This is a genomic window from Streptomyces sp. NPDC029296, from assembly GCF_055569255.1.
In genome coordinates this window covers 1-57671 of sequence record NZ_JBVHXT010000001.1, presented here as the reverse complement: position 1 = coordinate 57671, position 57671 = coordinate 1, and the positions used below count along the sequence as shown (strand labels likewise).

15 protein-coding genes (1 of these 15 running past the window's edge) are annotated in these 57671 nt (G+C 76.4%); 8 read left to right on the top strand and 7 right to left on the bottom strand.

The window, feature by feature from the left end; all coding sequences use genetic code 11:
• Together ACZ4W9_RS00075 and ACZ4W9_RS00070 are read left to right on the top strand one after the other, a co-directional pair.
• Positions 1-791, top strand: the 3' portion of a protein-coding gene (locus ACZ4W9_RS00075; RefSeq protein WP_467932083.1) for a DMT family transporter. 133 nt of this gene lie to the left of the window's left edge; only the last 791 of its 924 coding nucleotides appear in the window; its start codon lies off the left edge, out of view; the stop codon is at positions 789-791.
• A gap of 7 nt (positions 792-798) precedes the next feature.
• A complete protein-coding gene (locus ACZ4W9_RS00070) occupies positions 799-1596 on the top strand; it encodes a polysaccharide deacetylase family protein (protein ID WP_467932081.1) in 798 nt (265 codons plus the stop codon).
• A 282-nt stretch (positions 1597-1878) separates the two neighbouring features.
• Here the strand turns inward: ACZ4W9_RS00070 and ACZ4W9_RS00065 are convergent, their stop codons facing one another.
• Positions 1879-2925, bottom strand: a complete 1047-nt coding sequence (locus ACZ4W9_RS00065) for an MGDG synthase family glycosyltransferase (RefSeq protein WP_467932408.1) — start codon at positions 2923-2925, stop codon at positions 1879-1881.
• A gap of 236 nt (positions 2926-3161) precedes the next feature.
• On the opposite strand from ACZ4W9_RS00065, the gene ACZ4W9_RS00060 reads away from it, so the two are divergent.
• Positions 3162-3992 (top strand): ribonuclease BN, encoded by an 831-nt coding sequence (locus ACZ4W9_RS00060; RefSeq protein ID WP_467932079.1) that lies wholly within the window; start codon positions 3162-3164, stop codon positions 3990-3992.
• On the opposite strand, the gene ACZ4W9_RS00055 is transcribed toward ACZ4W9_RS00060, so the two are convergent.
• From ACZ4W9_RS00055 to ACZ4W9_RS00030, 6 genes are all read right to left on the bottom strand, one after another.
• Complete coding sequence (locus tag ACZ4W9_RS00055; RefSeq protein ID WP_467932078.1) at positions 3989-6805, bottom strand: NHLP bacteriocin export ABC transporter permease/ATPase subunit; 2817 nt, start codon at positions 6803-6805, stop codon at positions 3989-3991. The genes ACZ4W9_RS00060 and ACZ4W9_RS00055 overlap by 4 nt on opposite strands.
• A 1-nt stretch (position 6806) precedes the next feature.
• Positions 6807-9026: an NHLP family bacteriocin export ABC transporter peptidase/permease/ATPase subunit gene (locus ACZ4W9_RS00050; protein WP_467932077.1), complete on the bottom strand. Its 2220-nt coding sequence runs from the start codon at positions 9024-9026 to the stop codon at positions 6807-6809.
• The gene (locus ACZ4W9_RS00045; RefSeq protein ID WP_467932075.1) at positions 9023-9829 is read right to left on the bottom strand and encodes a hypothetical protein; all 807 of its coding nucleotides are present in this window, start codon (positions 9827-9829) and stop codon (positions 9023-9025) included. Before ACZ4W9_RS00045 ends, ACZ4W9_RS00050 begins: the two co-directional genes overlap by 4 nt.
• A 126-nt stretch (positions 9830-9955) precedes the next feature.
• Positions 9956-10174 carry a type A2 lantipeptide gene (locus tag ACZ4W9_RS00040; protein ID WP_467932074.1) on the bottom strand — a complete coding sequence of 73 codons (219 nt, stop codon included), beginning with the start codon at positions 10172-10174 and terminating at the stop codon, positions 9956-9958.
• Positions 10175-10662: 488 nt separating this feature from the next.
• Positions 10663-11076: a PaaI family thioesterase gene (locus tag ACZ4W9_RS00035; RefSeq protein WP_467932073.1), complete on the bottom strand. Its 414-nt coding sequence runs from the start codon at positions 11074-11076 to the stop codon at positions 10663-10665.
• A gap of 319 nt (positions 11077-11395) precedes the next feature.
• Positions 11396-13540, bottom strand: coding sequence for a SpoIIE family protein phosphatase (locus tag ACZ4W9_RS00030; protein WP_467932071.1), 2145 nt, complete (start codon positions 13538-13540; stop codon positions 11396-11398).
• Positions 13541-14797: 1257 nt separating this feature from the next.
• Here ACZ4W9_RS00030 and ACZ4W9_RS00025 point away from each other — a divergent pair.
• The 5 genes from ACZ4W9_RS00025 to ACZ4W9_RS00005 all read left to right on the top strand — a co-directional run bounded on the left by ACZ4W9_RS00025 (position 14798) and on the right by ACZ4W9_RS00005 (position 57552).
• Positions 14798-16006 carry a cytochrome P450 gene (locus ACZ4W9_RS00025; RefSeq protein WP_467932070.1) on the top strand — a complete coding sequence of 403 codons (1209 nt, stop codon included), beginning with the start codon at positions 14798-14800 and terminating at the stop codon, positions 16004-16006.
• Positions 16007-16107: 101 nt separating this feature from the next.
• Complete coding sequence (locus tag ACZ4W9_RS00020; protein ID WP_467932069.1) at positions 16108-17481, top strand: serine hydrolase domain-containing protein; 1374 nt, start codon at positions 16108-16110, stop codon at positions 17479-17481.
• A gap of 555 nt (positions 17482-18036) precedes the next feature.
• Positions 18037-37083 carry a non-ribosomal peptide synthetase gene (locus ACZ4W9_RS00015; protein WP_467932067.1) on the top strand — a complete coding sequence of 6349 codons (19047 nt, stop codon included), beginning with the start codon at positions 18037-18039 and terminating at the stop codon, positions 37081-37083.
• Between the two features lie 13 nt (positions 37084-37096).
• Positions 37097-57223 carry a non-ribosomal peptide synthase/polyketide synthase gene (locus tag ACZ4W9_RS00010; protein WP_467932066.1) on the top strand — a complete coding sequence of 6709 codons (20127 nt, stop codon included), beginning with the start codon at positions 37097-37099 and terminating at the stop codon, positions 57221-57223.
• A gap of 125 nt (positions 57224-57348) precedes the next feature.
• Complete coding sequence (locus tag ACZ4W9_RS00005; protein ID WP_318199944.1) at positions 57349-57552, top strand: MbtH family protein; 204 nt, start codon at positions 57349-57351, stop codon at positions 57550-57552.
• Positions 57553-57671: the final 119 nt, after the last annotated feature.

The following is a 57671-nucleotide window of genomic DNA, read 5'->3' as shown; positions in this document are numbered from 1 at the left end:
CCCAGCTGCTGCGGCGCCGCGTCTGGCTGGCCGGTGCCGCGCTGCTGCTGCTGTCCGGCCTGCTCCAGGCCGGGGCGCTGGCCACGGGCAGCCTGTCCCTGGTGCAGCCCCTGCTCGCCGCCGAGCTGCTGTTCACCCTGGCCGTGGGCAGCGTCGTCTTCCGGCGCCGGCCCGACGCCCGGACCTGGCTGGCGTTCGCGGCCCTGGCCGGCGGGCTGGCCCTGTTCCTCCTGGCCGCCGCCCCGACCGCCGGGCAGGAGACCGCGCGCCCCGGCGCCTGGCTGCTGGGCGGCGGCGGGGCGCTCGGCGCGGTCGTCCTGCTCTGGCTGGCCGCGCGCCCGGTCCGCGGCGCGTCCCGGGCCACGCTGCTCGGCCTCGCCTCGGCGCTGTGCTTCGCCACCACGGCCGCGCTGCTGAAGGAGGCCGTGGGCCGGCTGGAGCACGGGCCCGGGGCGATGTTCGGGCACTGGTCGCCGTACGCCACGGGGGCCGCCGGACTCGTCGCCTTCGTGCTGCTGCAGGGCGCGCTCGCCGCCGGACCGCTGACGGCCTCCCAGCCCGCGCTCACCCTCGGCGACGCGCTCGGCAGCGTCGTCCTCGGCTGGGTGCTGTTCGCCGAGACGATCCAGCTGGGGCTGCGCGTGCTGCCGGAGGCGGCCGGCGTGGCCCTGATCGGCGCGGGCAGCATCGGTCTCGCCCGCGCCCCGTCCGTCGGCGGCCAGTGGGACGAGGACGGTCCGGCGCCGTCGCCCGGTTCCGCCGCCGCTCTTCCGCGCACACCGAGGAGGTAGGTCACCGATGTCCCCCGTCTCCGGCCGCTCCCGGCGGACGGCCGCCGTGCTGCTGCCGGCCGGCGCCGCCGCGGCGCACATCGTCCCGGCGGCCAGCTGGCTGCCGGGCCTACGGCCGCTGCTCTTCCCCGGCCTCGCCGGCACCGGCCACGTCCGGCACATCGCGCTCACCTTCGACGACGGACCCGACCCGGAGTCGACCCCGCGCTTCCTCGACGCGCTGGACCGGCTCGGGGCGCGGGCCACCTTCTTCGTGGTCGGCGAGCACGCGGTGCGCCACCCGGGGGTGGTGCGCGAGACGGTGCGGCGCGGGCACGAGCTGGGGGTGCACGGCTGGCGCCACGACCGGCCCTGGCGGCCCGCGCCCGCCCGCGACGCCGAGGAGGTGGCCCGGACCGTCCGCGTCGTCCACGACCTCACCGGACGGCGCCCGCGCTGGTACCGCCCGCCCTACGGCATCCTCACCACCGGCCGCCTCCGGGCCGCCCGGCGGGCCGGACTGCGCACGGTGCTGTGGTCGGCGTGGGGCAGGGACTGGACGACCGGCGCCACACCGGCGTCGGTACGGGCCCGGGTCGCCGCCGACCTGCGCGGCGGCGGCACCGTGCTGCTGCACGACGCCGACCGGTACTCGGCCCCCGGCTGCTGGCACGCCGCGCTCGGCGCCCTCCCGGCCATCGTCCAGGACTGCCGCGAGGCGGGGATGACGGTGGGCCCGCTCCACGAACACGACGCGCCACCGGCACCGACCTCCCCCCGGCCCGCCGCACCGGAGCGCGTGGCCGGGGGACGACCGCACCGATGAGCCGGCGCCACCGGCTCCGCCGCCCCGGAGCACGTTCCCGGCGGGCGGCCGCGGACGTGCGGCGGCGCGGGACCCGCCGTGCGGGTTCGGGTGCGCGGCGGGTGACCGCGGGTGGGCGGTGGTGCCGGTCGTGCCGTGCCGGAGCGCGTGCGGGTGTGCGGTGGTGCGTGGCCCGCCGGGGGCGGGGGAGTGGGTGGCGCCGGTGCGGCCGGGGCGCCCCGGGGCCGGTGTGGGGGCGGCGCGTCCGCCGGGGTGGCGGGGGGGGTGCGCGGGCCCGCCGGCTCACAGGTCCGTCAGCCGGTCCAGTGCGTCCCCGCGGAACAGCGCGTGACCCCGGGCGACCCGGGCCGCGCGTTCCGGGGTGCCCGCGCGGAGGCCGTCCAGGGTCTTCAGGAGCGCGGGGCCGTCCGGGGCGAGGGCGCACAGCCCGAGGTCGGCCATCCGGCGGACGCCCTCCGCGCCGTGGCCGGGCAGCGGGCGGTGGGCGACCACCGGCAGGCCCGCCGCGAGCGCCTGTACGGCCGTCTGGCCGGCCGCGTTGTCCACCAGAGCGTGCCCCGCGCCCAGCAGCCCGGGCATGTCGTCGACCCACCCCAGGGCCAGCGCGGCCGGCTCCCGGGACATGCGCGCGTACAGCCGCTCGTTGCGGCCGCACAGCACCACCGGCAGCCAGCCGGCCGCGGCCAGCAGCCGGGCCGTGGCGGCGGGCCGCGACGCCGCCCCCCAGGCGCCGGCGGACAGCAGCACCGGGGGCCGGCCGGGCGCCCGCGCGGCGAACCGCTCCCGCCACCGGGCCGCGCCGGGCGCCGGTGCGCGGAAGGCGGGCGCGACCACCGGCCCGGTGGTCGCCACGGGCGTGCCGAGCGCCCGGCGCACCCGCGCCGCCGCCGTGTCCGTCAGGCACAGATACCGGTCGTTGCCCGGGTGCAGCCACTGCCGGTGCACCGCGAAGTCCAGCAGGAAGACGGCGCTCGGCACCCGCAGCGCCCCCCGGGCCCGCAGATGCCCGGTGAGCTGCGCGGCCAGATGGAAGACGGACACCACCACGTCGGCGCGCACCCGGTCCACCAGGTCCGTCACCCGGTCCCCGGCCAGCCGGGCCAGGGGCACCCCGCTGGGCCGCGGGCCGCGCCCCTCGCGCAGGAACGCGCCGTAGATCCCGGCGTACAGCCAGGGCAGGTGGCGCACCGATGCCTGGTAGCCGCGGCGCAGGCCCGTGCCCAGGCCGTACGGCAGCAGCCGCAGCACGTCGGCCACCTCGGCCCGCCCGCCCCGGGCCTCGGCCCGGCGGGCGAGTTCGGCGGCCACGGTGTCGTGACCGGCGCCCATGCTCGCGCTGAGGATCAGGGTCCGCCGCCGGCCGTCCGGCGTCTCGTGGTCGGTGCTCCGCACGGATTGACGATTCTCCGCCGTCGCGGCGCCCAAACCGCCCCCCGGCCGCCCGGGTCACCCGGGCGCCCCACACCACCGGGCCCGCGCCCGTCCCGCGGCTGCGGGCCGCCCGGCACGTGCCAGGGCGGACGCACGGGTACGGCGGCGGGTGGGCGGCGAGCACGGGAGGAGCCGTGAGACGGTTGCGGCGCGGCCTGCACCGCGCGTGGCAGTGGCTGCGGGTGCGGGCCCTGTTCGAGCACGGGCGGGAACTGGAACTGATGCACCGGGCCATGGGGTTCGCCACCCTGTCGCTGGTGACGCTGGCGCCGCTGCTGATCGTGGTCGCCGCGGCCGACCCCCTGGTGCGGGGCGGCTTCGCCTCCTGGCTCACCGACGGCATGGGCCTGTCCGGCCGGTCCGCGCACGCGGTCACCGACGTCATCAGCCCGCCGCGCAAGGTCATCGGCACCACCAGCGTCTGGAGCGGTGTCCTGCTCGCCGTCTTCGGCGTGGCCTTCGGCGGCAGCGTGCAGAACGCCTACGAAAGGATCTGGGGCCTGGCGTCCGGCCCCTGGCACCGGGTGTGGCGGCAGGCGACCTGGCTGGTGGTGCTGACCGCGTACCTGTACCAGGAGGCGGCGACGAAGACGACCCTGCACGGCGGGCAGCGGATCACCCTGTCCACGCTGAGCGGTGTGCTGTTCTTCTGGTGGGGCCAGCGGTTCCTGCTGGGCGGCCAGGTCCGCTGGCGCGCGCTGCTGCCGGGCGCGGTGGCCACCGTCGTCGGCCTGATCGGGCTGCGGGCCTTCTCCTACCTCGTCTTCACCCCCCTCATCGTCACCAACGCCCTCAGCTACGGCGCCGTCGGCACCGTCCTCGTCGTGGAGTCCTGGCTGATCGGCGTCGGCTTCGTCATCTACGGCGGCGCCCTGTTCGGCCGCTGGTTCACCGAGCACCACTGGATGCCCTCCCACCACCGGCCGGAGTGGACGGACGGCACCGACGAGCGGGACGCACCCTAGGCGAGCTGCCGGCGCACCAGTTCGTGGAGCCGGCCCCCGGTGTCCGCGAGGAGTGCGGCCGGGGTGCCCTGCTGGACGATCCTGCCGTCCTCCATCACGATCACCCGGTCGGCGTCCAGGACGGTGGACAGCCGGTGGGCGATCACGATCCGGGTGGCGTTCAGCTTGCGGGTGCTGTCGATGACGACGCGCTGGGTGTCGTTGTCCAGGGCGCTGGTCGCCTCGTCGAGGAAGAGGAGCCGCGGCCGCCGGATCAGGGCCTGGGCGATCATCAGGCGCTGCCGCTGGCCGCCGGAGATCGCGCCGTTGCCGGCGACGATGGTGTGCAGCCCCATCGGCATCCGCCGGATGTCCTCCGCGAGGCCCGCCAGCTCGGCCGCCGCCATCACCTCCTCCGGCGTGTACGGCTCCGCGCCGCAGATGACGTCCATGATCGAGCCGGAGAACGGCTGCGCGTGCTGGAGGACGACCCCGCACTGGCGGCGCACCGCGGACTGGTCCAGCGCCGCCAGGTCCTGGCCGTCGTACAGGACGCTGCCGGAGACCGGCCGGTCGAAGCCGATGAGCAGGCGCAGCAGCGTGGACTTGCCGCAGCCGCTCGGGCCGACGACCGCCACGAACTCGCCGGGCCGTACGGCGAAGGACACGTCGTCCAGGACCAGCGGGCCGTCGTCGGCGTACCGGAAGGACAGCCGGCGGGCCTCCAGCGCGCCCGACAGCGGCCCCGGGCGGGTGCTCGCCGCCCGGACCTCGGGCCTGGCCTCCAGCACCGGCTTGATCTCCTCGAACAGCGGCAGCGCTGCCACCGCCGACACGAACGCGCCGGTCAGCTGGGTGACCGAGGTCAGCAGCATGGTCACCGACGTGTTGAAGGCCAGGAAGTCCGCCGCCGACATCGCGCCCCTGGCCGGGCCCGCCAGCAGCATGAACATCAGCAGGGTGCACACGGGCAGGTAGACCGCGCCCAGGACGGTGGTCAGGTTCTTGATCCGGCCCACCCGCTGCTGGAGCTCCCGGCCGCGCGCGAACTCGCGGGCCCAGGCGGCGTAGGCGTAGTTCTCGGCCGCCGCCACCCGCAGCTTGGGCAGCCCGCGCAGGGTCTGGAACGCCTGGTTGTTCAGCTTGTTGCCGAGCACCACCAGACGCCGCTGCCAGCGCACCTGCCACAGCCCGAGCCCCGCGAACACCACCGCGACGACGAGCAGCATCCCGATCGCCGCGAGCGCCATCGGCACGCTGTACCACAGCAGCAGCCCCAGGTTCATCGCGCCGACGGTCACCGACTGGGCGACGACCGGGCCGACGCCCGCCAGCAGCCGGCGGATCGCGCTGACGCCCATCGCCGCGCCGGCCAGCTCACCGGTCGAGCGCCGGGTGAAGAACCGGGTGGGCAGCCGCAGCAGCCTGTCCCACACGGCCGGTTGCAGCGCCGCCTCGATCCGGCCCTCCAGGCGCAGGATGGACAGATTCTCCAGCAGCGTGAACGCCGCCGCGACCACCCCGCTCACCATGACCGCCAGGCACACCCGGGCGATCAGGCCCTCCTGGGCCCGCGGCACGTACTCGCCGAGCACCTTGCCGGTCGCGATCGGCACCAGCGCGCCGATGGCCACCGTCACCAGGCCCGCGAGCAGCAGGCTCAGCAGATCGCCGCGGGTGCCGCGGAGGCTGAACCGGAGCAGCCCTAGCGGGGAGAGCGGCTTGTCGGGCAGCGGCCGGTAGAACATCACCGCGCGCGGCTCGAACTCGCCGGCGTTCGCCTTGCCGACCGGGGTCCGGCGGCCGGTGCCCGGGTGGACGGCGACATAGCCGCCGCGCCGCCACAGCAGCGCCACCGGCGCCCCGGACAGCGCCCGCCGGCCGACCAGCGGGCCCGTGTTCTCCCGCCACCAGCGCCCCTGGAGGCGGACCGCCCGGGTGCGCACCCGGGAGGCCAGCGCCACCCGCTCCACCGGGTCCAGCCGCTCGCTCGCGGTGCCGCCGTGCGCGGGCTCGGCGAGCGTGATCCCGGCCGCCTCGGCGACCAGCTCGCAGGCCGCGTAGGTGGCGTCCGCGTCGGCGGCCGTCGTCCGGCGGGCCGAGCGCTTGCCGATGGCGGCCAGCAGGGTCTGGTCGGCCTGCGTGCGCACCGCCTCACCGGCCCTGATCCCGGCGGCCGTACGCGTCTCGTGCGCCTGCTCCAGCTGCTCGATCCACCGGTCCAGCGCGGTCAGCAGCCGGTACTGCCGGTCCACCATGCCCTGCCACACCGCCGGGTCCATCAGCAGATCGGCCGCGGCCTCGGCGCCGTACAGCGAGCCGTACTGCACACCGCCCGGCGGGACCTGCATCCAGAACACGTCGTCGTCGGCGGGCGCCGCGGCGCGCTCGCCCGCCATCGGCGCCTGGAAGAGGACGGACAGGCCCCGGCCGACACCGAGCGCGACCGCGTACTCCAGCGGGCTGGAGGCCGGCGGCACGTACTGGGGGGTGCCGTACTCGTCGTAGGACCAGGTCTGGGCGGCGGCCGGCTGGTACAGCTCGCGCAGGCCGACGCGGTGCACCACGCAGTCGCGGACCGGGCGGGCCACCAGCGTGTGCCGCGGCCCGGTGACCGGGCCGAGCAACAGCGTGCCCGCCTCCAGCCGGCCCAGGTGGTGCCAGTGGCCCTGCCGGGCGGCGTCCACCGCGAACAGGTCCAGCGCGCCGGCCGCGACCAGCCACAGTACCTGCGGGCCCTCCAGCTCCAGGCGGCCGAGCCCGGCGCAGTCCAGCCGGGTGCCCAGCGAGCCGAGCGCTTCGAGGACGAGGTCGCCTTCCCGCACGGATGTCATCTCACCGCTCCCTGACCAGCGCCGCGTACGCGCCGCCGCGCGCCACCAGTTCCTCGTGCCGCCCGCGCTCGACGACCGTGCCGTGCTCCAGGACGACGATCTCGTCGCTGTCGCGGACCGTGCTCAGCCGGTGCGCGATCACCACACAGGCGCAGCCGCGCCGGCGCAGGTTGTCCATCACCACCAGCTCGGTCTCCGCGTCCAGGGCGCTGGTCACCTCGTCCAGCACCAGGATGCTCGGCCGGCGCACCAGGGCCCGCGCGATCTCCAGGCGCTGGCGCTGCCCGCCGGAGAAGTTCCGGCCGTCCTGCTCGACCTTGCTGTGGATGCCGCCGGGCCGGCGGGCCACCACGTCGTACAGCGCCGCGTCCCTCAGCGCCTGGACCACCGCCTCGTCGGGGATGGACGGGTCCCACAGGGCCACGTTGTCGCGGACCGAGCCCTCGAACAGGAAGACGTCCTGGTCGACGAAGGAGACGGAGGCGGCGAGCGCGCCGCGCGGGATGTCCTCCAGCCGGCGGCCGTCGATGCGGATCACCCCCTCCCACGGCGTGTACAGGCCGGAGATCAGCCGGGAGACCGTGGACTTGCCGCTCCCCGAGCCGCCGACCAGCGCCACCTGCTGTCCGGGGCCGACGCTCAGGTCGAAACCGGTCAGCAGCGGCCGGTCCAGCGGGCTGTAGCCGAAGGTGACGTTCTCCAGCTCGACATGGCCGTGCAGCCGCCGGGCCGAGTCGCCGCCGGGCCGGGCGTAGAGCGGGTCGGTGCGGAAGTTTTCCACGTCCTTCAGCCGGGCCACGTCGGCCGCGAAGTCCTGGATGCGGCCCGCGACGCCGTTCAGCCGGGTCAGCGGCGCCGTGAACCGGGCGACCAGCGCCTGGAAGGCCACCAGCAGGCCGACCGAGAGGTGTCCCTCGACCGCGCGCAGCCCGCCGATCCACAGGATGAGCGCGCTGTTGAAGGTGGCGAGCGTCGGCGCGACCACGCCCAGCCAGGCGCTCGGCACCCCGAGCCGCTGCTGCTCCTCCAGCGTGGTGGCGTGCTGCCCGGCCCACTTGCGGAAGTAGCCGTCCTCGCCACCGGTCGCCTTCAGCGTCTCGATCAACTGGAGGCCGGTGTACGAGGTGTTGGTGAGCCGTGCGGTGTCCGCGCGCAGCTTCGCCGTGCGGGTCGCGCGCAGCCGTACGACCAGCCGCATGGCCACCACGTTCAGCAGGGCCACGGCGATGCCGACGAACGTCAGCTGCGGGTCGTAGGTGTAGAGCAGGACCGCGTACAGCACGACCACGATCGCGTCCACGCCGGCCGCCGCGAGGTCGCGGGCCAGGGTCTCGGCGACCTGGTCGTTGGACTGCAGGCGCTGGACCAGGTCGGCGGGGGAGCGCTGGGCGAAGAACGTCACCGGCAGCCGCAGCAGATGGCGCAGGAAGCGGGCGCTGGAGAGGGTGGAGGAGATGATCCGGCCGTGCAGCAGATTGGCCTGCTGGAGCCAGGTCAGCACCAGTGTCAGCAGCACACAGGCGGCCATCGAGGTGAACAGCACCCCCAGCAGGGAGGTCTGCCCGCCGATGAGGAACATGTCGATGTAGGTGCGGCTGAGCGCGGGCACGGCCGCGCCGACCGCGACCAGCAGCAGGCTGGCCAGCACCGCCGCCGGGAGGGTGCCGGCGGTGCCGCGCAGCCGGGCCGGCATCGCGCCGAGCACCCCGGGGCGGCGCCCGCCCCGGGTGAAGTCCTCGCCGGGCTCCAGCACCAGCACCACACCGGTGAAACTGCCGTCGAACTCCTCCAGGGACACGAAACGGCGGCCCTTGGCGGGGTCGTTGACGTACACCCCGCGCCGGCCGAGTCGGCGGCCCATGCCGTCGTAGACGACGTAGTGGTTGAACTCCCAGAACAGGATGGCCGGGGCCCGCACCTCGGCGAGGGCGGCCAGGTCCATCTGCATGCCCTTGGCGGTCAGGCCGTAACCGCGGGCCGCCTTCAGCAGGTTGGAGGCGCGTGAGCCGTCGCGGGAGACACCGCAGGCGATGCGCAGTTCCTCCAGCGGGACGTGCCGGCCGTAGTGGGCGAGGACCATCGCGAGGGAGGCGGCGCCGCACTCGACGGCCTCCATCTGCAGCACGGTGGGCGTGCGGGCCCTGCCGGTGCGGGACTTGGGGGCCTGTCGCCCGGCGGGGGCCGCCCGTCTGCGGCCGCGGGTTTCCTGGGTGGCGGTCACGGGAGCAGCCAATCGACGGGGTGCTGGTCGGCGAGCCGGACGGAGCCGGTGGCGAGGGTCATGGAGTCGAGCCGGAACGGCGGCCCGTCGGTGCTGGACCAGCGGTAGCCGCTCTTCGTGGACGGCGACTCGGCGAGTTCCACCAGCACGGCGACCGGGCGGCCCTCGCGGGTGAACTGCTCGCCGAGCTGGCGGTCGCCGAGGAACGCGGCGATCGACCGGTCGGACTGCGCGCCGCGGTCCACCGACTTCACCGTGCCGCGCAGCACCCCGTACCGCTGGGCCGGGACCGAGGACACGGTCAGGTCGACGGCGGCGTGCGCCGGGATGGCGGCGGCGTTCTCGGCGGGCACGTACACGGTCGCGTACAGCGGGTCGGAGGCGTGGGCGACCTTCTCCACGGCGGCGACGTCGCCGCCGGTCCGGATGATCTGCCCGAGGGACGCGGCGAGTGCGGTGACGCGGCCGGCGGCGACGGTCCGGACGACCGTGTCGCCGTGTTCCGTGCGGACCTTCACGACGGGCGCGTGCGCGGGCAGCCGTTCGCCCTGCCGGGCGAGGACGGCGGTCACCTGTCCGGCCACCGGGCTCTGGAGCACATAGCTGCCCTGCCCGTGGGTGAGGATGGCGGGCGCGCTCACCGTGGAGGCCACCGAGCCGGTCACCGCCCACACGGAGGCGGCGGCCAGCACGACGACGGTGACGCCGAGCGCGAGCCAGCCCTGCGGACGGGCCAGCCGCACCGGAAGGTCCAGCTCCTGCGGCGACTGGAGCCGGGCGAGGGCCTGTTGGCGGAACTGCACGGAACTTCCCTCACCTGTGGGTCAGACGCATGAGGTGACGCATGGGGTGACTCGTCCGGTGCACAACGTCCGAGAGTCCCGGAGCCGAGGGAACGGCTCCGGGACTTCGGTGGCACCGGGGTGCGATCAGAGACCGGCGACCAGGCCGTTGACCGGGGCGGTGTTCAGGCCGGTGACACCCTCGACGGTGCCGACGACCGTGTTGACCAGACCGGTCACGCCGGGGGCGATCTCGTTCACGGTGCCGAGGGTGCTGTTGAGGGTGTTCACGGACAGACCGCCGGAGACGTTGTCCAGCTCGGCGTCCGAGATCTCGACGGTCTCGACTCGGGGGGTGGAGTTCATGAGGGAACTTCCCTTCGTATGGATGACTTCACAAGGGGGAGAGCGGCCTCCTCTGGGGACAGACGGACGGCCGCCGCGACCGCGGGCGCCGGGCTCCCGGTCAGGGAGCCCGCCGGACCTCTGCGGTGCGATGGATCAAAGCACGCACGCAGGGGGCGCTTCCAATCAACCAGGGCTCTCACCTGGGAACTTGGCTCAGGAACGGCCTCATCCGTGCAGGCGTGCGCACGTCGTGTCGGCGACTCCTTCACATGCCGCACGGCATCGTCGCGACGGGCGTCCCGCCCGCCGGGCCGCGAATCCGGCACTCCTCGCCAAAGGCGTGCCCGGGGCCCGCGCGGATGTGCAGATCCCCGGGGGCCGGTGAGGTGCCTGGGTAACCGATGTGCAGATTCCCTGAAGGGGGGATTCCGCTTCACGTCGGCAACTGACCGTCACCTTTCGATGGCTGACGGTGATTGATCGCGGTCGGCCGTTTCCTTGGAGCATCAGCCCAGCAGGGCGTAGACCGTGCTCGCGCGGGCCGCGAGGGCGCCCGAACCGGCGTCGGCCAGCGTCACGTCCGCGAAGGCCATCCGGCGGCCGAGCTTGGTCAGGACCGCTTCGATCAGGACGTCAGCGCCGGACACCGCCCGCTGGAAAGAAGTCGACTGCTGCACGGTCGTCATCGGCACGAACGAGCCCCGGGCGGCCGAGACCGCGATCACCGTCGCCGTGTCGGCCGCGGCCATCAGCGCCTGTCCCGACAGCCCGCCGCCCTCCCGGGCCAGCCGGTCCGACCAGGGCAGCCGCAGCACGGCCCGGTCCTCGCCCAACGCCTTGACCGTCAGCCCGAGTTCCAGCACCCAGGGGGCGAAACGGGAGGAGAGGATCTTGTCGGCTTCGGCGGTGGTCATCGTCATATGGGTGATTGTTCCCGCCCGTCCGCCGCGACACGCGGAACGCGGCCGGTTCGCCGCGCCGCCGCGGCCGTACGCAACCGGAACTGAACGCACCGCGCCCGCGGTGCGTGCGTACGGCCGTCCAGGCGGCGCGGCACCCACCCCGGTCCGCACCGCCCGCGAGCGGCGGGCTCCCCGTCCCAGGAGGTCGAGAAGGTCGAGTCACCGGCGGGAGCGTCCGTACGGTCGGTACCCGGCGGTGGGACGGGCCCCGGGTGGTGGGGCGGGCCCCGGGTGGCGAGGCGGGTCCCGGTGGCGCGGCGGGTTTTGGGCGGGGGTTTCAGTCGCCGGCGCGTGCGCGGAGCAGGAGCACCGCCACGTCGTCCACCCGCTCGCGGGCCGCCGTGCTGTGCCGGATCACCTCGTCGGCCAGGCTCTCCAGCGGCCCGTCGCCGACGTCGGCCAGCAGCGCGCCGAGGTCCGCCAGCGCGTCCTCGATGTCGACACCGGGGGACTCCACCAGCCCGTCGGTGTACAGGACGAGCACCGAGCCGGGGGCCAGGGACACCTCGGTCGTGGGGTAGACGGCCGAGGCGTCGATGCCGAGCAGCGGCCCTCCGGCGAGGTCCAGCACCCGCACCTTCCCGTCCGGCCGGCGCAGCAGCGGCGACGGATGGCCCGCCCGCGCCATCACGGCCCGTCCGCGCGCCGGGTCCAGCCGCAGGTACAGACAGCTGGCGAACAGCTCGGCCCCGAGATCGGTCAGCAGCCGGTTGGTGCTGCCGATCACCTCGTGCGGCGCCTGCCCCACCGCGGTGTACGCCCGGACGCCGGTGCGGATCTGCCCCATCAGGCCCGCCGCCGTCACGTTGTGCCCCTGGACGTCCCCGATCACCGCCGCCGCCAGCGGCCGGGCCGGCACCAGGTCGTAGAAGTCGCCGCCGATCTCCATGCCGTGCGTGGCCGGCAGATAGCGGGCCGCCGCCTCGATGCCGGGCAGCGGTGCCAGCGAGTGGGGCAGCAGCGCCTGCTGGAGGCCGTGCGCCAGGCTGTGCTTCGCGTCGTAGAGCCGGGCCCGGTCCAGGGCCTGGGCGATCAGCCCGCCGATCGAGGTGAGCACCGCCCGCTCGTCGGCGGGGAACACACGCGGCTCGGCGTACGCCAGCACGCAGGTGCCGACCGGCCGGCCGGACGCGATCAGCGGCAGGTACGCCCAGGCCGCGAAGCCGTCCGGGGTCTCGTGCCGGCTCGGATACAGCCGCTCCAGGTGCGCCCGGGAGCCGAAGAACGCCGGCACCCCGGTGCTGAGCGCCTGGGTGCCCGGGGTCCGCTCGGCCAGCGGCAGCCCCTCGAACCGCTCCACGATGTGCGGGTCCCGGTAGCCGTGGTGCCCGAGCACGTGCATCCGCCCGCCCTGGGAGCCGAGGATCGCCATCGCCTGGCTGCCGACGGCCGGGGCCACCTCGTCCCAGACCAGCCGCACCACGTCCCGCACCCCGACCGCCTCGGTCAGCGCGCCCGCCAGGCTCAGCACCTGGGAGATCGTCACCAGCCGGGACGGACCCGGGCCCGCCCGCCGGGCCCCGTGCGGGGTCTTCGTCGCCGAGCGGGCCCGGCCGACGCGTACGCTCAGCCCGGTGGTGCCGGGGTACAGCCGGAACCACAACCAGTCCCCGGGCGGGCGCAGCGCCACGAACGACGCCATCTGCTGGCTGAGCAGCGCCGCCCGGTACCGGTCCTCGTACATGGGGTCGTTCAGCCAGGGCACCGACGCCCACAGGGGCGTGCCCAGCAGCTCCCCGGCCGGCCGGCCGAGCAGCTCGGCGGCGGCCGGGTTCACGAAGCCGATCCGGCCGTGCAGGTCCAGCGAGATCAGCCCGTACGGCAGCCGGGACACCAGCCGGGCCGCCTCGACCGAGCCCAGCGTCTCCGCCACCGTCGCGGCCCCGGCCACCGCCGACGCCGTCACGTCCTCCTCCCGGCCGAGCGGCCCGTCCCGCGCCGCCGACCGCTCCAGCCGCAGCGCCAGCCGCTCGCAGGCCGCCCACAGATGGCCGCGCTCGGCGTCGGACAGCTCCGGCGGGTGCCCGCCGGGCCAGGTCACGAACACCGCGCCGTACACGCGCCGCTCCGTCGCCACGGGCAGCGCGGCGAGCGCGAACGGGTACGGCAGCACGACCGCGATCCGGGGATAGCAGCGGGCCATCTCCTCCTCGCCGCCCACCCACACCAGGCGCCGTTCGCGCACCGCGTCCGCCACCGGCAGCGGGGCGCTCAGCCCCACCCGCTCCCACGGTGCCGCGAAGGCCCGGGGCATGCCCGCGTGCACCGCCATCCGCAGGACCGGCTCGTCGGACGGGAGCAGGTACACCGCGCCGGAGTGCGCGTGGACCTCGTGCATCATCGACACCAGCGCGAGCGACAGCACCGGCTGGGCGGCCGCCGCACCCTCGGCCGCCGGTTCCGGCCCCGGCCCGTCGGACACGCCGACCACCTCCTCCGGTCGCGCCGCGTCAGGGCACAAGACTCCCTCGGGGCGGCGCCCCGCGCACGGCGAGCGGCCCCGGGACCGGCACCTCCCGCTTGCCGTCCGTCCGCTTCCCCGTGCGGTGGTGCCGGGGGAGAGGGCGCGCGGCCGGCCGGTGCCGAGCGGCACGGCTCGGCGGGGCGTGGCCCGATGCGGCGGGCGCGGCGGAGCGGGGCGCGTGGCCGGGCACGCGGGGCGCGGGTGGTGAACGTGTGCCATCTGTGCGCCCCCTGGTCACGCCACGATGGCCAAAAACATACGTCGGGAAAACGACCGGGACGTTCCGCTTCCCGGCGCGGTCCGCTGCCGGGGCGGGGAAGCGCGGGGCGGCCGGGGTGTACCGACGGCGGGCCGGGTCCGCCCACGGCGTGTCGCGCTGTCCTCCCGGCGATCTGCCGGGCGTGTTCCCTGGCCGAATCGTCACTCCAGATCAGGCGAGGTTCGGCCAACCCGTTGTACTGGGCGGTAGGCACCGGTCCGGGTGTCCGAGGGGCGAACAGCGGCCCCCCACGCGTCACTTCGGCATCTTTTCTCCCGCGAGCCGGTTTGCGGACGAGACGCCGGGGCACACGCGGGGCGGCTATCCGGACGCCGCCTTTCAGGCCGGTGAGGGGACCGGCGGAATGGCCGAACGATGACGCAAAATCAGCGGCACAGTACTCTCCGTTCAACTTCAGGGGGTTGCTTGCGGGTGACGCACCGTGAAGACTGTGGCCGAGTTCCCTCGAAACGAAGGTGTCCCGGGGTGCGCACCATGCACATCACGGGGTGGCGGACGCCGAGAACGCGTCATCTCGCACCTCGTTTCGAACGGCCGGGGCTGGGGGCCCCGCTGTCCGTACAGGAGCCGGGAGGGGCCCGTGTGACCGCTGCGCGGGAGGTATCGCCGAGGGGATGGGATATGTCGGTTGGGCGCGCCATGCAACCGGGCTCGCCGCGGGGCCGTGGCCGGCCGCGCGGTCGCCGCGTCCTGCATCGCACCTGTTGAGGGCCGCGGGCCCGTCCCGGTGACGGGCCGCCGGCTGATGTCCCGCCACGCACCCGGAGACCCGGAGGCCGCGCGGGCCACGCGCCGCCGTTCCCGTCCGATGTCCCGAAAGCGTCGGCCCGGCCGTGTCCGGAACCGGCCGCGGTCCCGGCCGGCCCGGTGCCCGACGGCCTCCGCACGCATGACCCCCTGTGCCCGCACGTGCCAGCCGCTAGCAAGGAGACAAGGTGATCAGCAAGCAACCGACGGGCGAACGCCTCCTGCTGGAGGAGTTGCCCGACCGCTGGCGGGGCTTACGCGAGGGCGGGCCGGTGCGCCACGACGAGGCACAGGGCGTCTGGCAGGTGGTGGACCACGAGACCGTCGCCGCCGTGCTCGCCGATCCGGCGACCTACTCCTCGGACCTCTCCGCCCTCACCCCCACCCAGCCCGACTTCGAGACCTTCCGGCAGGGCAACTTCGTCGGCATGGACCCGCCGGAACACCGCAAGCTCCGCGCCCTGGTCAGCCAGGCCTTCACCCCCCGGGTCGTTCAGGGACTCGGGCCCCGGATCGAGGCCGTCTGCGCCCGGCTGCTGGACGCCGTCGCCGACCGCGACCGGTTCGACCTGGTGGACGCGCTGGCCTACCCGCTGCCGATCATCGTCATCGCCGAACTCCTCGGCATCCCTGCCGAGGAGCACCGCCTCTTCCAGGAATGGGCGGGCGTCCTGTTCGGCGGCGACCAGCTCGGCGAGGCGCCCGACATGGCCGACCTGGAGCGGGCCCTGGAGGCCATCGCCCCCACGGTGCGCGAGATGAACGGCTACATGCTGGAGTACATCCGTGCCCGGCGCGCCGACCCCGGCGACGACCTCACCAGCAGGCTCATCGCCGCCGAGGTGGACGGGGTGCGCCTGCGGGACCAGGAGATGGTCGGCTTCGTGGCGCTGCTGCTGGTCGCCGGGCACATCACCACGACCGCGCTGCTCGGCAACGCCGTCGTCGCCTTCGACCGGCACCCCGGCACGGATGCCGCGCTGCGCGCCGACCCCGCGCGCATCCCGGCCGCCGTCGAGGAGGTGCTGCGATGGCTGCCGCCCTTCCCCGAGCTGGGCCGCCGGGTCACCCGGCCGGTGGTCCTCGGCGGCCACGACATCCCGGCGGACGCCCTGCTGATGGCCCACCTGGGCGCCGCCAACCGGGACCCCGCCCGGTTCGCCGCACCCGACGTCTTCGACGTGACCCGGAGCCCCAATCCCCACCTCACCTTCGGGCACGGCATCCACTTCTGTTTCGGCGCACCCCTGGCCCGGCTGGAGGCGCGGATCGCCCTGCGTACATTGCATGAACGATTCCGCATGCTGACGGTCCCCTCCTACGAGGACATCGCCTACCAGAACCCGGCCGTCATCGTCGGCGTACGACACCTGCCCGTCGAGGTGGGCAGACCGTAGCCCCGGCGCGCCGCAGCGCCCCCCGGCCGGCCCCCGCACCGCTCGTCAGGGCCGGACCGGCACACCCGCACCTGAGACCCATCCAACGGAGTCCCCCTCTCATGCCGTACACCATCCCCGCCGCCCCGGCCGCCTCCCGGACACCGTCCCCGTCCCCCCGGGAGCCGCAGGACCTGCACCGGGAGCTGCAGGACCGGCTCGACACGCTGGCCCGGGCCCACCGGGTGCCCGGCGCCCAACTGGCCCTGGCCACCGGCACGGACGTGATCGCCGTGCACACCGGCACCGCCGACGTCGCGACCGGCAGCCCCCTCACCGCGGACACCGCCGTCCCGCTGGGCTCGCTCACCAAGCCCTTCACCGCCGCGCTCGTCCTGCTCCTGGCCGACGACGGCGACCTCGACCTGGACGAGCCCGCCGCCGGACAGCTCCCGGAGCTGGCCGGAATACCCGAGGTGACGATACGTCACCTTCTGTCGCACACCGGCGGGTTACCCACCGGCCCGGATTCGGACACCGCCGCCGCGACCACCGCCTCGCGCTATCTCGCCACCGTCTGCACCGACCGCGATCTGCTCTTCGAACCGGGGACCGACTTCTCCTACTCCAACGCCGGCTACGTCGCCGCCGGACGGCTGGTGGAGACGGTCACCGGCATGCCGTGGCCCGAGGCGGTCCGGGCGCTGCTCCTCGAACCCCTCGGCATCCGGCCCGCGTTCACCGACGACACCGCGCCCGCCCGCCCCGTGGCGGCCGGACACGCCGTCAACACCGCGACCGGACAGGCCCGTCCGGCCCGGCAGAACCTGGCACCGCTGGAGGCACCGGCCGGCGCGCTGCTCGCGAGCGCCTTGGATCTGATCGCGTTCGGCAACGCGCTCACCGGCCGCTCCGACCTGCTGCCGCCCGCCGTCGCCAAGGAGATGCGCCGGCCCGAGCGCGCCGCCCGCCCCGGCACGCTGGCCGACGGCTGGGGCCCCGGCCTGGCCCTGTACCGGCGGGACGACCGGATCTGGTGCGGCCACGACGGCAACGCCCAGGGCACGTCCTGCCATCTGCGGGCCGACGCGGCCGGCGGCACCGTCGTGGCCTTCACCGGCAACGCCGGCGCCGCGACCGCCCTCTGGCGCGACCTCGCCGAGGAGGTGACCCGGCTCACCGGCATCCCGGTACCGGCCGGTGCGCCCACGCCGGACCGGGGCCGGCCCGTCGCCCTGCCCGGCTGCGAGGGCACGTACCGCAACGGCACCACGACCTACCGCGTCGCGCCCGGCCCCGACGGCACGCCGGCGCTGTCCGTGGACGGGGACCTGCCGCTGCCGCTGGTCTGCTACGCCGACCTGTCCTGCGATCTGCGCGATCCGGACACCGGGCGCCTCGAACCCGGCGGGCGGTTCCACCGCGATCCGGCCACCGGCCGGGTCGACCGGGTACAGATCTCCGGGCGTACGGCCCGCCGCACCGACGACGGCTGAGGCGGGGCGCCGCCGGTACCGGTATCGATGCCGGTACCGGTAGGTGCTGTGCCGCCGTGCCGTGCCGGTTCGGGTCCCCTTCCCGGGGGCCCGGTGCCGGTGCCGGTTTCGGTTCGGGTGCCGGTGCGGTCCGGTTCCGGTTCGGGTTCGCGTCCCGCTTCGGTTCCGGTCCCGGTGTCCTGGTGTGGCCGGTTTCGTGGGTGCGGCCGCCAGGAGCCGGTGGCCGTCGTGGACCCGGGGTCCGGGTCGGTAGCGGCACCGGTGCGGTCCGTGCGACGGGCCCGGCCGGCGCCGAAGACCGGTGCCGGTCCGGCCGGTGCCGCTGCGGCCCCGGGTGCCGGCCGGTCCCCGGATCCGGCGGGCCGGGCCTCGCCCGGCGCCTCCGTGACCGGCCGTTGCGCCCCGGCACCGGTCACCGCTCCCCGGCGCCAGGCCCCGCCGCCCCGCACCGCCACCCCGTCACGCACCCCCGGTGACCCGCTCCCGCTCCCCTGCCCCGAGGCCCACCGGGGTCGCCCCGCGCCGTATCGTCCCGCTCTCCAAAGGACTTGACCCATGACGGACCTGCACGACAAGCCCGCTCCGGTGTCCCCCCTGCCGCAGTCCGGCCCCGCCGCCGGCACGCCGGAGAGCGACGCGGCGACGGCGTACCCGACGCTCGGCGAGCTGTTCACCGCCTGGGTGACCCGCACCCCGGACGCACCGGCCCTCACCGACGGGCGGCGGACCTGGACCTACCGCGAACTGGCCGCCCGCGCCGACCGGCTGGCCGCGCACCTGATGCGGCGGGGAGCCGGTCCGGACCGGGTCGTGGCCCTGGTCCTGCCGCGCTCCATGGAGCTGATCGCGGCCGAGCTGGCCGTCGCGCGGGCGGGTGCCGCCTTCCTGCCCGTGGACCCCGCCTATCCCGCCGAGCGCCGGGAGCTGATGCTCGCCGACGCCGGCCCGGCCGTCACCCTGGACGATCCGCGCGCGGTCGGCGAGCTGCTGGACACGGGCGAGCCGCCGGCCGCCGGGGACGGCACGGCTCCGCGGCCGGAAACCGGCGCGGACCACGCGGCGTACGTCATCTACACCTCGGGCTCCACCGGCACCCCCAAGGGCGTCACGGTCACCCATCGCGGCCTCGGCGGCTTCACCTCGGCCGCCGCCGAGCGGTACGCGGTGGGTCCCGGCGACCGGGTGCTCCAGTTCTCCTCGCCGAGCTTCGACGCCTCCGTGCTGGAACTCTGCGTCTCCGTCCTGTGCGGCGCCACGCTCGTCGTACCGCCGCACGGACCCTGGCTGGGCGACGAACTCGCGTCCGTCCTGGACGAGTTCGGCATCACCCACGCCCTCATCCCGCCCGCCGCGCTGGCCACGCTGCCCGATCCGGCGCGGGGTACGGGGCATGGTCTGCGCACGCTGATCGTGGGCGCCGAGGCCTGCCCGGCGGGGCTGGTGGACCGCTGGGCGCCCGGCCGCCGCATGATCAACTCCTATGGGCCGACCGAGGCCACCATCGTCGCCACCTGGACCGGGCCGCTCGGCGCCGGCCGGGGCACCCCGACGATCGGCGGCGCCCTGCCGCACACCCGGGTGTACGTCCTCGACGCCGGGATGCGGCCCGTACCGCCCGGCGCGGACGGGGAGTTGTACGTCGGCGGCGACGCGGTGGCCCGCGGGTACCTGGGCCGTCCGGGCCTGACCGCCGCCCGGTTCGTCGCCGACCCCTTCGGCGTGCCCGGCGCCCGCCTGTACCGCACCGGGGACCGGGCGCGCTGGACCGCCGACGGGGAACTGGAGTTCCTGGGGCGGCTGGACCGGCAGGTGAAGATCCGCGGCTTCCGCATCGAGCCCGGCGAGATCGAGGCGGCCCTGCGCCGCGCCGGGGGCGGGTCGGTCGGCGAGGCGGTGGTCGTGGTCCGCGAGGACGAACCGGGCCACCAGCGCCTCGTCGCGTACGTCACCCCGGCGGACCGGAGCATCCCCGCCGTACCGGCCGATGCCGCCGCGCCGCGCGCCGCCGCCCCGCCTGCTGTCGCCGGGCCGCGAAACGCCACCGTCCCGGCCTCCGCCGAGCCGCCTCGCACCACCTTTCCGGCCGGCGCCGACGAGTCGCGTGACCCCGCCGATGCGGCCGAGGCGGCCGAGCCGCTCGGCTCCGCCGGCCCCGCCGGACCGCGTGCCTCCGCCGCGTCGACCGGTTTCGCCGAACCGCCGGTTCCCGCCGCCTCGGCCGGTTCCGCGGGCCCCCGCGACGCCGTCGGGCGCCGCGACGCTGCCAGGCCCCACGATGCCGCCGTACCGGCCGACACGGCCGACCCGCTCGACCCCGCGGACCCCGCCGACCCGCTCGACCCCGCCGCCCTGCGCAGCGCGGTGGCAGCCCTGTTGCCCGCGCACATGGTGCCCGCCGCCGTCGTGGTGCTGGAGCGGATGCCGCTCACCCCGCAGCACAAGATCGACCGGCGGGCGCTGCCCGCGCCGGGACGTACGGTCACGGGCGGCCAGGTGGCGCCCCGGTCGGAGCGGGAGCGGGCGCTCGCCGCGATCTGGGGCCGAGTGCTGGGCGTCGACACGGTCGGGGTGACCGACGACTTCTTCGACCTGGGCGGTGATTCCCTCCTCGCCGCCCGGCTCCTCGCCCGCGTCCGGGACGAGCTGGGCGTCCGGCTGACCGTACGGGACGTCTTCACCGCGCGGACCGTCGCCGCCCTCGCCCCCCTGCTCGCCGACCCGTCGGCCGCCGCCGCCCCGGAGCCGATCCCGCCCGTCCCGGCCGAGGACGGCCTGCCGCTGTCCAGCGCCCAGCGACGGCTGTGGTACCTGGACGACCTCTCCGACGGCGGCACCGAGTACAACACCGGCGTGGCCCTGCGGCTGCGCGGCGCCCTGGACGCGGATGCGCTGCGCCGCTCCCTGCGCCGGCTCGCGGCCCGTCACGCCTCCCTGCGCACCACGTTCGCCACCGTCGACGGCCAGGGCGTCCAGCGGATCGCGCCGGAACCGGAACTGCCGCTGCGGACGGCCGACCTCGCCGGCGCCCCCGACGCGGAGGAGGCCGTCGAGGCGCTGCTCACCGAGGAGCTGAACCGCCCCTTCGACCTGGCGGCCGGCCCGCTCACCCGGGCCCTGCTCGTCCGGCTGGGCACCGGGGAGCACGTGCTCCTCCTCGCCCAGCACCACATCGTCACCGACGGCTGGTCCGTCGGCGTCCTCACCCGCGAACTCGCCGCCCTCTACCAGGCCGAGACCACCGGAACCCCCGACGGCCTGCCCGAACCCGCCGTGCAGTACCCGGACTTCGCGGTGTGGGAGCGGCGGCAGCGGGCCGGCGACGCGGACGGTGCCGACCTGGCCTACTGGAAGCGGCACCTGACGGACCTTCAGCAGCTGGAGCTGCCCACGGACCGGCCGCGCCCCGCCGTGCGCACCACCGCCGGCGCGGCCCACCGCCACGTCCTGCCCGCCGCGTTGGTCACCCGGCTGCGGCACCTGGCCGCCGGGCGCGGCACCACGGTGTTCACCCTGTTCGCGGGCGCGGCCGCCCTGCTTTTCTCGCGCTACTCGGGACAGCGGGACATCGCGTTCGGCACCGTCACCACCGGCCGCGGCCGACGGGACCTGGAGGAGGTGCCCGGGTTCTTCGCCAACACCGTGGTGCTGCGCGGCGAGGTGGACGAGCGGGCCACCGTGGACCGGTTCGTGGAGAGCATGCGGACGACCGTGCTGGACGCCTTCGCCCATGACGGCGTGCCGTTCGACCGGGTGGTGGAGGAACTCGCCCCGCCCCGCGACCCCAGCCGCACCCCGCTGATCCAGGCACTCGTCGTCCAGCAGAGCGCGCTGCCCGTGCCGCCGCTCGCCGGGGGGCTGCGCCTTGCCGAGCATCCGCTGCCCCGCCCGGCCGCCCGCTTCGACCTGGTCCTGGAGTTCACCCCGGCCGCGGACGGCGGCTCGGTCCTGACCGCCGAGTTCAACACGGACCTGTTCGACGCGGCGACCGTGGCCCGGATGACCTCCCATCTGCACCGCCTGCTGGAGGGCATGGCGGACGGCCCGGGCCGCACCCTGGCCGAACTGCCCATGCTCTCCGCCGGGGAACAGCGCACCCTGGTGGACAGCTGGAACCCGCCCGCCCGCCGGCTCCGGGACACCGGCCACGCCACGCTGCCCGACCTGCTGCACGCCCAGGCGGCCCGCACCCCGGACCGTACGGCCGTGATCTGCGGCCCGGACCGGCTGGACTACGCCGAGGCCGCCCGGCGCGCGAGCCGGCTGGCCCGGCAGCTCGTCGCGCGCGGCGCGGGCCCGGAGACCCTGGTCGCGCTGTGCCTGCCGCGCACCGCCGACCTCGTGCCCGTGCTGTGGGCGGTGCTCGGCTCGGGCGCCGCCTACCTCCCCGTCGACCCCGGCTATCCCGCCGAGCGGGTCGGGTTCATGCTCGCCGACGCCCGGCCCGCCCTCGTCGTCGCCACCCGGGAGACCGCCGCCGCCCTGCCCCCGGACTGCGACCCGCTGTACCTGGAGGACTGCGCCGACCCGGCGGTGCCCGGCACGGACCTCACCGACGCCGACCGGCTCCGCCCGCTGCTGCCGGACCATCCCGCCTACGTCATCTACACCTCCGGTTCCACCGGCCGCCCCAAGGGCGTCGTGGTCACCCACCGCACGGTCGCCGCGCTGGCCCGGTGGGCGGGGGAGCGGTTCGGCGCCCAGGAACTGACCCATGTGATCGCCGCGACCTCCCTCAACTTCGACGTCTCCGTCTTCGAACTGCTCTGCCCGCTCACGGCCGGCGGCACCGTCGAGGTCGTCGCCGGCCTGCCGGCCCTCGCCGACGGCACCGGACCCCGGCGGGCCGGGCTGCTCAGCGGCGTGCCCTCCGTCGTCTCGCGGCTGCTCGCGGGCGGCACGGCGCCCGTGACCGCCGGCACCGTCGTCCTCGCCGGCGAGGCACTGCCCGCCCAGACGCTCCACGAGCTGCGCGCCGCCCTGCCCGGCTGCCGCATCGCCAACATCTACGGCCCCACCGAGGCCACCGTGTACGCCACCGCCTGGTTCGCCGGGGAGCGGCTGCCGGAGCAGGCCCCGCCCATCGGCGCCCCGGTGGCACTCACCCGGGCCTACGTCCTGGACGGCGCCCTGCGGCCGCAGCCCGTCGGCGTCACCGGCGAGCTGTACCTCGGCGGAGCCGGCCTGGCCCGCGGCTACCTGAACCGGCCCGGGCTGACCGCCGCCCGGTTCGTCGCCGACCCGTTCGGGGCGCCGGGGGAGCGGATGTACCGCACCGGCGACCTGGTGCGCCGCCGCGCCGACGGCGCGCTGGAGTACGTCGGCCGGACCGACCAGCAGGTCAAGGTGCGCGGCTTCCGCATCGAGCTGGGCGAGGTGGAGGAGGCGCTGCGCGGCTGCGCCGGCGTGGCCGAGGCCGCGGCCGTCGCCGCCACCGACGGCGACGGCCACCGGCGCCTGGTCGGCTACGCCGTCCCGGCCCCCGGCCGGCGGACGGACCCCGAGGCCGTACGCCGGGAACTCGGCCGCACCCTGCCCGACTACATGGTCCCGTCGGTCGTCGTCGTGCTGGACGCCCTGCCGCTCAGCCCCAACGGCAAGGTCGACCGCGGCCGGCTCCCCGACCCCGGGCCCGCCGTGCGCGCCGTACGGCACGTCGCGCCCCGCACCCCCACCGAGCGCGCCCTCGCCACGATCTGGGCCGAGGTGCTGCGGGTGGAGCGGATCGGCGTCGACGACAACTTCTTCGAACTCGGCGGCGACTCGATCCTCAGCATCCAGGTGGTGGCCCGCGCCCGGCAGGAGGGCCTGCCGCTGACCTCGCGGGACGTCTACCAGCACCAGACCGTCGCCGCCCTGGCCCGCCGCGCGGACGCCGCCGGCGGCCCGCGCGAGGCCGCCCCCGCACCGGAGGCCGCCACCGGCACCGCCCCCCTGACCCCCATCCAGCACTGGCTGTTCGACGCCGCCGCCGGACGCGCCGGCCACTACGCCCAGGCGCTGTCCCTCCGGCTGCCCGGCGACCTGGATCCCGTGGCGCTCCAGGACGCGCTCAACGACCTGGTCGCCCACCACGACGCCCTGCGCTCCCGCTTCACCGCCGACGGCCCGGACGGCGCCCCCGTCTGGAGCGTCGAGGAGCGGGTGCCCCGCCTGCGCCTGGACCGGCACACCGGACCGGAGACCGACACCCCCCACTTCGGCCCCTTCGACCTCGCCCGGGGGCCGCTGCTGCGGGCCGTCCTGCACGACACCGGCACCGGCCCGTCCCCGGTGCTGCACCTCGCCGTCCACCACCTGGTGGTCGACGGCGTCTCCTGGCGGCTGCTGCTGGAGGACCTGGACCGCGCCTACCGGGCCCGCCGGGCCGGCCGCGACGGCGCCGCCGCGCTGCCCGCCAAGTCCTCGCCGCTGCGCCAGTGGGCCCGCCGGCTCGCCGCCCACGCGGCGGACGGCGGCTTCGACGACGAACGCGCGTACTGGGCCCGGGCCCTGCCCGCGACCGCACCCCCGCCGCCGACGGGCCCCGCCGGCACCTACGCCGAACAGCGCGCGGTCACCGTGCGGCTGAGCCCCGAGGACACCTCGGCGCTGCTGTGCACCCTGCCCGACACCTACCGCACCCAGGCCAACGACGTCCTGCTCGGCGCCCTCGGCCGGGTCCTGTGCGGCTGGAGCGGCCTGGAGCGGGTGCTGGTCGACGTCGAGGGGCACGGCCGCGAGGAACTCTTCCCCGACCTCGACATCAGCCGCACGGCCGGCTGGTTCACCACCCGGTACCCCGTCGCGCTCGCCGTCCCCGAGGACGCCGGCTGGGACACCGTGCTGAAGCGGGTCAAGGAGCAGCTGCGCGCCGTACCCCGCCACGGCCTCGGGTACGACGCCCTGCGCCGGCTCGCCGGCCGGGAGGCGGCGCCGCCCGCCCCGCGGGCGCGGATCAGCTTCAACTACCTGGGCCGGATGGAACTGCCGCAGGACCCCGACGGCCTCTACCGGGGCACCGTACGCCCCCTGGAGCTGGACGCCGACCCGGCGGCCGCCCGCCCGCACGCCCTGGAGGTCGTCGGGCGGCTCACGGACGAACGGCTGGAGTTCACCTGGTTCTACGCGGACGGACCGCACCGCGGGGAGGAGGTCGCCGGCCTCGCCCGGCGGTTCGCCGACGCGCTCGCCGACCTCGCCCGGTACGCCGCCCGGCCGGAGGCCGCCGGCCGCACCCCGTCCGACTTCCCGCTGGCCCGGCTCGACCAGGCCGCCGTCGACCGGATCACCGGCCCGGGCCCGGCGACGGTGGCGGACGTGTACCCGCTCACCCCCACCCAGGCGGGCATGCTCTTCCACGGCCTGTCCCAGGACGACCGGGGGGTCTACCTCCAGCAGCTGACGTTCGTCCTGGACGGCGTGCCCGACCCCGGCGCCCTCGCCGCCGCCTGGCAGCACGTGACCGACCGCACCGAGACGCTGCGCGCCCGGGTCGTCTGGCAGGACGTGCCCGAACCGCTGCTGGTGGTGGAGGCCCACCCCCGCCTGCCGGTCACCCACCTGGACTGGCGCGACCTGACCGAGGACGAGCGCCGCACCCGGCTGGACGACGTACTCGCCCGGGACCGCGCGCGGGGCATCGACCTCGGGCGGGCCCCGCTGCAACGCCTGCTCCTGATCCGCCTGTCCGGCACCGCCGTGCGCGTGGTGTGGTCCTTCCACCATCTGCTGCTGGACGGCTGGAGCATGTTCCAGGTCCTCTCGGACGTCTTCGCCCACCACGCCGGAAGCGGCCCCGACGCCCTCCCGCACCGCGCGCCGCACCGGGAGTACGTGGCCTGGCTCGCGCAGCGCGACCCCGCCGAGGCCGAACGGCACTGGCGGCGCCGCCTGTCCGGTCTGACCGAGGCCACCCGGCTGCCCTACGACCGCGAGCCGCGCGAGGCCCACCGCGCCGAGTCCACCCACGCCGTGCGCCGGGCACTGCCCCCGGCCGCCACCCGGGCGCTCCAGGAGCTGGCCCGGACCTCGGGACTCACCCTCAACACCCTGGTGCAGGGCGCCTGGGCGCTGCTGCTCGCCCGGCAGGCGGGCCGGGACGACGTGGTGTTCGGCACCACCGTCGCCGGCCGGCCGCCCGAGCTGCCCGGCGCCGACACCATGACCGGCCTGTTCATCACCACCCTGCCCACCCGGGTCACCGTCCCCGGCCACGGCACCCTGCTGGACTGGCTGCGCGCCCTCCAGCACGACCAGAGCGAGGACCGCCGCTTCGACCACTTGCCCCTCACCCGGCTGAAGACGTTCACCGAACTCCCCGAACGGACCGGGCTGTTCGACAGCATCGTCGTCTTCGAGAACTACCCGGTGGACGACGACCTCGCCGCCGCCCACGGGCTGCGCCTCAGCGGCCTGGAGGGCGTCGAGACCACCAACTACCCGCTCAGCCTGACCGCCTACCCCGGCCCGGAGCTCGCCCTGCGGCTCGGCTACGACCCCGCCCTGTTCGACACCGGCACCGCCGAGCGCATGGCCGAGTACCTGACCGTGCTGCTCACCCACCTGCCCGCCGGCTCCCTCCGCCCGCCCGCCCGGCTGCCGCTGCTCACCCCGGACCGCCGTGCGCAGGTGCTGCGTGCCTGGAACGACACCGCCACCGACCTGCCCGACACCACCGTCGCCGCCCTCTTCGCCGCGCAGGTGCGCCGCACCCCCGACGCCGTGGCCCTGGAAGCCGGCGACGACCGCCTCACCTACCGCGAACTCGACACCCGGGCCGAGGCGTTGGCGGACCGGCTGGCCGGCCTGGGTGTGCGGCCGGAACGCCCGGTCGGCGTGCTCATGGACCGGTCCGCGGACCTGATCGTCACCCAGCTCGCGCTCGTCCGCACCGGCGGGATCTACGTGCCGCTGGACGGCAGGGCCCCGGCCGAACGGCTGCGCCGGATGCTGGCCGAGGCCGGCGCGGACCTGCTGCTCACCGACGCCGGCCGGGAGCGGACGGCCCGGGAACTGCTGCCCGGCGACGGCGTCCTGCGGGTGGACGACACCTCCGTCGCGCCCGGTGCGCGGGCGTCCGCCGTCCACCCCGACAACGTCCAGTACCTGATGTTCACCTCGGGCTCCACCGGCACCCCCAAGGGTGTCGCGGTGCGCCAGCGGGACGTCGTCGCGCTCGCCCTGGACCGCGCCTTCGCCGGGCACGACCGGGTCCTGGTGCACTCGCCGCACGCCTTCGACGCCGCCACCTACGAGGTGTGGGTGCCGCTGCTGCGCGGCGGCACGGCCGTCCTCGCCCCGCCCACCGGGCTCGACGCCGCCCAGGTCCGCCGCGCCGTCACCGAGCGGGGCGTGAGATGCCTGTGGCTGACCGCCGGCCTGTTCCGGCTGCTGGCCCAGGAGGATCCCGGCTGCCTGCGCGGCGCCCGCGAGGTGTGGACGGGCGGCGAGGCCGTGCCCGGCGCGGTGGTCCGCCGGGTCCTGGACGCCTGCCCCGGCCTGACCGTCGTGGACGGCTACGGCCCCACCGAGACCACCACCTTCGCCACCCGCCGCGTCTTCCGCTCCGGCGACCCGCTGCCCGCCGTCCTGCCCATCGGCCGCCCCCTGGACAACACGCGCGTCTACGTCCTGGACACCGCCCTCCAGCCCCAGCCGCCCGGCATCCCCGGCGAGCTGTACATCGCGGGCGCGGGCCTGGCCCGGGGCTACGCGGGCCGGCCGGGCGCGACCGCCGCCCGCTACGTCGCCGACCCCTACGGCCCGCCCGGTACCCGGATGTACCGCACCGGCGACCTGGTGCGCTGGAGCGCCGACGGCGAACTGCACTTCGTCGGCCGCGCCGACGACCAGATCAAGATCCGCGGCTTCCGCGTCGAACCCGCCGAGATCGAGGCCCTGCTCACCGCTCACCCCGCCGTCGCCGAGGCCGTCGTCTCCCTGTACGAGGACGCCGGACGCAAGCGGCTCGCCGCCCACCTCGTACCGGCCGAGGGCGCCGAGGTGCCCTCCGCCGCCGATCTGCGGGCCCACCTGGCGGCCGGACTGCCCGACTATATGCTGCCCGCCGCGTTCGTCACCGTCCCCGGGCTGCCGCTGACGGCCAACGGCAAGGTCGACCGGCGGCGGCTGCCCGCCCCCGACTGGTCGGCGGGCGGCGAGCGCGCCCACCGCGAGCCGCGCACCGGCACCGAGCGGATCCTCGCCGGGATCTGGGCCGAGCTGCTCGGCGTCGAACGCGTCGGCGTCGACGACAACTTCTTCATGCTCGGCGGCGACTCCATCCTCAGCATCCAGGTGGTCTCCCGGGCCCGCGCCGCCGGACTCGCCCTCACCCCCCGCGACCTGTTCCGGCACCCCACGGTGGCCGAACTGGCCACCGCCGGCGGGGGCGCGGCCCCCGCCGTCGCCGGCACCGCCCCGGTCGCCGGACCGGCCGGCCTCACCCCGATCCAGCACTGGTTCCTGGACGCGGGACCCGCGCACCCCGCCTTCTTCAACCAGTCCGTCGTCGTGGAGACGCCCGGACCGGTGGACGAGGACGCCCTGCGCCGCGCCCTCACCGCCCTGTGGACCCACCACGACGCCCTGCGCGCCCGGTTCCGCCGCGCCGGCGACGGCGCCTGGCAGCAGGACATCGCCGCCCACGACGGCCCGGTCCCCGAACTGCTCGGACGCCACGACCGGCGGTCCGAGGAAGCCGTCACGGCGGCGGCCCACGCCCGACTCGACCTGGAAAACGGTCCGTTGTTCCTCGCCCGCCTGTTCACCGCCGACGACGGCCGGCCCGCCCGGCTGCTGCTCGTCGCCCACCACCTGGTGGTCGACGGCGTCTCCTGGCGGATCCTGCTGGAGGACCTGGAGACCGCCTACCGGCAGGCCGCCGCCGGCGAGCCCGTACGGCTGCCCGCCCGCACCACCTCCGCGGCCGAGTGGGTCCGCAGACTGCGCGGCCTCGACGTCGGCGGCCAGCTCGCCCACTGGGAGCGGGCCGCCCGGGCCTCGGCCGATCCGCTGCCCGTGGACGGCACGGGCGGCAACACCATGGCCGATGTCCGGGAGGTGACCGTACGGCTCGACCGCGAGCGCACCGACGCCCTGCTGCGCCGCGTGCCCGGTGTCTACCGCACCGGCGTGGACGACGTCCTGCTCACCGCGCTGGGCCGGGTCCTCGCCGACTGGACCGGACGCGCCACCGTCGCCGTCGGCCTGGAGGGACACGGCCGCGAGGACCGGTCGGCCGAGGACGTCGACCTGTCCCGCACGGTCGGCTGGTTCACCGCGCTGTACCCGGTCGCCCTGACCGTCCCGGCGGGGGACTGGGGCACCGCCCTGAAGGCGGTCAAGGAACAGCTGCGGGCCGTGCCCGGCCGGGGACTCGGCTACGGCGTGCTGCGCCACCTCCTCGGCGACCCACGGCTCAGCGACGCCCCCGAACCCGGCATCAGCTTCAACTACCTGGGCCGCTTCGACTGGTCCGCCGAGGACGCCGCCCTGGTCCGGGCGGTGCCCGGCGGCCTGGGCGGCGCGGAGGCACCGGACGCCGAACGGCCGCACCTGCTGGACGTCGTGGCCCGCGTCGAGGACGACCGGCTGGAGATCACCTGGTACTACGGCAGCGGACGGCACCGCGAGGAGACCGTCACCGCCCTCGCCGAGGGCATGCTGACCGCGCTCGGCGACATCGTCGCCCACTGCGCCCGCCCCGGCGCGGGCGGCCGCACCCCGTCGGACTTCCCGCTGGCCCGCCTCGACCAGACCGCCGTGGACCGCGTCGTCGGCGACGGCCGGGACGTCCAGGACGTCTACCCGCTCACGCCGATGCAGGAGGGCATGCTCTTCCACAGCCTGCTCGAACCGGCCGGCCGCACCTACGTCAACCAGGTCCAGCTCGTGCTGGCCGGCGTCACCGACCCGCACGCGCTCGCCGCGGCCTGGCAGCACACCGCCGACGCCAACCCGGTGCTGCGCACCCGCCTGGTCTGGCAGGAGACCCCCGAACCGCTCCAGGTCGTCCGGCACCGGGCCACCGTGCCCGTCACCCACCACGACTGGTCCGCCTGGCCCGGGGAACGCCGCGCACGCGAACTGGACCGGCTGCTCGCCGAGGACCGCGAGCGGGGCATCGACCTCGCCGCCGCGCCCCTGATGCGGCTGGCCCTGATCCGGCTGTCCCCGGACCGGGTCCGCCTGGTGTGGACCTTCCACCACGTCCTGCTCGACGGCTGGAGCGCCGCCCAGGTCTTCGACGAGGTCTGCGAGCGGTACGCCGCCCTCGCCTCCGGGCGCCGCCCGCACATCCCCGAACGCAGGCCCTTCGCCGACTACCTGCGCTGGCTCGCCGGGCGCGACACCGGCCTTGCCGAGCGGTACTGGCGCACCACCCTGGCCGGCTTCCAGGCCCCCACCGGACTGCCCCGCGACCGGCGCCCCGACGGGGCCCACCGCGCCTCCTCCTCCGGATCCGTGCGCATGACCCTCGGCCCGGACGTCTCCGCGCGGCTGCGGGAGACGGCCCAGCGCGCCGGGCTCACCCTCAACACCGTGCTGCAGGGCGCGTGGGCACTGCTGCTGTCCCGCTACGGCGGCGGCACCGACGTGGTGTTCGGCACCACCGTCTCCGGCCGGCCCGCCGAACTGCCCGGCGTCACCTCGATGGTGGGCCTGTTCATCAACACCCTGCCCACCCGGGTCCGCGTCGACGGATCCCGCCGGCTGCCCGAGTGGCTGGGAGAGCTCCAGGCCGCCCAGTCCGAGGCCCGCCGCCACGACTTCGTCTCGCTGGCCCAGGTGCAGTCCTGGAGCGAAGTGCCGGGCGGCACCGCGCTGTTCGACTCCCTCGTGGTGTTCGAGAACTACCCCTTCGACGCGGGCGCGCTGGCCCGGCACGGCCTCGCCATGGAGCAGGAACGGGACCTGGAGCCCACCAACTACCCGCTCAGCGTGGTCGTCGCGCCGGGCGACACCCTCACCGTGAACCTGGACTACGACCCGGCCGCCTTCGACGCCACGACGGTCACCGCGCTCGGCACGTCCCTGCGCGCCCTGCTGACCGGCATGGCCGCCGGCCTCGACCGACGCCTGGCCGAACTGCCGCTGCTGGACCCGGCCGAGGAGCGGGCGCTGGTGGCCCGGTTCGGCGGGCGGACCGCCGAGGCACCCCGGGGCACCCTGCCCGACGCGTTCCGGCGGCAGGCCGAACGCACCCCCGACGCCCCGGCCGTCCGCCACGGCGACCACCTGCTCACCTACCGCGAACTCGACGCCCGCTCCAGCCGGCTGGCCCGGCGGCTCATCGCCGCCGGCGCCGGCCCCGAACGCTTCGTCGCGCTCTGCCTGCCCCGCACCGCCGACCTGGTCACGGCGCTCCTCGCGGTGCTCAAGAGCGGCGCCGGCTATCTGCCCGTCGACCCCCAGTACCCGGCCGAGCGCGTCGCGTTCCTCTTCGAGGACGTACGGCCCGACGCCGTGATCACCGCCGCCGAGACCGCCGGCCGGCTGCCCGAAGGACCCTTCACCCGGATCCTGTGGGACGACGCGGGCCCCGGCGCGCCGGACACCCCGGTCGGCGACGGCGAACGGCACGGCACCCTGCTGCCCGGCCACCCGGCCTACGTCATCCACACCTCCGGCTCCACCGGCCGCCCCAAGGGCGTCGTCGTCAGCCACGCCTCCGTCCTCGCCCTCACCGACTGGGCGGCGGCCGAGTTCGCCGGCCGGGGACTGCACCACGTGGTGGCCTCCACCTCGCTCAACTTCGACGTGTCGGTCTTCGAGATCTTCGCGCCGCTGCTGTCCGGCGGCTGCGTGGAGATCGTCCGCGACCTGCTGGCCCTCGCCGAGCGCCCCGGGCCCTGGCGGGCCGGACTGCTCAGCGCGGTGCCCTCGGCGCTGGACCGGCTGCTCGCCGAGGACGCCGTACGGATCACCGCCGACACCGTCGTCCTCGCGGGGGAGGGGCTGCCCGCCCGGACCGTACGCCGGGTCCGCGACGCCATCCCGGGCAGCGAGGTGCGCAACATCTACGGCCCCACCGAGGCCACCGTCTACGCCACCGCCTTCACCTGCGACCCGGCCGACCCCGACCGCGACCCGCCGATCGGCCGGCCGCTCGGCGGCGCCCGCGCCCATGTCCTGGACGAGCGGATGCGGCCGGTGCCGGCCGGTGTGCCCGGCGAGCTGTTCCTCGCCGGGACCGGTGTCGCCCGCGGCTACCTCGGCCGCCCCGGCCTGACCGCCGCCCGCTTCCTGCCCGACCCGTTCGGCCCGCCGGGCGGCCGCATGTACCGCACCGGCGACCTGGTCCGCTGGACGGCCGACGGCGACCTCGTCTACCTCGGCCGCGGCGACGACCAGGTGAAGGTGCGCGGCTTCCGCATCGAACTCGGCGAGGTCGAGGCCGCCCTGGCCCGCCACCCCGCCGTGGCCGCGGCGGCGGCCCGCGTCCTCGAACACGACGGCCACCGCCGTCTCGTGGGATACGTGGTGCCTCGTACACCGACCCCGGCGGACGGCCCCGGGACACCGGGGACGACCACTTCGCCGGACCCGGACGGCCCCTCCGATGCCCGTCCGGCCGGTCTGCCCGACCCCGCCGAGCTGCGTGCCTTCCTCGCCCGGAGTCTGCCCGGCCACCTCGTCCCCGCGCTCGTCGTGCCGCTGGAGCGGCTGCCGCTGGGGGCCACCGGCAAGCTCGACCGGCGGGCGCTGCCCGTGCCCGAACGGGGGGCACCGGCCGCCGGGACGTCCGGCCGGCCGCCGCGCACCGAGGCCGAGCGGATCCTCGCCGCGATCTGGACCGAGGTGCTGGGCGTGCCCGAAGTCGGCGCGGACGACAACTACTTCACGCTCGGCGGCGACTCCGTCCTCGGTATCCGGATCGTCTCCGCCGCCCGCCGGGCCGGTCTCGCGCTGACCCCCCGGCACCTGTTCACCCACCAGACCCTGGCCGAGCTGGCCGCCGCGGCCGAACGGCTGCCGGCCTCGGCCGTCACCGCCGAGCAGGGCCCGGTGACCGGCGACGCCCCACTCACCCCCGTCCAGCACTGGCTGCTGTCCACCCTCACCGGCGACGCGGCCCACTTCAGCCAGACGGTCGCCCACGAGCTGGCCACGGACCCCGACGAGACACTGCTGCGGGCCGCCCTGGCCGCCGTACTGGAACACCACGACGCGCTCCGCATGCGCTACGAGCGCACCCCGGAAGGGAAGTGGCGGCAGTACGGCACCGCCCCCGGCGGCCAAGAGGCGTACCTGGAGGTGCACCACGGCGCGGACCCGGACACGGTGGCCGGTGCCCTCGGCGCCGGCTTCGACCTGGCCCGCGGGCCGCTGCTGCGGGCCGCGCTGTGCCGGCCCGCCGGCGGGGCCCGCCCGGTGCTGCTGCTGTCCGCCCACCACCTCGTCGTGGACGCCGTGTCCTGGCGGCTGCTCCTGGAGGACCTGGACACCGCCTACCGCGCCCTGCGGGACGGCGCACGCCCCGCCCTCGCCCCGAAGAGCACCTCGTTCCGCGACTGGGCACGGCGGCTCGCCGCGCACACCGAGGCGGGCGGCTTCGACGGCGAACTCCCGTACTGGCAGGGGCTCGACGCCGGCACCGGGCTGCCCGTCGACCGTCCCGGCGGCGCGAACACCGTCGCCGACGAGGACACCGTGACCGCCGGCCTCGACGCCGAGGAGACCCGCCGGCTGCTCCAGGACGTGCCGGAGGCGTACCGCACCCGCGTCAACGACGTGCTGCTCACCGCGCTCGGCCGGGTCCTGGCCCGCTGGACCGGCCGGGACCGGGTGGCGGTCACCCTGGAGGGCCACGGCCGCGAGGACCTGTTCGAGGACACCGACCTCGCCCGGACCACCGGCTGGTTCACCGCGATGTACCCGGTCGCCCTGGACGTGCCCCGGAACGCCGGCACCGGCGCCGTGCTGAAGTCGGTCAAGGAGACCCTGCGGGCCGTACCGCACGGCGGACTCGGCTACGGCGCCCTGCGCCACCTGCACCCCACCGCCGGCCCCGCACTGCCCGCCCTGCCGCCGGTCTGCTTCAACTACCTGGGCCGCCCGGACGCGGCCCCCGTCCCGGACGGCCTGCTGCACGCACCGCACGGCGGCCTGACCGGCGGCATGGACCGCTCGGCGCACCGGCCGCACCTCCTCGACGTCCTCGGCCGGGTCACCGACGACCGGCTGGAGTTCACCTGGTCGTACTCGAACGGGCTGCACCGGCGGGAGACCGTCGCCCGGCTGGCGGCCGAGCTGACCGACGAACTCCGCGCGATCGTCCGGCACTGCGCCGAACCCGGCGCGGGCGGCCGCACCCCCTCCGACTTCCCGCTCGCCCCGCTGGACCAGGCGGCCGTGGACCGGCTCGTCGGCGACGGAGCGGACGTCCAGGACGTCTACCCGCTCACCCCCACCCAGGCCGGCATGGTGATGCACGGCCTGGACGAGGCCGGACACGGGCTGTACGTCGAGCAGATCACCTTCGTGGCCGACGGCGCCCACGACGTCGCGACCCTGGCCGCCGCCTGGCGGCACGTGGTCGACGACACCCCCGTGCTGCGCACCTCGATCGCCCTGCACGGCGTACCGGTGCCGCTCCAGATCGTCCACCGGCACGTGACCCTGCCGGTCACCGAGCACGACTGGAGCGCCCTGCCGGCCGGGCGGCACGCGGCGGAACTGGAGCGGCTGCTCGCCGACGAGCGGGCCCGGGGCCTCGCCCTGGACCGGGCCCCGCTGCTGCGGCTCGCCCTGGTCCGGCTCGGCCCGGACGCGGTCCGGGTGGTGTGGACCTTCCACCACGTCCTGCTGGACGGCTGGAGCGTCTTCCACGTCCTGTCCGACGTCATGGCCGCGCACGCCGCCCTCACCCGGGGCGAGCGGCCCCTGCTGCCCGGGCGCAGGCCGTTCGCGGACTACGCCGCCTGGCTCGCCGCGCGCGACACCGCCGCCGCCGAGGACCACTGGCGCGGCGCCCTGGCCGGCCTCGGCGCCCCGACCCCGCTGCCGTACGACCGGCGGCCCGCCCCCGACACCACCGCCCGCTCCGGCACCTGGCTGTCCCGGCGGCTCGATCCCGGACGGTCCCGGAGCCTGACGGAGTTCGCCCGCCGCCACCGCCTCACCCTCAACACCCTGGTGCAGGGCGCCTGGGCGCTGCTGCTGGCCCGGTGGAGCGGGCAGCGGGAGGTCTGCTTCGGCACCACCGTCTCCGGACGGCCCGCCGGACTGCCCGGCGCCGACACCATCACCGGCCTGTTCATCACCACGCTGCCCGCCCGCGCCGAGGTCGACGGCACCGCCCGCTGCGACACCTGGCTGCGCGCCTTCCAGGAGGCGCGGGCCGAGGACCGCCGCCACGACCACCTGCCCCTGTCCCACCTGCACGCCTACACCGAACTCCCGTCCGGCACCTCCCTGTTCGACAGCCTGGTGGTCTTCGAGAACTACCCGGTCGGCGACGCCACCGCGGGCGCGCACGGGCTCGCGCTGCGCGACCTGGACGCCCGGGAGGCCACCAACTACCCGCTCACCGTGGTCGTCTCGCCCGGCGACCGGCTCACCGTCGAACTCGGCTACGACCCGCGGTACTTCGATGAGGCCACCGCCGGCTCGATGGCCGGGCAGCTGCTGCACACCCTGCACGCGCTGGCCGCCACGGACGGCACCGCCCGCCTCGACGACCTCGACGTGCTCCCGCCCGCCCACCGGGAACGGCTGCTGCGCGGCCCGTCCCGGCCCGCGCCCGCACCCGTGGCCGCCGCCCCCCTGCCCGCCCTCGTCGAGGCCGCCGTCGACCGCCGGCCCGCCGACCCCGCCCTCCAGGCACCCGGCACCCAGCTCACCTTCGCCGAGGCCGAGGCCCGGGCCAACCGGCTGGCGCACCGGCTCATCGCCCGGGGCGCCGGACCCGGCGACCTCGTCGCGCTGCTGCTGCCCCGCTCGGCGGACATGGTGCTGGCCCAGCTCGCGGTGGCGAAGACCGGCGCCGCGTTCCTGCCGGTGGACCCCGCCTACCCCGAGGAGCGGATCGCCCAAATGCTGCGCGACGCCGCCCCCGCCCTCACCCTGGACGCCAAGGAGATCGCCGCCCTGCTCGACGCGCCCCCGGACGGCACCCCGGGACACCGGCCCACCGACGCCGACCGGACCCGCCCGCTCGACCTGGACGACCCGGCCTACGTCATCTACACCTCCGGCTCCACCGGCACGCCCAAGGGCGTCGTCGTCACCCACCGGGGCATCGCCGCGTTCAGTGCGGCGGAGGCCGCCCACTACCAGGTCGCCCCCGGTGACCGGGTGCTGGCCTTCGCCACGCCCAGCTTCGACGCCTCCGTGCTGGAGCTGTGCATGTCCCTGCCGCACGGCGCCCGGCTCGTCGTACCCCGGCCCGGACCGCTGCTCGGCGCCGAACTCGCCGACGTGCTGCGCGCCGAACGCGTCACGCACACCCTGCTGCCGCCGGCCGCCCTCGCCACCCTGCCCGCCGACACCCCCGGCACCCTGCCGGACCTGAAGACCCTGATCGTGGGCGCCGACGCGTGCGGTGCCGAACTGGTCGCCCGCTGGGCCCCGCACCACCGCATGGTCAATTCCTACGGCCCCACCGAGGCCACCGTCGTCGCCACCTGGTCCGCCCCGCTGGAGCCGGACGGCACCGCGCCGCCCATCGGCCGCCCGCTGCCCGCCACCGGCGCCTACGTCCTCGACGCCCGGCTGCGGCCGGTCCCCGACGGCGTCCCCGGCGAACTGTGGCTGACCGGGCCGGCGCTGGCCCGCGGCTACCTCGGCCGGCCCGGGCTGACGGCCGCCCGGTTCCGCGCCGACCCGTTCGGGCCGCCCGGCACCCGCATGTACCGCACCGGCGATCTGGTGCGCCGCGACGGCGCGGGCGAACTGCACTACCTGGGCCGCACCGACCACCAGCTCAAACTGCGCGGCCACCGCGTCGAGGCGGGCGAGGTCGAGGCGGTCCTCACCCGCCACCCGGGCGTGCTGGACGCGGTGGTGACCGTACGCGAGGACGAACCGGGCCTGCCGCGCCTGGTCGCCCACCTGCTCACGGCCCCCGGCGCCCAGCCGCCCACCGCCGCCCGCCTGCGCGAGCTGGTCGCCCGCTCGCTGCCGGGATACATGGTGCCGTCGGCGTTCGTGGTGCTGGACCGCTTCCCGCTCACCGAGAACGGCAAGACCGACCGGGCCGCCCTGCCCGCCCCGGCCCCGGCCCCGGCCGGGGAGCGGGAGGCGGCGGAGTACGTGGCGCCCCGCACCCCCACCGAGGAGGCGCTGGCCGCCATCTGGGAGGAGATCCTCCAGACGCCCGCGGGCGCCGAGGACGACTACTTCCTGCTCGGCGGCGACTCCCTGCGCGCCCTGCTCATCGCCTCCCGCGCCAACGACGCGTTCGGCGTCACGCTCACCCCCCGCGACGTCCTGGCCTCCCGCACCGTCGCCGCCCTCGCGGAACTCGTGGAGGAACAGGTGCTGAGCGAACTGGAGGCGGCCGCGTACGGCGACCCCGAGGAAGGGGCCGCGTACGGCGCACCCGACGAAGACCCCGCGTACGGCGGGCACAGCCACGAAGACGCCGCGTACGGCGGCCCCGACCACGACGAACGGTGAGGATCCGACGACCATGACGTCTTCGACCCCTTCCCCCTCCGGCTCCTCCGGCTCCACCGGCCCCACCGGCTCCTCCGGCGCCGCCCGCCCGGCCCGGCCCGCCGGCTCCTCGCCGTCCGCCGCCGCCTCCGGTGCCGCCCGGCAGAACCGTGCCGAGGCGCTGCCCGAGGAGATGCGGGAGGCGCTGCGGCGCCGCCTCGCCGGCCGGGCCGCCGGCGGCACCGCACCGGCCGCCCGGCCGGGCATCCCGCGCGCCGACCGCGACCGGCCGCTGCCGCTGTCGTTCGCGCAGCAGCGCCTGTGGTTCCTGGACCGGCTGCGGCCCGGCGACGCCCGCTACAACAGCGCGGTCGCGGTCCGCTTCACCGGCGCGCTGGACCACGAGGCGCTGCGCGCGGCCCTCGCCGCCGTCGTGGCCCGGCACGACGCCCTGCGCACCACCTTCGAGGAGACCGACGGCCGTCCGGCGCAGCGCGTCCACCCGGCGGGCCCGGTCACGCTGCCGGTCCGGGACACGAGCGACCTGGACGCGGACCTGTTGGCCGAGTACTCCCGCCCCTTCGACCTGCGCCACGGCCCGCTGCTGCGCGCCCTGCTGCTGCGCGAGTCGCCGACCGCGCACGTACTGCTGCTGACGGCCCACCACATCGTCACCGACGGCTGGTCGATGGGCGTGGTCCTGGACGAACTGTGCGCCGCCTACGACGCCCTGGCGCGCGGCACCGCCCCCGGGCTGCCCCCGGTGCCGACGCAGTACCCGGACTTCGCGGTGTGGCAGCGCGCCCAGCTCTCCGGCCCCCGCCTCGACCGCGAACTCGCCCACTGGAAGGCCGGGCTGGCCGGGACGGTGGCGCCCGAACTGCCCCTGGACCGGCCCCGGCGCGGCGAGGAGGCGGGCGAGGGCGCCGTCCACATCTTCACCGTCCCGGCCCCCCTGACCGCCCGCCTGCGCGACCTCGCGGCCGAGCGGCACAGCACCCTGCACACCGCCCTGGTCGCCGCCGTCCAGGCGCTGCTGGCCCGCTGGTCCGGGCAGGACGACATCGCCGTGGGCTCCCTCACCCCCGGCCGGCCCCGCACTGACCTCGAACGGACCGTCGGGTTCTTCGTGAACACCGTCGTGCTGCGCACCCCGGTGGACGTCTCCGCGTCCTTCCGCGACCTGCTGGCGAAGGCCGCCGACACGGTGAGCGAGGCCTTCGCCCACGGCGACACGCCGTTCGAGCGGATCGTGGAGGCGGTGGGCGCGCCCCGCGAGGCGGGCCGCAACCCGCTGTTCGACGTGATGGTGCTGCTGCACCCCGCCCCGCCCGCCGCCACCGCCCCGCGCGGGCTCGCCGCCACCCCGGTCACCGTGCCCCGGCGGGCGGCCACCTTCGACCTGAGCATCGAGTTCGTGCCGGACGGCGCGGGCCTGACCGGGCTGCTGGAGTACCGCACCGACCTGTTCGACGCCGGCACCGCCGAGCGGCTGGCCGGACAGCTGCTGCGCCTGCTCCAGGGCGCGGCCGAGGCGCCGGACCGCCCGCTGGACAGCCTGCCGCTGCTCTCGCAGGACGAGACACGGCACGTCCTGCGCGACTGGAGCGCCGGCCCGCTCCAGCCCGTGCCCGACGCCACCCACCCGGAGATCTTCCAGCGCCGCGCGGCCCGTACCCCGGGCGCCCTCGCGCTCGTCGCGGGCGGCGAACGGCTGGACTACGCCACCCTCAACGCCCGCGCCAACCGGCTCGCCCACCACCTCATCGCGCTCGGCGCCGGCCCCGAACGGCTGGTGGCGCTGCGGCTGCCGCGCACCGCCGACATGATCACCGCGATCCTCGCCGTGTGGAAGGCGGGCGCCGGCTATCTGCCGCTGGACCCGGCGCTGCCCGAGGAGCGCGTCCGGTACCTGCTGGACGACGCCCGCCCGGCCCTGGTCCTGGACGAGGCCGCCCTCGGTGCCGTACCCGCGACCGCCCCCGACACCGACCCCACCGACGCCGACCGGCGCGCCCCGCTGGACGCGGAGCACACCGCCTACGTCATCCACACCTCCGGCTCCACCGGCCGCCCCAAGGGCGTCGCCGTGCCGCACCGCGCGGCGGCCCACCTGCTCGCCGCGCACCGGTCCGGCTTCGTCGCCGAGGCGGGCGGCGGCCCGCTGCGGGTCGCGCTCACCGCGTCCTTCTCCTTCGACACCTCCCTCGAAGGCGTGCTGCTGCTGGCCGACGGCCACCCGCTGCACCTGGTCGACGAGGTCACCCGGATGGACCCGGCCGCGCTGGTGGAGTACGTGGTCGAGCACCGGATCGACTTCCTCGACGTCACCCCCTCCTACCTGCGGCAGCTGCTGCCCGCCGGACTGCTCACCGACCCCCGGCACCGCCCCCGCGTCCTCATGCTCGGCGGCGAGCCGGTCGGGCCCGCGCTGTGGCGGGAGCTGGCCGCCCACCCGGACGTGACCGCGCACAACTTCTACGGCCCCACCGAGTGCACGGTCGACGCGCTGTCCTGCCGGATCGACGACCGCGACCGCCCGCTGGTGGGCCGCCCCCTGCCCGGACTGCGGGCCTATGTGCTGGACGCCCGGCTCCGGCCGGTGCCACCCGGCGTCGGCGGCGAGCTGTACCTCGCGGGCCCGCAGCTCGCCCGGGGCTACACCGGCCGGCCGGGCCTGACCGCGGCCCGCTTCCTCGCCGACCCGTTCGGGGCGCCGGGGGAGCGGATGTACCGCACCGGCGACCTGGCCCGCTGGACCGCCGACGGCCGCCTCGACTACCTCGGCCGCGCCGACGACCAGGTCAAGGTGCGCGGCCACCGCATCGAGCCCGGCGAGATCGAAGCCGCCCTGCTCGCGCTGGACGGCGTCGCCGGCGCCGCGGTCGTCGCCGTGCGCGACCCGCACGGCCACACCCGTCTGGCCGCCTACGTCGTCCCGGCGCCCGGCGCGCCCCGGCCCGCCCCCGCCGACCTGCGGGCTGCCCTGCTGCGGGTGCTGCCCGAGGCGCTGGTGCCCTCCTCCTTCACCCCGCTGGACTCGCTGCCCCTGACCACCAGCGGCAAACTCGACCGCCGCGCCCTCCCCGCCCCCGAGAACCCGGCGGAGGAACGGGAGTTCACCGCGCCCCGCACCCCGGAGGAGGAGACCCTCGCCGGCATCTGGGCCGAGGTGCTCGGGGTGGACCGGGTGGGCGTCACCGACAACTTCTTCGAGCTGGGCGGCGACTCCATCCTCGGCATCCAGGCCGTCTCCCGGGCCCGCGCCGCCGGCCTCGGCATCGGCTCCCAGGACGTCTTCCGGCACCAGACGGTCGCCGGCCTGGCCGCCGCCGCGACCCGCCGCACCGCCGCCGTGCCCGCGCCCCGGCGCCCGCACGAGGACGGGCCCGCCCCGCTCACCCCCGTCCAGGAGTGGTTCTTCGCCACCCACGGGCCGCTGCGCCACTTCGCCATGTCGATGCTGCTCGACCTGCCCCACGACCTCGACGCGGAGGCACTGGAACGGGCGCTGGACGCCGTGGTGGCCCGCCACCCCGCCCTGCGCACCCGCTTCACCCGCACCGGGGACACCTGGCGGCAGCACCCCGGCACCGGCCCGGCCGGCGGACCGCTGACCCGCTGCGCCCCCGGCACCCCGCCCGCCGAGGCGGCCCGGGCCGCCCGCGCCGCCCTGGACCCGGCCACCGGCACCCTGCTGCGCGCCGCCCTGCTCACCGGCGCGGACCGCCCGCGACTCTTCCTCGCGGCACACCACCTGGCCGTCGACAGCGTCTCCTGGCGGATCCTGCTCGCCGACCTGGAGACGGCCTACCGGCAGGCCGCGATAGGCAAGGAACCGCGACTGGAGCCCGAGCACACCCCGTTCACCGCCTGGGCGCGCGACCTCGCCGAACGGGTTCGGGCCGGCGGCCTGGACGACGACCTGCCCTACTGGACGCGCGAGACCGCCGAGCCGCGCACCCCGCTCCCCGTCGACCTGCCCGGCACCCCGCTCGCCGGATCCGTGCGCACGGTCCGCACCCGGGTGGACCGGGCCACCACCGAGGCCCTGCTGCGCAAGGTGCCGGGCGTCTACCGCACCCAGGTCAACGACGTGCTGCTGAGCGCGCTGGGCCGGGTGCTGGCCGACTGGACGGGCGCCGACCGGGTGACCGTCGCCCTGGAGGGCCACGGCCGCGAGGAGGACCTGGCCGAGGGCGCCGACCTGTCCCGTACGGTCGGCTGGTTCACCACCCAGTACCCCGTCACCCTCGCCCCGGCCGGCCCGGACGACTGGGGGACCACCCTCAAGGACGTCAAGGAACGCCTGCGGGCCGTGCCCCGCCGGGGCCTCGGCTACCAGGCTCTCGGCCACCTCGGCTCGCCCCTGTCCGACGCGCGGGCGCTCGGCGGACTCCCGCTGCCCCAGGTGTGCTTCACCTACCACGGCCAGTGGGAGGCGCCCGCCGGAGGGGACTTCACGCCCGTCGCCGACGTGCCCGGCACCGACATGGACCCCGGCGCGCCCCTGGACCACCTCCTGGACGTGTCCGCCCTCGTCGCCGACGGCGAACTGGAGATCACCTGGCACTACAGCGACCAGGTGCACCACGCCGGCACCGTACGGCGGCTGGCCGACGGCATGGTGACCGCGCTCGCCGCCATCGCCGAGCACTGCGCCGCACCCGGCGCGGGCGGCCGTACCCCCTCCGACTTCCCGCTGGCCCGCCTGGACCAGGCGGGAGTGGACCGCCTGGCCGGCGACGGCCGGGACGTGGAGGACCTGCTGCCGCTCACCCCGCTCCAGGAGGGCATGCTCTTCCACCGGCTGGTCGGCGGACCGGACGACGTGTACGTGGACCAGGCCGCCCTCCTGCTGGACGGCGTCACCGACCCCGACGCCCTCGCCCTGGCCTGGCAGCGGGTGACCGACCGCACCCCGGCCCTGCGCACCCGCGTCGTGTGGGAGGGCGTGCCGGTGCCGCTCCAGGTCGTCCACCGGCACGTCACCGTGCCCGTGGAGCAGGCGGACTGGCGGGAGCTGGACGCGCAGGAGCGGGCCGCCCGGCTGGAGCGGCTGCGCGCCGACGACCTCGCGCGCGGCCTGGACCTCGGCACGGCACCGCTGATGCGGCTCACCTTCGTCCGGCTGCCCGACGCCCGGCTGCACCTGCTGTGGACCTCCCACCACCTGATCCTGGACGGCTGGAGCCTCGCCCAGGTGCTCACCGACGTCTTCGAGGAGTACGCCGCGCTCACCACCGGCACCCCGCCCCGGCCCCCGGCGCGCCGCCCCTTCGGCGACTACGTGCGCTGGCTGGCCGACCGGGACTCCTCGGCCGCGCGGGAGCACTGGCGGGCCGTCCTCGCCGGGTTCGCCACGCCCACCCCGCTGCCCGCCGACCGCGTCCGCCGCCCGGGCCACGAGACCCGCTCGGCCGGCGTGCACACGGCCGGGCTGTCCCCCGAGGTCTCCGCGCGGCTGGCCCGCACCGCCCGGACGGCCGGACTCACCCTCGGCACCGTGGTGCAGGGCGCCTGGGCGCTGCTGCTGTCCCGCTACGCCGGCGAGCCGGACGTGCTGTTCGGCACCACCGTCTCCGGGCGCCCCGACGACCTGCCCGGCGCCGAGTCGATGGTGGGCATGTTCATCAACACCCTGCCCACCCGCGTCCGCGTGGACGGCGACCGCACGGCCGCCGACTGGCTCCGGCGGCTCCAGGAGGAGCAGGCCGAGGCCCGGCGGTTCGCCGACGTGTCCCTCGCCGAACTGACCGCGCTGAGCGACGTACCCGCCGGCAGCCCGCTGTTCGACAGCATGGTCGCCTTCGAGAACTACCCCTTCGACGAGGCGCGTTCGGCCACCACCGGCATCCGGCTGGCCGACGTCTCCTCCCGCGACGCGACCAACTACCCGCTGGTGCTGCGCGCCTACCAGGGCGAGCGGTTCGGCTTCGACCTCGCCTACGACCCCGAGCTGTTCGACGCCCCGACCGTGCACTCCCTCGCCGACCGGCTGTGCCTGCTGCTCACCGGGCTGGCCGACGACCCGCACCGGCCGCCGCACGCCCTCGCCTGGACGACCGCCGAGGAGCGGCGCCGGATGCTGACGGACTGGAACGGCACCGAGGAGGGCCGGCCCGCCGCCACCCTGGACGCCCTGTTCGCCGCCCAGGCCGCCCGCACCCCGGGCGCCGAGGCCGTCACCTGCGGCGGCGAACGGCTCGACTACGCCACCCTGGACGCGCGCTCCGGACGGCTCGCGCACCGGCTCGCCGAACTCGGCGCCGGACCCGAGACGTTCGTCGCCCTCGCCCTGCCCCGCTCCACCGACCTCGTCGTGGCCGTCCTCGCCGTCCTCAAGACCGGCGCCGCCTATCTGCCCGTCGACCCCGCCCTGCCCGCCGACCGCGTCCGGCACCTGCTGGACGACGCCCGGCCGGTGACGCTGGTGACCACCCGGCAGACCACGGCCGCGACCGGTGTGCCCCGGCTGCTGCTGGACGACCCGGACGTGCGCGCCGACCTGGCCCGCCGCCCGGCCGCCGGCCCGCACCGCCGGGCGCTGCCCGAGAGCCCCGCCTACGCCATCTACACCTCCGGCTCCACCGGCCTGCCCAAGGGCGTCGTCGTCCCGCACGCCAACGTCGTCCGCCTGTTCGCCCGCACCCGGCCCTGGTTCGGCTTCGGCCCCGACGACGTGTGGACGCTGTTCCACTCCTACGCCTTCGACTTCTCGGTGTGGGAGCTGTGGGGCCCGCTGCTGCACGGCGGCCGGCTGGTGATCGTCCCCGAGGACACCGCCCGTTCCCCGGAGGACTTCCTGCGCCTGCTCGCCGACGAACGGGTCACCGTCCTCAACCAGACCCCCTCCGCCTTCTACCCGCTGATCCGCGCCGACGCCGAACTGCCCGAGGTCAGCGCGCGGCTGGCGCTGCGCACGGTGGTGTTCGGCGGCGAGGCGCTGGACGTCGCCCGGCTCGCCGACTGGTACGCCCACCACGCGGACACCGCGCCCCGCCTGGTGAACATGTACGGCATCACCGAGACCACCGTGCACGTCACCTACGCCCCGCTGGACGCCGCCGCGGCCCGCGCCGGCACCGCGAGCCCCATCGGCACCGGCATCCCCGACCTCCGGCTCTACGTCCTCGACGACCGCCTCCAGCCGCTGCCGCCCGGCGCCGTGGGCGAGCTGTTCGTCGCCGGCGAGGGCCTGGCACGCGGCTATCTGAACCGCCCCGGACTCACCGCGGCCCGCTTCCCCGCCGACCCGTTCGGACGCCCCGGCAGCCGCATGTACCGCACCGGCGACCTGGCCCGCCGGCGGGCCGACGGCACCCTGGAGTACCTGGGCCGCGCCGACCAGCAGGTGAAGATCCGCGGCTACCGCATCGAGCCCGGCGAGATCGAGGCCGCCCTGCACCGCCACCCGGGCGTCGGCGCGGCCGCCGTCGGCGTGTACGAGGACGCCGCCGGCACCCGCCGGCTGGTCGCCCACGTCGTCGGCACCGGCACCGGCGACCGCCCCGTGCCGCCCCCGTCCGCCGCCGAACTCCGCGCCCACCTGGAGGGGCTGCTGCCCGCGCACATGGTGCCGGCCGCCTATGTGCCGATGGCCGCGCTGCCGCTCACCGTCAACGGCAAGCTCGACCGGCGCGCCCTGCCCGCGCCCGGCCCCGACGGCTTCGCCGCCGACGCCACCCGCACCCCGCCGCGCACCCGGGCCGAGCGGCTGGTCGCCGCCGCCTGGACGGATGTCCTGGACACCGACGAGGTCGGCGCCGACGACGACTTCTTCGCCCTCGGCGGCGACTCCATCCTCGCCGTCCGCGTCACCTCCCGGCTGCGCGCCGCCTTCGGCACCGACGTCTCGCCCCGGCTGCTGTTCACCCACTCCACGCTGTCCGCGCTGGCCACCGCGCTGGGCGAACCCCGCGCCGCCGACGCCACCGGCACCGCCGGCACCATCCCGGCCGCCGACCCGGACGCCCCCGCCCCCCTGTCGTACGCCCAGCAACGCCTGTGGTTCCTCGACCGGTTCGAGCCGGGCGGCACCGACCACACCACCCTGTCCGCGCTGCGGCTGCGCGGCCCGCTCGACACCACCGCGCTGCGCACCGCGCTGGACGGCCTGGTCGCCCGGCACGAGGCGCTGCGCACCACCTTCGCCGAACACGACGGCCGGGCACGGCAGTTCGTGCACCCGCCCCGGCCGGTCGACCTCCCGGTGGACGACCTCGCGGACGACGGCGCCCTGGACGCCCTGCTGGAGCGCGAGGGCGCCACCCCCTTCGACCTGTCCGGCGGGCCGCTGCTGCGCGCCCGCCTGGCCCGGCTCGCCGACGACGAGCACGTCCTCGTCCTCGCCGTCCACCACATCGTCACCGACGGCTGGTCCGGCGGCGTGCTGGCCCGGGACCTGGGCGAGCTCTACACGGCGGCCCTGGAGAGGCGCCGCCCCGCCCTGCCCGTCCTGCCCGTCCGCTACACCGACTACGCCGCCTGGCAGCGCACCCGCGCCGGACGCGCCGAGTCCGACCTCGCCTACTGGCGCGAGGCCCTGGCCGGCGTGACCCCGCTGGAGCCGCCCACCGACCGGCCCCGCCCCGCCGTCCGCACCCGGACCGGCGCCCTGCTGACCTTCACCCTGCCCGCCGCGCTCACCGAGCGGCTGCGCGAACGCGGCCGGGAGGCCGACGCCACCCTCTACATGACCCTGGTGGCCGCCTGCCAGGTCCTGCTCGCCCGCTGGGCGGGCCAGGAGGACGTCACCGTCGGCACCGTCACCGCCGGCCGCGAGCGGCCCGAACTGCACGACGTGGTCGGCATGTTCGTCAACACACTGGTGCTGCGCGCCCGGGTCCGTCCCGCACTTCCTTTCCGCGAGCTGCTGGCCGAGGTGCGCACCACCGTCCTGGAGGCGTTCGCCCACCAGGAGGTGCCCTTCGAACGCGTCGTGGACGCCGTCCAGCCCGAACGGGACACCAGCCGCACCCCCCTGTTCCAGGTCATGGTCGCCCTGCACAACCTCGGCGCCGAGCCGCCCCGGCTGCCCGGCCTGACGGTGCGGCCGGTCACCCCGCCCGTCCGCACCGCCGCCTTCGACCTCGCCTTCGACTTCGTGGAGACCGACGGCGGCCTCACCGGCCACCTGGAGTACAACACCGGCCTGTTCGACACCGACACCGCCGAACGCCTCGCCGCCCGGCTGCGCGTCCTGCTGGAGGCCGCCGCCGAGGACCCCGGGCAGGCGGTGGGCCGGCTGCCGCTGATGACCGGCGACGAACGGCGCGAGGTGCTCCGCCACGGCCGGGGCGCCCCGCTGCCCGCGCCGAACACCACCTTCCCCGCCCTCTTCCAGGCCCAGGCCGCCCGCACCCCCCACCACACCGCCCTGGCCGCCCGCGACACCACCCTGGACTTCGCCGCGCTCAACGCCCGCGCCAACCGGCTCGCCCACCACCTCATCGCCCGCGGCGCCGGCCCCGAGGACGTGGTCGCCGTACGGCTGCCGCGCACCGCCGACCTGATGGTCGCCCTGCTCGCCGTCCTCAAGGCGGGCGCCACCCTGCTCTGCGTCGACCCCGGACTCCCCGGGCCAAGGCAGGACTTCCTCCTCGCCGACGCCCGCCCGCACACCCTGCTGACCGGCCTCGACGAGGTGCCCTGGGACCGGCTGCCCGACCACGACCCGGCCGACACCGACCGGATCCGGCCCCTGCTGCCCGGGCACACCGCCTACCTCGTCTACACCTCCGGCTCCACCGGCCGGCCCAAGGGCGTCGCCGTAGAACACCGGCAGCTGGTCAACCTCTGCCACGACCACCGCGAGGGCCTGCTCGCCCCGCACACCGCGGGCGGGCACCGGCTGCGCGCCGCGCTCAGCGCCTCCTTCTCCTTCGACACCTCCTGGGAGGGGCCGCTGCTGCTCGCCCTCGGCCACGAGGTGCACCTCATGGACGAGGACGTGCGCCTGGACCCCCAGGCGTTCTGCGACCAGGTCGCCGCACACCGCCTGGACCTGGTCAACGTCACCCCGACGTTCCTGCGCGAACTGACCGCCGCCGGACTGCTCGCCCCCGGCCGCCACCACCCGCGCCTGCTGCTCGTCGGCGGCGAGGCCGTCACCCCGGCCGGCTGGCGCGAACTCGTGCGCGCCGAACGGGAACTGGGCGTCGCCGTGTACAACATGTACGGGCCCACCGAGTGCACCGTCGACGCCGTCTACGGCCGCGCCGCCGACCGGCCCGACCGCCCCGCCATCGGCCGCCCCGGCGGGGGCCTGCGCGCCTACGTCCTCGACGGCGCCCTCAGGCCGGTGCCGCCCGGCGTGCCCGGCGAGCTGTACCTGGCCGGGGCCCAGGTCGCCCGCGGCTATCTGAACCGTCCCGGCCTCACCGCCGCCCGCTTCCTCGCCGACCCGTTCGGCGCGCCGGGGGAGCGGATGTACCGCACCGGGGACCGGGCCCGCTGGGACCGGGACGGACTGCTGGAGTTCCTGGGCCGGGTGGACGAACAGGTCAAGATCCGCGGGTTCCGCATCGAGCCCGGCGAGGTGGAGGCCGCCCTGCTGGACCACCCCGACGTCGCCGACGCCGCGGTGGCCGCCCGCGAACACGCCGGCCGGCTCATGCTCGTCGGCTACGTCGTGCCCGCCGCCGGCCGCGTCCCGTCCGCCGACGCGCTGCGGCTCGCGCTGCGCGGCGCCCTGCCCGACCACATGGTGCCCGCCGCGTTCGTCCCGCTCGCCCGCATCCCCCGCACCACCAGCGGCAAGACCGACCGGCGCGCCCTGCCCGCCCCGCCCGCGCAGCCCGACAGCACCACCCCCTACGTCGCCCCCCGGCCCGGCACCGAGGAACGCCTGGCCGCGATCTGGGCCGAGGTGCTCGGCGTGGAACGCGTCGGCGCCCGCGACAACTTCTTCACCCTCGGCGGAGACTCCATCCTGAGCATCCAGATCGTCTCCCGCGCCCGGCAGGCCGGACTCGCCCTCACCACCAAGGACGTCTTCCGGCACCAGACCGTCGCCGAACTCGCCCTGCGCGCCAAGGAGTCGGCGCCCCGGCAGGCCGCCACCGAGGAGCCCGGCGAGGCACCGCTCACCCCGATCCAGCACTGGTACCTGGACGGCCGCGACCCCGCACGGCCGCTGCGGTTCACCATGACGCAGCGCCTGCGACTCGCCCCCGGCACCCGCTCCCCGGCCCTGGAGCAGGCCACCGAGGCGGTCGTCCGCCGGCACGCCGCCCTGCGCACCCGGTTCCGCCACACCCCCGACGGCTGGCGCCAGGAGGCGCTGCCCGACGCCCCGGACGGCGTGTTCACCCGGCACGACGTGGCCGCGCTGGACGACCCGGCGCTGGAGGGCGAGGCCCAGCGGCTGACGGAGGAAGCGCAGGCCGGCCTCGATCCCACGGCCGGGCGGGTCATTCGCGTCCTGTTCCTCGACCGGGGCCCCGAGCGGCCCGGCCAGCTCGTCGTCACCGCGCACCACCTGGTGATCGACGGGGTGTCCTGGCGCATCCTGCTCGCGGACCTGGAGGCCGCCCACCGGGCGGCGGCGGCCGGCCGGCCCGCCGGCCTGCCCGCCACCGGCACCCCCTACGGCCACTGGGCCGCCCGCCTGGAGCGGCACACCCGCTCCGGCGCCCTGGACGCCGACCTGCCGTACTGGACCCGCACCGGCACGGCCCCCGCCGAGCTGCCCGCCGGACGCCCAGGGCCGAACACCCACGGCACCGCCGCCACCCTCACCGTCACCCTGGACCGGGCCACCACCGACGCCCTGCTGCGCCGGGTCCCGGAGACCTACCGCACCCAGGTCAACGACGTCCTGCTCAGCGCCCTCGGCCGCACCCTGGCCCGCTGGTGCGGACGCGACACCGTCCTGCTGGGCGTGGAGGGCCACGGCCGCGAGGAACTGTTCGAGGACGTGGACCTGTCGCGGACCGTCGGCTGGTTCACCGCCGAGTACCCGCTCGCGCTCCGCGTCGTCCCGGACGCCGGCTGGCACGACACCCTCCGCTCGGTCAAGGAACAACTGCGCGCGGTCCCGCTGCGCGGCCTGAGCCACGGCGCCCTGCGCCACCTGGTGCCCGGCAGCCCCCTCGCCGGCGCCCCGGCACCGAGGGTCGGCTTCAACTACCACGGCCAGTGGGACGCCGACGGCACCGACGGCCTGTTCCGCGGCGCGCTGCCCCCGGCCGGCCGCGACACCGACCCCGACGAACCCCGTCCCTACCTGCTGGACGTCACCGGCGTGGTCCAGCACGGCCGCCTCGAACTCGGCTGGACCTACCCGCCGGCCGTCCACGACGAGGCCACCGTCCGCCGGCTCGCCGAGGACACCCTCGCCGCCCTGCGCGAGATCGTGACGCACTGCGCGGACCCCGGGGCCGGCGGCCGTACCCCCTCCGACTTCCCCCTCGCCGGGCTCGGCCAGGAACAGCTGGACCGGCTCGTCGGCACCGGCCGGCACATCGAGGACGTGCTGCCGCTCACCCCGCTCCAGTCCGGCATGCTCTTCCACGGCCTCGTCGACACCGAGCACGCCTACTTCGACCGCACGGCCGTACGGCTGTCCGGGGTGGCCGACCCGCACGCCTTCGCCACCGCCTGGCAGCAGGTCGCCGACCGCACCCCGGCGCTGCGCACCAGCGTCCACTGGCACGGCCTGCCCCACCCCGTCCAGCTCGTCCACCGGCACGCCCGGCTGCCCGTCACCCACCTCGACTGGCGCACCCTCACGCCCGCCGAACGCGCCGCGCACACCGAGCGGCTGCTCGCCGAGGACCGCGCCGCCGGCCTGGACCTCACCACCGCGCCGCTCACCCGGCTCACCCTGGCCGCCCTGCCCGGCGACGAGGTGCTGCTGCTGTGGTCCACCCACCACATCGTGCTCGACGGCTGGAGCACCGGGCAGCTGCTCACCGAGGTCTGCGCGCGCTACGCGGCCCTCACCGGCGGCCCCCAGGAGGCACCCCCGGTGCGGCGGCCCTTCGCGGACTTCCTGCACTGGCTCGGCGCGCAGGACGAGACGGCCGCCGAACGGCACTGGGCCGACGCGCTCGCCGGGTTCACCGCCCGCACCCCGCTGCCGTACGACCGCACGCCCGCCGAGGCCCACCGCGCCCGCTCCGCCGCGGCCGTCCACCGCGAGCTGGACGCCGGGGTGTCCCGGCGGCTGCGGGAGGGCGCCGCCCGCGCCGGACTCACCGTCAACACCGTGGTGGAGGGCGCCTGGGCGCTGCTGCTGGCCCGCTCCGGCGGCCGGGACGACGTGGTGTTCGGCACCACCGTCTCCGGCCGCCCGGCCGAACTGCCCGGCGTCGAGGGCATGATCGGCATGTTCGTCAACACCGTGCCGACCCGGGTACGGATCCCCGCCGGGCCGGTGCTGCCCTGGCTGCGCGACCTCCAGGAACGGCAGAGCGACGCCCGCCGCTTCGACTTCCTCGCCCTGCCCCGCATCCAGGCCGTCGGCGAAGTCCCGCCCGGGGAGCCGCTGTTCGACAGCATGGTGGTGTTCGAGAACTACCCCGTGGACGAGTCGGCGACCGCCCGCACCGGCGTCCGGGTCGAGGAGGTGCGCGCCGACGACGCCACCACCTTCGCCTGGTGCCTGCGCGCCCACCTCGACGAACGGCTCGGCTTCGACCTGGCCTACGACCCCGCCTTGTTCGACCCCGGCACCGCCGAGCGCGCCGCCGGCCGGCTGGCCGCGCTGCTCACCGCCCTCGCCGACGGTTTCGACACCGACCTGGCCGGTTTGGACCCGCTCACCCCGGCCGACCGCGAACTGCTGGCCGCCTGGAACACCACCGCCCGCCCGGCCGTCCCGCGCAGCCCCGTGGACCTGTTCGCCGAGCAGGCCCGCCGCACCCCGGACGCGGTCGCCGTCCAGGACGGCGACCGGGAGCTGACGTACCGCGAACTGCACGCCTGGGCACAGGCGTTGGCCGGACGGCTGGTGGCCGGCGGACTGGCGCCCGAGGACCGGGTGGCCCTGCCGCTGGACCGCTCCGCCGAACTGGTCGTCGCCCAGCTCGCCGTGCTCCTCGCCGGCGGCGCCTACGTCCCCGTCGACACCCGCGCCCCCGAGGAACGCCGCCGCACCCTGCTCACCCAGGCGGGCGCGACCACCCGCCTCACGGCGGCCGACGTGACCGCGGCCCGCCCCGGCACCGCGGCGGACCGGACACCGCCCGCCGCCGGCACCGCCTCCCCGGCACACCCCGCCGGAGCGGAGGCGGCAGGAGGCACCCGCGCAGGCGGAGCACAGGACACCGGCCCCGGCCGGCCCGCGCCGGACACGGACGCGAAGGCGCCCGGCCGGCCCGCGCCCGGCACCGGGGCGCGGCCGCTGCCGGTCCCCGACCCCGACCGGCTGGCCTACGTGATGTTCACCTCCGGCTCCACCGGACTGCCCAAGGCCGTCGCGGTACGGCACCGGGACGTGGCGGCGCTGGCCACCGACAGCCGGTTCGCCGGCGGGGTGTGCGAGGGGGTGCTGCTGCACTCGCCGGTGGCGTTCGACGCGGCCACCTTCGAGGTGTGGGCGCCGCTCCTCAACGGCGGCCGCGTGGTCGTCGCACCCGGCGACACCGTGGACGCGGCCCTGCTGCGCCGGCTCGCCGCCGGCGGCTCACTGACCGCGCTGTGGCTGACCGCCGGACTGTTCCGGCTGCTCGCCCAGGACGCCCCCGACTGCTTCCGGGGCCTCGGGCAGGTGTGGACCGGCGGCGACGTCGTGCCCGCCCCGGCCGTGCGCCGGGTGCTGGCCGCCTGCCCCGGGCTGACCGTCGTGGACGGCTACGGCCCCACCGAGACCACCACCTTCGCGACCTCCTTCGCCCTCACCGACCCGGCGGCCGTGCCCGGCACCGTCCCCATCGGCCGGCCGCTGGACGACATGCGGGCGCACATCCTGGACGCCCGGCTGCGCCCCGTACCACCGGGCAGCCCGGGCGAGCTGTACCTGGCCGGCGAGGGCGTCGCCCGCGGCTACCTCGGCCGCCCCGGCGAGAGCGCCGCCCGCTTCCTCGCCGACCCGCTCGGCCCGCCCGGCGCCCGCATGTACCGCACCGGCGACCTGGCCCGGCGGCGCCCGGACGGCACCGTGGAGTTCCTCGGCCGGGCCGACGACCAGGTCAAGATCCGCGGCTTCCGGGTGGAACCGGGCGAGGTCGAGGCCGCGCTCGCCGCCCACCCGGGCGTGACGGACGTCGCCGTGCTGGCCCGCGAGGACCGGCCGGGCGCCAAACGGCTCGTGGCCTACGTCGTCGGCGAGGCCGCCCGGGACGCCGAGGACCTGCGGGCCTTCGCCGCCCGCACCCTGCCCGACTACCTCGTCCCCGCCGTCGTCGTCCCGCTCGCCGCCCTCCCGCTCAGCCGCAACGGCAAGGTCGACCGGGCCGCCCTGCCCGCGCCGGAAACCCTGCCGGGCCGCACCCGGACCGAGCCCCGCACCGAGGCCGAGCGGCGCACGGCGGCCGTCTTCGCGGAGGTTCTGGGCAGCGAACCGCCCGGCGTAGACGACGACTTCTTCCAGCTCGGCGGCGACTCGATCCTCAGCATCCGGCTCGCCTCCCGGCTCGCCGAGGCCTTCGGCACCGACGTCACCCCGCGCGCGGTGTTCACCCACCCCACCCCGGCCGCCCTGGCCCGCCTGCTCGGCGCCCGGAGCGGCACCGGCCGCCCGGCGCTCGTCCCGGTCGCCCGCGACGCCGTGGCACCGATGTCCCTCGCCCAGCAACGCCTGTGGTTCCTCCAGGAGTTCGAGCCCGACGGCGCCGAGTACACCACCGCGCTCGCCCTCCGGCTGCGCGGCCCCCTGGACACCGGAGCGCTCCGCGCGGCCCTCGCCGCCGTGGTGGCCCGGCACGAGTCCCTGCGCACCACCTTCGACAGCGTCGACGGGCACGGCGTGCAGATCGTGCACCCGCCCCAGGACGTGCCGCTGCCCGTCCGCGACCTGTCCGAAGTCGCCGAGCGGTCGAGGGAGACGGCGCTGCGCAAGCTGCTCGCGGAGGACCGCTCCCGCCCCTTCGACCTGCGCGAGGGCCCGCTGCTGCGGGCCGGCCTGGTCCGGCTCGCCGAGCAGGACCACGTCCTCTCCCTCGCCCTGCACCACATCGTCACCGACGGCTGGTCCACCGCCGTCCTGCTCGGCGACCTCGCCCACCACTACCGCACCGGAGCCGGCGTCGCCGAACCCGGGTTGCCGCCGCTGCCGGTGCAGTACGCCGACTACGCGCACTGGCAGCGCACCGCCGGGGCCACCGCCGCCGACGAGCACCTCGCCTACTGGAAGGAGCGGCTGGCCGGCACCGCGCCGCTGGAGCTGCCCACCGACCGGCCCCGGCCGCCGGTGCGCACCAGCGCCGGCGCGAGCACCCGGCTGACGCTGCCCGCCCCGGCCGTCCGGCGGCTCACCCGGCTCGCCCGCGACCACGGCACCACCCTGTTCACCGCGCTCGTCGCCGCCGCCCAGGCCTACCTGGCGAGGCTGTCGGGCGCCGAGGACATCGCCGTGGGCACCGTCACCTCCGGACGGGACCGGCCCGAGACCCAGGGCCTGGTCGGGTTCTTCGTCAACACCCTGGTGCTGCGCTCCCGGGCCGAGGCCGCCCGCCCGTTCACCGCGTTCCTCACCGACGTACGGCAGACCGTCCTCGACGCCTTCGCCCACCAGGACGTGCCCTTCGAACGGGTCGTGGACGCCGTCCAGCCCGAACGGGACACCAGCCGCAGCCCCCTCTTCCAGGTCATGGTCGTCCTGCAGAACACCCCGGCCGCCGGCCTCGACCTGCCCGGCCTGGAGGTCACCGACGTCGAACCGGAGTCGGAACAGGCCGCGTTCGACCTCACCCTGGAGTTCGCCGAGACCGGCACCGGCGCCCTGCACGGCCTGCTCACCTACAACACCGACCTGTTCGACGCGGCCACCGCCGACCGGATGGCCGCACAGCTCGGCACCCTGCTGCGCGCCGTGGCCGAGGACCCGGGCCGCCCGCTCGGCGCCCTGCCGCTCGCCTCCGACGACGAGCTGAGGGCCCTGTCGGCCCAGGACCGGGGCGCCTTCGGCCCGGTGCCCGAATCCACCCTGCCCGACCTGTTCGAACGGCAGGCGGCCCGTACCCCGGACGCCGTGGCGCTGATCGACGGCGACCGGGAACTGACCTACGCGGAAGTCGACCGGACGGCCAACCGGCTGGCCCACCGGCTCATCCGCGACGGGGTCGGACCGGAGCACGTGGTGGCCCTGGCGCTGCCCCGCTCGGCGTCCTTCGTGGTGGCCCAGCTCGCCGTCGCCAAGGCCGGCGGCGCCTTCCTGCCCGTGGACCCCGACTACCCGCCGCGGCGGCGGGAGTTCATGCTCCGCGACGCGGGCGCCCGCCTGGTCCTCGGCGACCCGGCCGAGGTGTGGAACGCCGACGGACCGGACACCGCGCCCACGGACGCCGACCGCACCGCCGCGCTCACCCCCGCCCACCCCGCCTACGTCATCTACACCTCCGGCTCCACCGGCACCCCGAAGGGCGTCGTGGTCACCCACCGGGGCCTCGCCGCCTTCGCCGCGGCCGCCGCCGGGCAGTACGCGGCCGGCCCCGGCGACCGGGTCCTGCAGTTCGCCTCCCCGAGCTTCGACGCCTCCGTGCTGGAGCTGTGCGTCTCCCTGCTCTGCGGGGCCGCGCTGGTCACCGGCGAGGAAGGACCGCTGGTCGGGGAACGCCTCGCCGAGGTGCTTGCCGAACGGGAGATCAGCCACACCCTGATCCCGCCGGCCGCGCTGGCCACCGTGCCGCCGGGGACCGCCGCCGCCCTGCCCCGGCTGCGCACCCTCATCGTGGGCGCCGAGGCCTGCCCGGCCGACCTGGTCGACACCTGGGCCCCCGGCCGCCGGATGATCAACTCCTACGGCCCCACCGAGGCCACCGTGGTCGCCACCTGGACCGGCCCGCTGACCTCCGGCACCGGCACGCCGTCCATCGGCCGCCCCGCCGGCGTCACCCGCGTCCAGGTGCTCGACGCCGCCCTGCGGCCCGTACCGCCCGGCGTCACCGGCGAGCTGTACGTCTCCGGGCCCGGCCTCGCCCGCGGCTACCTGGGCCGCCCGGGACTGACCGCCCGGCGGTTCCTGCCCGACCCCTCCGGGGCGCCCGGGGAGCGGATGTACCGCACCGGGGACCTGGTCCGCCGCACCGCCGACGGCCGGCTCCGGTTCGCCGGACGCGCCGACGACCAGGTCAAACTGCGCGGCTACCGCATCGAACCCGGCGAGATCGAGAGCGCGCTGCGCCGCAGCCCCCTGGTACGGGACGCGGCCGTCGTCGTCCGCACGGAACCGGCCGGCGCGCCGGCCCGGCTCGTCGCCTACGTCGTCCCCGCGGAACCGTCCGGCACCGCCGCCCTGCCCGTCGGCGAGCTGCGGCTGCACCTGGCCGGACTGCTGCCCCCGCACATGGTGCCGTCCGTCTTCGTGCCGCTCGGCCGGCTGCCGCTCACCCCGAACGGCAAGACCGACCGCCGGGCCCTGCCCGCACCCGGCCCGGCCCAGGCGGCGGACGGACCGCGGACCGCGCCGCGCACCGACACCGAACGCCGGATCGCCCGGATCTGGGCCGACGTGCTGGGCATCGAGGAGGTCGGCGCCGACGACAACTTCTTCGCGCTCGGCGGCGACTCCATCCTGAGCATGCAGGTCGTCTCCCGGCTGCGCCGCGACGGCCTGCACGTGGCCACCCGGGACCTGTTCACCCACCAGACCGTCGCCGATCTCGCCACCGTCGTCCGCGCCGCGCCCCGGCCGTCCGCCACCGGCCCGGTCACCGGCGACGTGCCGCTCACCCCCATCCAGCACTGGTTCCTCACCACACCGCGCGCCGCCCACCACCACTTCAACCAGTCGGCGCTGCTCGAACTCGCCGGCACCCCCGACCCGCGGGCCCTGCGCGCCGCCCTCGACGCGCTGCTGGAGCACCACGACGCCCTGCGCATGACGTTCACCCACGAGGACGGCGGCTGGCGGCAGTTCAACCCGCCGCCCGCCACCGGCGGGTCCGTCCTGACCCGGCACGATCTGACGGGACTGTCCGCCGAGGACGCCGACGCGGCCATGGCCAAGGCCGCCGACGAACTCCACGCGAGCTTCGACCTGGCCCGCGGCCCGCAACTGCGCGCGGCCCTGTTCACCGGGGAGCCGGACCGGCCCGCGTTCCTCCTCCTCGTCGCCCACCACCTGGTCGTGGACGCCGTCTCCTGGCGCATCCTGCGCGACGACCTGGAGACCGCCTACCGCCAGGCCCTCGAGGGCGGCCCGGTCGCGCTGGGGGAGCGCGGCACCAGCTTCCGGGAGTGGTCCCGGCGGCTCGCGGCACACGTCGCCGAGGGCGGCCTCGACCACGAACTGCCCTACTGGGAAAAGGCGGTGGACACCGAGGAGCCCCCGGCCCCGGCCCCGGACGCCGGTGCCGGACCGGCCGGCACGGTGGACGTGGAACTCGACGAGGAGGACACCGCCGCCCTGCTGCGCTCGGCACCCACCGCCTACCGCACCCGGGTGAACGACGTGCTGCTCGCCGCCCTCGCCCTGGCCCTGGCCCGCTGGAGGGGACACGACCGGGTCCGCCTGGACCTGGAGGGCCACGGCCGCGAGGACCTCCTCGACGGCGTCGACCTGACCCGCACCGTCGGCTGGTTCACCACCGTCCACCCGGTCGCCCTCCAGGTGCCCGACCCCGGCGACCTCGGCCCGGACCGGGACTGGCGGTCGCTGGTGAAATCGGTGCGCCGCCAGCTGCGCGCCGTACCCGGAAACGGCATCGGCTTCGGCGCGCTGCGCACCTTCGGCCCGCCGGAGGTCCGCGAACGCCTCGGTGGCAGCGCGCACAGCCAGGTGGTGTTCAACTACCTCGGCCAGTGGGACGCCCGCCCCGACACCGCGGACGGCGGCCTGGTCCGTACCGAGCACGGCTCCTTCGGGCAGGACCACGACCCGCGCGATGCCGGCTCGCACCCGGTGGAGGTGGTCGGCGCCGTCCAGAACGGCCGGCTCGCCTTCACCTGGCACCACCGGCCCGGCGTCCACGACACCACGACCGTGCGCCGGGTGGCCGAGGAGTTCGCCACCGCCCTGCGCCACCTCGCCCGGCACGCCAGGGGAGGCCGGTGACGACCCTGCGCCCGCGCGCGGCCCCGCCCCGGCGGCCCGCCCGGCCCGGCTCCCGCTCCCCGCCGGCCACGGCCCGCCACCCACCGCGTACCACCCATCCGAACCGCACGACGAAGGAAGACGACATGGACGAGAACACCCGCTACCAGGTGCTGCGCAACGACGAGGAGCAGTACTCCCTGTGGCCCGTCGACATCGAGGTGCCCGCCGGCTGGCAGCCCGTCGGCAAGGAGGGCACCGAGGCCGAGTGCTCCGCCTACGTCGACGAGGTCTGGACCGACATGCGCCCCAAGAGCCTGCGCGAGCGCATGGAGAACACCGGCGCCTGACCGGCGAGGCGCCACGGACACCTGCCGGGCCGGCCGCGGGGGGGGGGGGGGGGGGGGGGGGGGGGGGGGGGAGGGGGGGGGGGGGGGGGGGAGGGGGGGGGCGGGGGGGGGGGAGAGGA

Excerpts from the sequence above, each read along its gene's own strand:
- ACZ4W9_RS00070 (WP_467932081.1), top strand. The coding sequence starts at position 799 with ATGTCCCCCGTCTCCGGCCGCTCCCGGCGGACGGCCGCCGTGCTGCTG.
- ACZ4W9_RS00065 (WP_467932408.1), bottom strand. The coding sequence starts at position 2,925 with ATGGGCGCCGGTCACGACACCGTGGCCGCCGAACTCGCCCGCCGGGCC.
- ACZ4W9_RS00055 (WP_467932078.1), bottom strand. The coding sequence starts at position 6,805 with ATGACATCCGTGCGGGAAGGCGACCTCGTCCTCGAAGCGCTCGGCTCG.
- ACZ4W9_RS00040 (WP_467932074.1), bottom strand. The coding sequence starts at position 10,174 with ATGAACTCCACCCCCCGAGTCGAGACCGTCGAGATCTCGGACGCCGAG.
- ACZ4W9_RS00035 (WP_467932073.1), bottom strand. The coding sequence starts at position 11,076 with ATGACGATGACCACCGCCGAAGCCGACAAGATCCTCTCCTCCCGTTTC.
- ACZ4W9_RS00020 (WP_467932069.1), top strand. The coding sequence starts at position 16,108 with ATGCCGTACACCATCCCCGCCGCCCCGGCCGCCTCCCGGACACCGTCC.
- ACZ4W9_RS00015 (WP_467932067.1), top strand. The coding sequence starts at position 18,037 with ATGACGGACCTGCACGACAAGCCCGCTCCGGTGTCCCCCCTGCCGCAG.
- ACZ4W9_RS00010 (WP_467932066.1), top strand. The coding sequence starts at position 37,097 with ATGACGTCTTCGACCCCTTCCCCCTCCGGCTCCTCCGGCTCCACCGGC.
- ACZ4W9_RS00005 (WP_318199944.1), top strand. The coding sequence starts at position 57,349 with ATGGACGAGAACACCCGCTACCAGGTGCTGCGCAACGACGAGGAGCAG.